Here is a 56,312-nt window from a genome sequence, read left to right as displayed (position 1 = left end):
TCTGGATGTTGACCTGTTCCGCTCACAAATGAACCGGATCAAGAATCCACCCGATCCTTTCCTGGTGATGGTGTCGCAAAAGGATAAGATTCTAAACATCTCGGCACGCCTTCGCGGAACGGATGAAGGTGAGAGATTGGGTAGGATCAGTTCGCTAGATACGCTTGAGGAATTCCCGATCAACGTGATCGATACAACAGCCTTCAATAAGGACGCCCAGTCCTCACATTTCGTGGCCGCCACCTCACCGGCACTCTTGTCGATCCTCAGCTCTTTGCGACGCGTCAACAATACCTTTGGGAGCGAATATCGACCGGGTATCGATTTACTTGTTCCACCCAACCAACGTAATCCTGATGGCGCAACTGAGATTACTCTGACCGAAACAGGGCAGGCGCAGGTCACGACACCGTGACGCGGTTCAGCCTGCGCCAGTATCTGCGGGACAACGCAGCCTGGCTTGGCGCAGGTATTCTGCTGACCTTTCTGTCCAGCTTCGGACAGACGTTTTTCATCTCGGTCTTTGCTGGGAATATCCGCGCAGAGTTTGGCCTTGGGCACGGGGCGTGGGGTGGTCTCTATTCGCTGGGCACCACTGTATCTGCCCTCGTGATGATTTGGGCGGGCGGGCTGACGGATATCTTTCGCGTCCGGGTTTTGGGGCCTGTCGTCCTGGCCGGTCTGGCTTTGGCGGCGCTGGCCATGGCTGTGAACAGTTGGCTCATTCTTCTGCCGCTGGTGGTTTTTTTGCTACGTCTGTTCGGTCAGGGGATGAGCATGCATCTGGCGCAGGTCGCCATGGCGCGGTGGTTCACCGTCACGCGCGGCAAGGCACTTTCGATTGCCTCGGTCGGTTATGCGATAGGCGAGGCGCTGCTGCCGCTCGCCTTCGTGGCTGCAATGGCCGTATTGGACTGGCGCTGGCTTTGGGTGATTTCCGCGGCGATCGTCTTAATGGGAATACCGGTTCTGACACGTCTATTACGTCAGGAGCGCACACCGCAGAGTTTGGCCAGCGAGTATTCGGCAACCGGAATGCAGGGCCGCCATTGGACGCGAAAGGAAACTCTGTTTCATCCCCTGTTCTGGGTTATGGCACCGGCGTTGCTGGGTCCGTCGGCCTTTATCACCGCGTTTTTCTTTCACCAGGTGCATCTGGCCGAGGTGAAAGGTTGGCAGCATATTGATTTGGTGGCGCTGTTTCCGGTCTACACCGGCGTATCGTTGATATCGATGTTTGGGGCCGGTTGGGCGTTGGACAAATGGGGCACGGCGCGGCTGATGCCCTATTACCAAATCCCGATTGCGATTGGCTTTGTCATTGCGGGAATGACGAGTTCAATCGCAGGGGCCATGATCGCAATGGCCTTTCTGGGCCTCACCGTGGGAGCCAACAACACCTTGCCCAGCGCTTTTTGGGCGGAATTTTACGGCACCGGACATATTGGGTCCATCAAGGCGATGGCCACGGCGGTCATGGTGCTTGGATCGGCCATCGGCCCCGGACTGACCGGTGTCCTTCTGGATGCAGATATCTCGCTGGATACGCAATTCCTGTGGATCGGAGGGTTCTTTATCCTCGTCTGCCTCTCTGCAAAGATCGGAATTTCACGGGAAGAGCGCTCGTTTTAACGCGTACGTCGCAGGTAGATGTAATAAGCTCCGTCGCCACCGTGGCTGATATGGGCTGGCGCCACCTGCAACACGGCCTGCGCCAAAGGTGGCAGGGCCAGCCATTGCGGCACCTGATTGCGCAAAACACCGCGTGGGGTGGGAATAGGTCCTGGTTCGTCCCGATCCTTGCCCTTGCCGGTGACAACCAGAACCAGACGTTTGCCCGACGCCTGCGCGGCCAAAACAAAACGGATCAGCGTCGGGTGCGCGGTATCTACGCGCATGCCGTGCAGGTCCAGCTTGCCTTCGGGTTTGATTTTACCCCGCTTCATACGGCCAAACGCCTTGGTGTCCATCTGCACAGGGCTGGCCCGCAGACTGTCTCCGATCATTGGCTTCAACGCATGCCGCGCTGGTTTACCCGCTGCGTTTTGTCCGACCTCGAATGCTTCAAATCGCGGCTTTGGAGTTTTGGTTGGTTTGGGTTTGGGCAAGTTGATCGGATGAACCGACTGCGGGATTTCCGGGTGCATACGCTCAGCCTGTTTGGCGACCTTGCGCCACAGCTCGATCTCATCTGCAGTCAGTTTGCGCCGTGACATCAGAATTCATCCGGTAACAGGGCATAGGCCCGCTGGATCGGCAGCAGCAGAACCATCCGACCCGGATCCTTCAAGCGCCCGGCGGCCTGGCCGGCCTCATCGCCAGTGCCAAAGAAGATATCCGCGCGCTGCGCACCCTTGATGGCCGCACCTGTATCCTGCGCGATCATCAGCCGACGCAATGGCGTCTTGCCGTCCTTTTCCACCCAGACCGGAGCACCCAGCGGCGTATAAGCCGGATCAGCCGCGATGCTGCGCATTGTGGTCACTGACCGGTTCATGGCGCCCAGTGGCCCAAGTTCGGGTGCGACACGCGAGACTTCGCGAAAGAACACATATGAGGGATTGTGGAACAACAGTTCGGCCCCGGCTTCGGGGTTCTTGCGCACCCAGGCGCGGATCATCTGGGCACTGACCTCGTGCGCGCCCAACGCGCCCTGACGGATCAGCTCGGCACCAATCGAACGGTAAGGATGACCATTCGCGCCGCCATAACCGACGCGCAACGCGCTGCCATCCGGCAAGCGGACACGGCCCGAGCCCTGGATTTGCAGAAAGAACAGCTCAACCGGGTCATCCACCCAGGCAATCTCAAGTCCGCGACCCTGCATTGTGTCACCGGTCAGGATTTCGCGACGGCTGAGCCATGGTCCTTCGGCCCGCGCCTCGGGCGGCATCTTGTAGATCGGGTATTTGAAACGATCCGTCCGTGTTTTGGACCCGTCCAGTTCAGGTTCGAAATAACCGGTGAAAAGCGCCTTTTCACCGTCCTCTACCAGAACCGGTCGAAAGAACAGTTCAAAGAACGACCGAGCCGCATCCGCCTCATAGGTGCGGGCGACGCCACACAACGCTTGCCAGTCCGGATCATCCAGATCACCGCAGGTGTTCAGAAAAACCGAAAGGGCCGCCCCGTGATCGTCGGCAGCCCATCCATCCAGATCGTCAAAAGAAAGAATAGATCGCGTCGGTTCAGCGCTGGCGGCAGTGGTCATAGCTGCCACCAGTAATAGCGACCTGAGCGCGCCAATCATGCGTCCGTGGCAACAAGCAGCCAGTTCGGATCATCAGAGCCCATGACACGGGCAAAGGTCCAGCTGTCCTTTTGGCGTTTGACGGTGTTCGGGTTGCCTTCGATGATGTCGCCACCACGGTCACGTACGACCGAGGTCAGCTCTCCGACAAACCGCATGGTGATTTCCGCCTGGTTTGTATCTTTGTCGAACTTTGCATCAGCCAGCGTGGTTTCACGCACACCGATGAACTCGGCCTCGATTGTCAGACCCTGATCTTCGCGGGCCGCAACGACTGATACGAATGTGTCGAACACCTCTTCGGACAGGAAGGGCTGGATTTCATCCAGATTGCCCTTTTCGAACCCCATGACGATCATCTCGTAGGCACCGCGCGCGCCCTGCACAAACTCAGTGACGGAAAAGCTGGGTTCAACCCGCTTCATCGCGGCCAGAGTTTGTGCCTGTTCGCTGTCTTCGGCCACATGGTCTGTGATGTCATGATCCGGGCCGCCTTCGATCACCTCGAACCCGCGACGCGATTTGTTCGTATCGGGTTGCTGTTGAACAGGAGGTTTCTCAAAACCCTCACGCGTGCCCAGCACGCTTTTCAGGCGCAGGATCAGGAAAACGGCAATTCCGGCCAGGACCAGCAACTGGATCATCGGTTCGTTCATTTCATCCTCTTTTCAGACCGCGACTTTGTATACGCAGCCTCTTGCCACTATGTAGGTGACAGATCGTGGCAAGTCCACAGCCCGGCCTATGGTAAAGGATAACGCAAATGTATCTGTTCTTGGCATTTTTATTAGTGCCCATCATCGAGATCGCCCTGTTCATACAGGTTGGCGGCCTGATCGGCCTGTGGCCAACACTGGCGATCGTAGTCCTGACAGCCGTAATCGGCACCGTTTTGGTCAGGACACAAGGTCGCATGGCACTGGCCAATCTGCAGCGGTCCTTTGCTGAACTGGACGATCCGACCGAGCCACTGGCCCACGGCGCGATGATCCTGTTGTCCGGCGTTTTGCTGCTGACACCGGGGTTCTTCACTGATGCTGTTGGTTTTGCGCTGCTTATTCCCGGCGTTCGGGTGGCTGTTTTCCGCTATCTGAAATCCAAGGCCACCATCACGCACTTTCAGATGGGTACCGGCGCGCAGTTTCGCACTGGTCCGACTCCGTTTGATCAGGATGACGTGATCGACGGCGAGTTCACCGAGGTTCGACCACGTCAGAACCCTTCGAAGCCATCCAAATGGGTCGAAGGTCCGCACCAGCATTGAGGTGTCGCGCCCAACTTGCTAAGCAATGGCGAATTTCATTTTCGGAGTAGATCCATGGCTGACGAAAGCCCTGCAGAAAACACCGCGGCACAGGCCGCTCCTCAGATCCAGATGCGCGTTCTGGGACAATTCATTCGCGATATGTCATTTGAAAACGTGATGGCGCAAAAAGGCGTGTCGGGCGACGTGCAGCCCGAGATCGCCGTGCAGGTGAACCTGGACGCCAAAAAGCGCCCGACCGAGCATCAGTACGAAGTTGCCGTGAAGCTGAACCTGACGTCCAAAGCCAAAGGCATGGAAGACGTCCTGTTCCTGTGCGAGCTGGATTATTGCGGTCTGTTCCACATCGAAGGCGTCGCCGACGATCAGCTGCACCCGTTCCTGATGATCGAGTGTCCGCGCATGCTGTTCCCCTTCCTGCGCCGTATCGTCAGCGACATCACCCGTGACGGTGGCTTCCCGCCGGTCAACCTGGACAACATCGATTTTGTTGCGCTGTACCGCAACGAATTGATGCGCCGTCAGGCCGAAGCTCAGAAAACCGAAGCTTAATCGGTTGCACCCGCGCCGGGCAGGGGCTCAGGCGCGGGTCCACAGGGCGTTTTCGCCCAACTTCTCTACAAAAGCATCATGAGCCGCGCGTTCGTCTGCGGTGATCTTCGACGGCAAGGCCGTCGGGCGCGCTGTCGGACGCCAATCATCGCCGCCACCGGCAGCAGAGGCTGCGCTCGTGGACAGGCCGAAATCCGGCTGCCGCCCGCCAATCAGCTCAAGATACACCTCGGCCAGAATTTCGGAGTCGAGCAGCGCCCCGTGCAGCACACGGTTGGTGTTGTCGATGTTGAACCGGCGGCACAACGCATCCAGCGACGCGGGCGAGCCCGGAAATCGTTTGCGCGCAATCGCAAGCGTATCCAGCGCCTGATCCATCGGAAGGGTCGGCAATCCCATCCATTTCAACTCGGCGTTCAGGAATTTCATGTCGAAGGACGCATTGTGGATGACCAACTTGGAATCCCTGACGAAGTCCAGAAACCCCTGACCGACCTTGGCAAAAACCGGCTTGTCCTTCAGTGTGACCTCACCCTTTTCCGGCGGCCGCGGATTTTCCAGCAGGTCGGGGCCAATACCGTGCACGCCAAATGCCTCATCCGGCATCGAACGTTCCGGATTGATATATACGTGATAGGTTTCACCCGTAGCAACGTGGTTCCACAGTTCCACCGCACCGATTTCGACAATCCGGTCGCCGCTTTCGGGATCAAACCCCGTGGTTTCGGTATCGAGTACAATCTCACGCATCTGCCAGCCCCGCCCGTATCTGCCTGACCACATCCTGCACCTGCGCGCGGGCGTGGTCCAGAGTGTCAGTTACGATCACGAAATCCGACCGCGCGCACTTTTCGTCATTCGGCATCTGTTTGGCACGGATCTGTTCGAACTGTGCCTCGGTCATCGTTCCGCGTTCCATTACGCGGCGTTTTTGTTCATCCGCCGGAATCGAAACACAGGCGACCGCATCCATCGCTGCATCTCCGCCCGTTTCGAACAGCAATGGCACATCAAAGACCAAAATGTCCGCCGTGGCAGTTTCCCTAAACTCGGCACGGTCAGCGGCCACAAGGGGATGGACGATGGCCTCAATCCCTTTCAACGCGGCGGGGTCCTGCGCGATGATCTGCTTCAGCGCATCCCGGCTGACACAGCCGTCTACAACAGCATCCGGAAACTCCGCCCGCATCGGCTCAACCGCAGCACCTTCCCTTGAATAGAGTCTATGTACAGCCGCATCGGCATCCCAAAGCGCACAGCCTTCGTCCACGAACATCTGCGCCGTGGTGCTTTTCCCCATACCAATCGAGCCCGTGAGGCCAAGAGCAAAGCTCATTCCAGCACCGCTGCGCGCAGATCATCCGTCACTTCGGGTCGGTGACCGAACCAACGTTCAAATCCCGGAACCGCCTGATGCAGCAACATGCCCAGACCGTCGACCGTTGTACATCCGGCTTCCTCGGCCGTCCGCAACAACCGAGTTTTAAGCGGCGCGTATACCAGATCGGTAACGACGGCACCCGGCTGCAACCCATCCAGAGGAACCCGCAGTTCAGGCTGCCCCTGCATTCCCAATGAGGTTGTGTTCACCACCAGCTCAGCATTTTCGATGACGTTGCCAGCCTTCACCCAATCGACCACCTTGATGCGCGGCCCGAACTCTTCTTTCAATTGATCGGCGCGTTCGCGTGTACGGTTGGTCAGCAAAATCTCTGGGACTCCGGCATCCACCAACGCCTGCAGAACGGCACGTGCGGCGCCGCCTGCGCCGAAGACCACTGCGGGCCCATCTTCCGGGTTCCAATCCGGCGCACCAGCGCGGAGGTTCTCCATGAAACCGTAGCCGTCAGTGTTGTCTGCGTGGATCGAGCCGTCATCCTGAAAGACCAGCGTATTTGCCGCACCAATTTTGGCCGCGCGATCCGACACGTGATCCGCCAGACGTAGTGCCGCCTCTTTATGGGGGACGGTCACATTTGCGCCGACATATCCGGCTTTGGGCAAAGTCCGCAGAACGCTCTCCAAATACTCTGGCGCAACGTCCATGGGAATGTAGTGACCAGCCAACCCGTGCGTCTTTAACCAATGCCCATGCAGCTTAGGGGACTTAGAATGTGCAATCGGATGCCCGATCACCCCGGCCAGTGGAATTCGGTTCTTGGTCATTGATCGATCACCCCTTTGACGGCCAGAAAATTCAACAGCTCCAACAGGGGCATACCCAAGACATTAAAATAGTCGCCGTCAATGGTGGCGAACAGGCGAACACCTTCTTCTTCCAGCTTATACGCGCCCACCGCGTGACGAATGCTATCCCAGTTGCGGTCAATATAGCGTCGCAGATAGGCATCCGAACTCATCCGCATCTTCAGGCGCACTTGTCCCACATGCCGCCAGATTGGTTCGCCATCCCGGTAGATGACAGCGGCGGACAGCAGCATATGCCGCTTTCCCCGCATCGCCTTGAGCTGTGCCAGCGCATCTTCAGGCGACTCCGGCTTGGACAGTAACCGCCCATCAAAATCCAGCACCTGATCACAGCCCAGAACCATCGCACCGGGGGACTTGTCGCTGACTTTGCGGGCTTTCATTTCAGCCAGGGTGTCCGCAATATCACGCGGCGGCGCGTCTTCGGCCAACAAGGCGCGTTTGGCGGTGTCCTCGTCCACCCGCGCGGTCTGCACCGTGAACGGCACGCCCGCGCTGCGCAGCAGCTGCGCGCGGATCGATGACCCCGAGGCAAGGATGATGGGGACAGACATGTGGAAAACCCCCTGAGCAAATCGTTGAGTGTTCTGGGATGGTTTGTATGGTTTTCCGGTTGACACGCAACCCCGGGCATATCGCGAAAATCTTACCCGAGTCGCCCGAACACCATCCATTTGGGACAAGGATAACCTGAGAACACGGGAAAACCCGGATGTCCCGTTTTACCCAACGGGTTATCCCCAGAAACATCCATATCATATAATCGCAACCATTTGAAAATGCTATATTTAATTTCCAATCAACAGAATCAGATGGCAAAAGCGAAACTTTGTCCACCTGGGGAAAACACATGGGTAAAAAAGTAATCCACCGATTTTACTCACCCTACAAAACCATCTTCCTTTTTCTTTTCTTATTTTTTTATTAGGGAGAGTTCCGAACAACGTCCGGAGCCAGAATGACTGATCTTCTTTTCACGATTTACCCGTGGGTGAAGTCTGTACACATAATGGCCGTAATCTCATGGATGGCCGGGCTGTTCTATTTGCCCAGACTATTCGTCTATCACGTGGAAAAGGCGCAATCTGTCGACGGAGCGCAGGAAATCTTCTTTGAAATGGAAGAAAAGCTGCTGCGTGTGATCATGCGCCCAGCGATGTACGTGGCGTGGGTGTGCGGCCTGATCATGGTCTTCACGCCGGGCATCGTCGGATGGGACTGGTCTTGGCCTTGGGTCAAGGGTGCTGCCGTGATTGGCATGACCTGGTTCCATCACTGGCTGATGGCACGACGCAGGGATTTCCTTGAGGGCCGAAATAAGCTCACTGGGCGGCAGTTTCGCATGATGAACGAGGTTCCGACCGTTTTGATGATTGTCATCGTTCTGGCGGTCGTTCTGAAGTTCTGAGGGCCTGTTTGACTCGGGCGGCTGTCACGCTTATGTAAGGAGCAACACGCCCGTCCGGGCGGCGTATCTTCCGTACTGAAATTCCACTTCGTGCCGCGGTGTCAGCGGCGAAGGTATATATAATGTCCACTGAATCCCTGAATCTGGCCGACCTGAAGGCCAAAAGCCCCAAAGACCTTCTGGCCATGGCCGAAGAGCTGGAGATCGAAAACGCCTCGACCATGCGAAAAGGCGAGATGATGTTCCAGATCCTGCGCGAACGCGCGGATGAAGGCTGGACCGTCGGTGGTGACGGTGTGCTGGAAGTGCTGCAGGACGGCTTCGGCTTTCTGCGCTCGCCTGAGGCGAATTATCTGCCGGGTCCGGACGACATCTATGTTTCGCCCGATATGATCCGCCTGCATTCGCTGCGCACCGGCGACACCGTCGAAGGTGAGATCAAGGCGCCTGATGACAATGAGCGCTACTTTGCGCTTACCAATGTCACCAAGATCAACTTTGAAGATCCTGAGAAAGCCAAGCACAAGATCCTGTTCGACAACCTGACGCCGCTCTATCCTGATGAGCGTCTGAAGATGGAAATCGAAGATCCCACCATCAAGGACAAGTCGGCCCGGGTGATCGATCTGGTTGCGCCGATCGGTAAAGGTCAGCGGTCGCTGATCGTGGCGCCTCCGCGGACCGGTAAAACGGTGATCCTGCAGAACATCGCGCACTCAATCGAACAGAACCACCCCGAGTGTTATCTGATCGTCCTGCTGATCGACGAACGCCCGGAAGAGGTGACCGACATGCAGCGTTCGGTGAAGGGCGAGGTTGTATCTTCGACCTTTGACGAACCGGCGACGCGTCACGTGGCGGTGTCGGAAATGGTCATCGAAAAAGCCAAGCGTTTGGTCGAACATAAACGAGATGTTGTTATTCTTCTTGATTCGATCACAAGACTTGGTAGGGCATTTAACACAGTGGTACCGTCTTCGGGTAAAGTTCTGACCGGTGGTGTGGACGCAAACGCGCTGCAACGGCCTAAGCGGTTCTTTGGTGCGGCGCGGAACATCGAAGAGGGCGGTTCGCTGACCATCATCGCCACCGCGCTGATCGATACCGGCAGCCGTATGGACGAGGTTATCTTTGAAGAATTCAAAGGCACTGGTAACTCGGAAATCGTTCTAGATCGCAAGATCGCGGACAAGCGCGTCTTCCCGGCGATCGACATCCTCAAGTCCGGCACCCGCAAAGAGGATCTGCTGGTCGATAAGGGCGATCTGGCCAAGACCTTCGTCCTGCGCCGCATCCTCAACCCGATGGGCACAACCGATGCGATCGAGTTCCTGTTGTCGAAGTTGAAACAGACCAAGACAAACGGCGAGTTCTTCGATTCGATGAACACCTGACACAGGTCTTAACTGACGCGAGGCCTTCGAATGGATACGATATTCGCCTTGGCCAGCGCGCAAGGCAAAGCCGGGGTGGCGGTCATACGCCTCTCTGGCCCTCAGGCGCATTCCGCTGCGGGCAAATTAACCGATGGCACGTTGCCGGCCCGTGGCATGCGGGTGCGGTCGCTGCATGCGGCCGATGGCTCGCGCCTGGACGATGGCTTAATCCTGACATTCCAAGGCCCGGCCAGCTTTACTGGTGAAGATGTCGCCGAGCTGCAGATACATGGCAGCACCGCCTCGGTAAACGCAGTGATGCGAACCCTGTCCGATATGTCCGGGCTACGTCTTGCGGAGCCCGGGGAATTCACACGCCGAGCGCTGGAAAATGGCAAGATGGATCTGACACAGGTCGAAGGTCTTGCCGATCTAATAGACGCTGAAACCGAAGCGCAACGTAAACAGGCGCAGACCATTCTTGCGGGTGAGTTGGGCACATTGGCCGAGCGCTGGCGGCGCGATCTGATCCGGGCGGCATCGTTGCTGGAAGCTGTGATTGATTTCGCGGATGAGGAAGTCCCGACCGACGTCACTCCTGAAGTAAAATCCCTGGTTGCCGGCGTCATGGCCGATCTTCACAGAGAAGCAGAGGGTGTGAAGATCGCAGAGCGGATTCGAACAGGGTTTGAAGTTGCGATTGTAGGTCTTCCGAACGCAGGAAAGTCGACTTTGCTGAATGCGTTGGCAGGGCGCGAAGCGGCGATAACGTCAGAATATGCCGGAACGACCCGGGACGTGATTGAAGTTCGAATGGACCTTGCTGGGTTGCCTGTCACGCTGTTGGACACAGCGGGTCTGCGGGAAACCGAAGACCACGTTGAAAACCTCGGGATCGAGTTGGCCAAAAAACGGGCGGAATCAGCTGATCTGCGTGTGTTTCTGACTGAAAACCCCGAGGAACTAGGTGTTCTAATGTTGTCTGATGATATCCAAGTGTTGCCCAAGTCTGATCTTCGGGAACCGTCTGAAGGCGGAATCTCTGGAAAAACCGGGCAGGGTATCGATAGGCTTATCTCCCAGATTTCGCGCGTTCTGAGCAATAGAACTACAAGCAGTGGTATTGCGACGCGAGAACGACATCGTGCGGCGCTGAATACGGCGCATAAGGCGCTTGCAGCAGCGATGGCGGTTCTGGAATCAGGTCCGGACTTGTATGATATCGCAGCAGAAGAAATGCGCACGGCGATCCGTGCCCTTGAAACCTTGGTTGGCAGAATAGGGGTGGAGGACCTTTTGGATGAAATCTTCTCGAGCTTCTGCCTGGGTAAGTAAGGAGTGTTTCACGTGAAACATTCAGAATTCGATGTGATCGTTGTTGGTGCTGGGCATGCAGGAACCGAGGCTGCTCATGCGGCGGCTCGTATGGGTGTCAAAACGGCCTTGGTGACATTGTCTGCTTCGGATATCGGAGTTATGTCTTGTAATCCGGCAATTGGCGGGTTGGGCAAGGGCCACTTGGTCCGGGAAATCGATGCGCTTGACGGCGTCATGGGACGCGTCGCGGATCAGGCGGGAATTCAGTTCCGCCTGTTGAATCGCCGCAAAGGACCAGCAGTTCAGGGTCCTAGAACGCAGGCCGACCGTGCCTTGTATCGTGCCGCGATGCAAAGGGAAACGCAAAAACAACCTAACCTATCTGTCGTGGTCGGCGAGGTCGCCGACTTTCTGATGGTTGGAAGCAGCATCGCTGGCGTCAAACTGGCTGACGAATCAGAAATAAAGGCGAAAGCTGTCATTCTTACATCGGGTACGTTCTTGCGCGGCGTTATTCATATTGGAGACGTATCACGACCTGGCGGGCGTATGGGAGATCGTCCGTCGATCAAGTTGGCGGAACGTCTCGACAGTTTTGAACTGCCATTGGGGCGATTGAAAACGGGTACGCCACCGCGGCTGGACGGTCGCACAATTGATTGGAGCGATCTTGAACAACAGAACGGTGACGATGAGCCGACCCTGTTTTCTTTCTTGTCTACAGAAGTGATCGCCCCGCAGATTTCCTGTGGAATCACACATACAAATGCGCGTACGCACGAAATCATCGAAAAAAACCTGTCCCGATCCGCTATGTATGGTGGTCATATTGACGGGGTAGGGCCCAGATATTGCCCGTCAATCGAAGATAAGATCGTCCGCTTTGCCGACAAAGATTCGCATCAGATCTTTCTGGAGCCCGAAGGTGTAGAAGATCACACAATCTACCCGAACGGGATTTCAACATCCTTGCCTCAGGACGTTCAGCTGGAATATGTGCGATCCATTAAAGGTCTTGAAGCGGCGGAAATTCTGCAACCGGGTTATGCGATTGAATACGACTATGTCGACCCCCGCGTTTTGACATCCTCCCTCGCGCTGCCAGAAGTTGAAGGCCTATATTTAGCGGGTCAGATCAATGGCACCACAGGATATGAGGAAGCGGCGGCCCAAGGCCTTGTCGCTGGTTTGAATGCCGCCCAAAAAGTGCTGGGTCGGGAACCTATCCACTTCACACGAGCGGACAGTTACATCGGCGTCATGATCGATGACCTGACAACGCGTGGTGTCGCAGAGCCCTATCGGATGTTCACCTCTCGGGCGGAATTTCGGCTTTCCTTGCGGGCTGACAACGCAGACCAGCGTTTGACACCCATTGGCCTTGATATTGGGTGTGTCGGGCAGGAACGCCGGTCGAAATTCACCGATAAGATGAAGAAACTGTCAGGTGCAAAGTCCAAACTGACCGAGCGGACATTTACGCCAAAAGAAGTCCGGGCGGCGGGTATCAACGTCAATCAGGACGGCAACCGCCGGGATGGTATGGCGATTCTGGCCTTTCCGGACGTTCATTTTGATGACCTTTTGCCATTGGTTCCGGAAATTTCTGATGTTGATCGTGAAATCCGTCTGCAAGTGGAGCGGGACGCGCTTTACGCGAACTATATTGCGCGACAGCGGAAAGATGTCGAAGCGATGAAACGTGACGAAGCTTATGAGATTCCGCGAGGTTTTGACTATTTCGCGATGGAAGGGTTGTCTTCGGAAATGAAGCAAAAGCTCTCAAACGCAAAGCCTCAGAACATAGCACAGGCTGGGCGTGTCGAAGGTGTTACACCGGCCGCGCTTACACTTGTACTTGCTAAACTTCGCCGCGATCAGAAGGTTCGCAAAGCATGAATAAAGCCATTCTCGACGATTTGGGTGTTTCACGTGAAACATTTGAACGTCTAGCGACCTATGTTGAGCTTGTGAAGCGCTGGAATCCAAAGATCAATCTGGTTTCACGGAAAAGCCTGGATGAAATCTGGGTTCGGCATATCAAAGACTCGGTTCAGGTCTACAGATGCGCTCGGCCTTTTGAGAACTGGGTGGATCTAGGAAGCGGTGGCGGTTTCCCCGGAATGGTTTGCGCCATTATGGCTGTTGAAGATGCGCCGAAGGCCCAATTTACCCTCGTTGAAAGCGATCAACGAAAATCCGCGTTCCTGCGCAACGCCGCCCGTGTATGTGGTGTGAATTGCAGTGTGATTTCAAAGCGAATCGAGGTAGTTGATCCCTTGAATTCTGACATCCTTTCAGCGCGGGCTCTGGCGGATCTGCGTACACTATTATCCTTTTGTGACAGACATTTGTGTAAATCAGGTCTGGCGCTGTTGCCGAAAGGCGAAAAGTGGAAAAAAGAGCTGGAAGAGGCGCGGGAAGAATGGAATTTCGATGTCGACCCGATTACAAGTTTAACTGAGCCTCAGGCCGTTATCCTTAAAATAAAAGGAGTTTCACGTGGTTGATTTGTCTCGTCCCTCAGGGCCCCGAATTATTGCGGTTGCCAATCAGAAGGGCGGGGTCGGAAAAACCACTACGGCAATCAATCTAGCCGCGGGCTTGGCTGAGGCAGGGTGCAAGGTGTTGGTTGTTGACCTTGATCCACAGGGTAATGCGTCCACCGGGTTGGGGGTCGAGGACCGGGATTGGACAACCTACGACCTGATTTTAGATGATGCGCCATTGGAGGCCGTTGTCCAGGAAACGGAAATCGAGGGTTTGTTCGTCGTTCCGGCAACAGTTGATCTGAGTTCGGCTGATATCGAGCTGATTTCCAACGAAAAGCGCAGCTATCTTTTACATGACGCTTTGCGTCAGACCGCGATCGACAAGTTTGAACTGGACTTTGTGCTGATTGATTGCCCTCCGTCTCTCAATTTGTTGACTGTGAACGCAATGGTCGCAGCGCATTCCGTACTGGTTCCGCTGCAAAGCGAGTTCTTTGCATTGGAGGGATTGTCACAGCTGATGCTGACCATTCGAGAGGTTCGTCAGACCGCGAATCCGGACCTTAGAATCGAAGGTGTTGTGTTGACTATGTATGACAACCGCAACAACTTGTCCCGTCAGGTCGAAAAAGACGCGCGTGACAATCTGGGTGAGATGGTATTTAAAACCAAGATACCCAGAAATGTGCGGGTCAGTGAGGCGCCGTCTTACGCATTGCCTGTTTTGCAATATGACTCGGGATCTCTGGGGGCGATGGCCTATCGGCACCTGGCCCGGGAAGTCATGCATAAAAACAAGAAAATCGCCGCATAAGCGGCAGCGAGGAGGGCACCGTGGCCGCCAAAAAAGCAAAACCCAGAGGTTTAGGTCGGGGGCTGTCTGCTCTGATGGCGGATGTGACGCAGGATACGGAAGGCTTGAGGCCATCGGAGCCCCGCCGCCCGGACATGAAGGTCCCGATCGAAAAGCTACGCGCCAATCCTAACCAGCCCCGCAGAACATTCTCGCCGGAGCAACTGGATGAGCTTGCGGCCTCGGTCAAGGAAAAGGGCATCATTCAGCCACTGATCGTGCGTGAGGTTGGCGGCGGAAGCTACGAAATCGTAGCAGGTGAACGCCGTTGGCGGGCGGCTCAGATGGCGCAGTTGCACGATATTCCTGTGATCGTACGGGATTTTGACGACACCGAAGTTCTGGAAGTCGCCATTATCGAGAACATTCAGCGCGCGGACCTGAACGCGGTTGAAGAGGCGGCTGGTTACAAACAACTGATGGACCGGTTTGGCCATACGCAAGAAAAGCTTGCTGAAGCGCTGGGAAAGAGTCGCAGTCATATCGCGAACCTCTTACGGTTGTTGTCGCTGCCTATGGATGTTCAGACGCTGGTTATCGAGGGAAAACTGTCAGCAGGACATGCCCGAGCCCTGATTACGGCAGAAAATCCGTCAGAACTGGCGAAAATCGTCGTCAAGGACGGGCTTTCGGTACGTGCGACCGAAGCGTTGGTGAAAAAGCAGCAGCAGGGTGATGCGCCACAAGCAGCTCCGCGGTCCAGAAACCTGAATGCGGGTAAGGATGCAGATACGCGCGCGCTGGAAAAAGATCTTTCGGCGATATTGGCGATGAAGGTGGCGATCAACCACAAGGCGGGATCGGAAACAGGGCAGGTTGTTCTGACCTATGAGAACCTGGATCAGCTGGACGATCTGTGCGCCAAACTCAGCCGCTAGGGCGGGTCCATATAAAGATCATCACGCCGCCGAGGACGACTGCCTGAATGATCAGGATGTGACTTGGAAGCGCAAGAATGACTGACAAACCAAAAACAGCGGCGACCGAGAGGGTGGCCGCTTTTTTTGCGGCCGGACGAATGGCGCCTGAACGTTGCCAGTCCAGAATCATAGGTCCAAAAGTCCCGTGGCTGACCAACCAGTTGTGCAAACGGGATGAAGACCGGGCAAAAAAGAACGCGGCCAGCAAAAGAAACGGGACCGTCGGCAAGAGAGGCAATGCAATGCCGATCACTGCCAGCCCGACACATAGTAAGCCCAACGCGGCCCAGAGGTATTGCATCTGTTATCCCAACAACTCTCGGATGACCGCATTCAGAACTGCGCGACCGTCTTTGGTGGCAACCAGACGGCCATCTTCCAAATCTATCATACCAATTTCTTTCAGGTCATTTAGCTTGTCTTCCGGCAATGGCTGGTCCGACAATCTGTTGTAACGATCAATATTTAGACCTTCGGTGACTCTCAACCCCATCATAAGGTATTCACTGGCCTGATCTTGAGTAGGAAGTCGGGTTCTTTCTTTCTCACCGCTCCCCTTAGCAACTGCATCCAGCCACGCGGTGGGTGACAAATGCGTCTCGGTCGCCATTTTCTGGCCTTCCAGCGTGACGCGGCCATGTGCTCCGGGACCGATGCCGACGTAATCTCCATAGCGCCAGTAGATCAGGTTGTGCCGAGATTCTGACCCGGGGCGCGCGTGGTTTGACACCTCATAGGCAGGCAGACCATGCGCTTCGCAGATCTCCTGTGTCGCCAGATACATATCGGCGGCGTGGTCATCCTCGGGCAGGCCGCGCAGCTTGCCAACGGCATAGCGATCCCCAAAGGCGGTGCCTTCCTCGATCGTCAATTGATACAGCGAGAGATGATCGACGGCCATCGAAAGCGCCTCAGTCAGCTCGGCGCGCCAGGCGTCCAACGTCTGATGTTGGCGGGCATAGATGAGATCAAAGCTGACGCGGTCAAAGCAGGTGCGCGCAATATCAAAGGCAGCACGGGCCTCGGCAACGGTGTGGATACGCCCCAGACGCCGCAGATCTTCGTCGTTCAGGGCCTGAACCCCCATCGAGACCCGGTTTACACCCCCATCCCGGTAGGCGGCGAACCGACCGGCCTCGACCGATCCCGGATTGGCCTCAAGCGTAATCTCCATGTCATTGGCAGGCCGCCAACAAGAGCGAGCCTCGTCAATAATGGCAGCGACAGTGTCAGGCGCCATCAAGGACGGCGTACCACCACCAAAGAATATTGTATTCAGAACCCGGTCCGGCGTTTCGGACGCCGTACGCTGCAGTTCGCTCAGATATGACTTAAGCCATTGTTTTTGATCAATATTTTTTGAAACATGGCTGTTAAAGTCGCAATAAGGGCATTTGGCCTCGCAAAAAGGCCAATGCACGTACAGGCCAAAGCCCCCGTTGCGCCAATCATCCGCCAAAGCAGCCTTTCACGAACATCTCCACCGCGCGACCGCGATGGCTGATCTTGTTCTTTTCCCAGCGATCCATCTCGGCAAAGGTAATGTCGTACCCGTCGGGGACAAACATCGGGTCATATCCAAAACCGCCTTTACCCCGAATTGGCCAAACCAGATGACCCGGCGCGATGCCCTCGAACACTTCGTCATGTCCATCGGGCCAGGCCAGCACCAGCGTGCTGCGGAATTGCGCAGTGCGAGGATGGGCGGCGTTCTTCGCCTCCAGCTCATTATGCGCGCGGGTCATGGCCATCAGGAAATCGCGACCGTTGCCCGTTTCTGCCCAATCGGCGGTGTAAACACCCGGCGCACCGTCCAGCGCGTCGATGGTGATCCCGGAATCGTCCGACAGGGCAGGCAGGCCGGTCGCCTTGGCGGCGGCATGGGCTTTGATCCGGGCGTTACCGACGAAAGTGTCCTCGGTTTCCTCGGGTTCGGGCAGGTTCATTTCGCCTGCGCCCACAACCGTCACACCAAAGGGTTCGAGGAGATGGGCCATCTCCTCAAGCTTGCCCTTGTTGTGCGTGGCCACCAGCAGCCTGTCGCTGTCGAACTTTCGGGTCATGCGGTGGCAGCCTTTTGCGCCGCAGCCAGTTCACTAACGCCTTTTTCCGCCAAGTCCATCAGTTGGTCCATTTGGGCACGGCTAAAGACCGAACCCTCTGCGCTCATCTGAACTTCGATCAGCTTGCCCGAACCGGTCATGATGAAGTTGCCGTCTACGCCGGCCTCGCTGTCTTCGGGGTAGTCCAGATCCAGAACCGGTTGGCCGGCATAGATGCCGCAGGACACCGCTGCCACCGGATCGACCAGCGGATCAGAGATCACGTCGCCAGCCTTCATCAGCTTGTTCACGGCAAGACGCAGCGCAACCCAACCGCCGGTGATCGAGGCGCAGCGGGTGCCGCCATCGGCCTGGATCACGTCGCAATCCACAGTGATCTGACGCTCACCCAGCGCAACGCGGTCCACGCCTGCACGAAGGGCGCGACCGATAAGACGCTGGATCTCCACGGTACGACCACCTTGCTTGCCCGAGGCCGCCTCACGCCGCATCCGGGTGTTGGTTGCACGGGGCAGCATACCGTATTCAGCGGTGACCCAACCCAGGCCCGAACCCTTGATGAACGGCGGCACGCGATCCTCGATCGTTGCGGTGCACAACACGTGGGTATCGCCCATCTTGATCAGGCACGAACCTTCGGCATGTTTGGTAAAGCCCGTCTCAATTGAAACGGCGCGCATTTCGTTTAAATCACGTCCTGAGGGTCGCATGGAAAATCCTTTGTTTGCTGGGTTGGGGATAACGTCCCCGTGCCTTAGGATGCAACCCCGATTGACCTTTCATATGCCTGCGATTTAATGCCGATCCAGCAGGGGATTGCCGATGAGCGAAGCAAGTAGAGTTCTGGATGAAATGAACGACCGGTCACGTGAAGTGTTCCGGCTGATCGTCGAGAGCTATCTGGACAGCGGAGAACCGGTCGGAAGCCGTACGCTGACCCGCACACTGTCGGAAAAAGTCAGTGCTGCCACCGTGCGCAACGTCATGCAGGATCTGGAGTTTCTGGGCCTGCTCGATAGCCCGCATGTTAGCGCAGGCCGAATTCCTACGCAGCAAGGGTTGCGGATGTTCGTGGACGGATTGCTTGAAGTTGGGGATCTGGGTGCCGATGATCGGCAGAAGCTCGACGAAACATTAGGCTCTAATGCAGGCGATGTGGGCGGAATGCTGGATCGTGTCGGCTCGGCTTTGTCACACGTGACACACGGTGCTTCGCTGGTTCTGACCCCCAAGCATGAATCCGAGATCAAGCATATCGAGTTTGTTTCGCTAGCGCATGACCGCGCTTTGGTGGTTCTGGTGTTCGCAGATGGGCATGTGGAAAACCGTCTGTTCACGCCCCCTCCGGGGCAGACACCCAGTTCGATGCGCGAGGCGGCGAACTTCCTGAATTCGCTGATCGAAGGACGTACGCTTAGCGAAGTGCGCCGTCAGATGCAGACTCAGATCACCGCGCGCCGACAGGAAATCGATGTGCTGGCCCGAGAGATGGTCGAAAGCGGCATGGCCGTATGGGATGGAGACGGCACCGACTCGGCCCGTTTGATCGTGCGCGGACGTGCGAATCTATTGGGAAAACCCGGCGAAGCCGAAGAGCTGGACCGAATCCGAACGTTGTTTGATGACCTCGAACGCAAGCAGGACATCGCCGAATTCCTCGAATTGACCGAGGAAGGCGAGGGTGTGCGCATTTTTATCGGGTCTGAGAACAAACTTTTCTCACTTTCGGGTTCCTCTTTGGTGGTGTCTCCATATATGAACGCTGATCGTAAGATAATTGGTGCGGTTGGGGTCATAGGGCCCACACGTCTAAATTATGGACGGATCGTGCCGATCGTGGATTATACAGCGCAACTGGTCGGAAAACTGATTTCCGACCGGAGCTAGAGGGTAAGAGATGGCAGAGCCCAAGAACGAAGATTTTCTGGACGATATCGCAACCGCCGAGGCGGAAGAGCTGGCCGAGGAATTTGCCGAGATCAGCGAAGAAGCGCTGGAAATTGATGCGCTGCGTGCTGAGCGGGACGATTTCAAGGACAAGTTCATGCGCGCATTGGCGGATGCCGAAAACGCGCGCAAGCGTGGCGACAAAGCGCGCCGCGATGCCGAACAGTATGGCGGATCGAAACTGGCTCGCGACATGCTGCCGGTTTACGACAACATGAAACGAGCGCTCGAAGCCGCAACCGACGAGCAGAAAGAAGTGGCAGGCCCGCTTCTGGAAGGCGTCGAGCTGACCATGCGGGCGCTGAAGGACGTGTTCCAAAAGCATGGAATCGAAGTGATTACGCCTGAAGTTGGTGACCGGTTCGATCCGAACATCCATGAGGCGATGTTTGAGGCACCGGTTCCTGGCACCCGTGCTGGTGACATCATTCAGGTTTCGGCCGAGGGCTTCATGCTGCACGATCGCCTGCTGCGCCCGGCACAGGTTGGAGTTTCTTCGACGCCTGCGAGTTAAGCGGGTTCAGATCCAGAGTGTTACGAGGCAGTCAGGTTCTGGCCGCCTCTTTCAGTTTGTAGATCAGGTCGAGCGCCTGACGCGGGGTCAGCTCGTCCGGCAGGATATCATCGAGCATGTCGGCGACGGGTGACGCTTTGGGTGTTGGTGGCGGTGGAGGCGGCGCAGCCGAAAACAAAGGCAGATCGTCTATCAGAGCTTTTTGCTTACCACCTTCGCGTTCCGTTTTCTCCAATTGATCCAGCACGATACGGGCACGCTCGACCACAGATGCCGGTAGTCCGGCCAGCTGGGCGACTTGAACACCGTAGGATCTGTCTGCCGCGCCTTTGTGGACTTCGTGAAGGAAGATGACTTCGCCTTCCCACTCCTTGACTGCGACTGTGGCGTTTTCAACTCCCTCAAGTTTGCCCGCCAAGGCCGTTAGCTCGTGATAATGCGTGGCAAACAGTGCGCGGCATTTGTTGGATGCGTGAAGATGTTCAAGCGTGGCCCAGGCGATTGAAAGGCCGTCATATGTGGCGGTACCGCGACCGATTTCATCCAGAATGACGAGGGCGCGGTCATCGGCCTGATTGAGGATGGCGGCAGTCTCGACCATTTCGACCATAAAGGTCGAACGCCCTCGGGCCAGATCGTCGGACGCTCCGACGCGGCTGAACAACTGGCTGATAAGGCCAACATGCGCCTGCTCTGCGGGGACGTAGCTGCCCATCTGGGCCAGCAGGGCAATTAGCGCATTCTGGCGTAGAAAGGTTGATTTACCGGCCATGTTAGGACCGGTCAGCAGCCAGATCGCCGCGCCATCGTTGGCGCTGAGATCGCAGTCATTCGCGATGAAGGCGTCACCGCTTTGCTGGCGCAGGGCGTGTTCGACAACCGGGTGTCTACCACCCTGAACATCGAAAGCGCGCGTGGCATCGACCTGCGGGCGGCACCAGTTTTCTCCGCGCGCAAGATCGGCCAAAGCAGTTGTCAGATCCAGTTCAGCCAGCCCGCGTGCAGCCTGGTTCAGGCGTGCGGCTTTGTCCAGAATTTCGTCAGAAAGCCTTTTATAGAGCCGTTTTTCAATCTCAAGTGCCAGATTTCCTGCGTTCAGGATGCGGGTTTCGATCTCGGACAGCTCGACGGTTGTGAACCGCACCTGGTTCGCGGTGGTCTGGCGGTGGATATAGGTCTCGCTGTGAGGCGGGTTCAGCATTTTCTCGGCGTGGGTGGCCGTGGTTTCAATGAAGTAGCCCAGCACATTGTTGTGCTTGATCTTCAGTGACGTGATGCCGGTGTGTTCTGCGTATTTTTGTTGAAAGCCAGCGATGACCGAGCGACCTTCGTCGCGAAGGGTACGGGCTTCGTCCAGTTCGGAATCGTACCCCGGGGCTATGAAGCCACCGTCGCGAGCCAGAAGCGGCGGTTCGGCAACAAGGGCGTCATCCAGCAGGTTCAACAGATCGTCGAAACCAACCAGGTTTTGCAGGGCTGTTGCCAGAAGGAGAGGTATGTCCTGATCCGTGCAAAGCTCGGCAATCGTCGAAGCCTGGGTCAGGCCGTTGCGAATGGCAGAAAGATCACGGGGGCCGCCGCGATCCAGTGACAGGCGCGATAGGGCGCGGTCCAGATCGGGAGTTTTGCGCAGAGCCTCGCGCAGGTCCGATGCGATCAGGCTATCTTCGGCGGCAAAACTGACCGAATCCAGCCGTCCGTGAATAACATCCAGATTACGCGAAGGGCTGGACAGACGCTGCTCCAACAACCGTGCGCCGCCGGGTGTGACGGTGCGATCCACCACGGACAGCAGTGACCCGGCGCGGCCGCCGGACAGCGATCGGGTCAACTCCAGATTGCGCCGTGTGGCGGCGTCGATCTGAACCACACGGTCCTCGGATTCCTTCAATGGCGTCTGCAGCAGGGGCAGTTTGCCTTTTTGCGTGATCTCCAGATAGTCGATCAGCGCACCCATGGCCGAGATCTCGGCGCGTCCAAAACTGCCGAACGCGTCCAGAGCACCCACGTGAAACAATCCGCAGATGCGCTTTTCCGCCGCAGTGCTGTCAAAGCTGGCGCGCCCGATCGGGGTCAGCGAGATACCCAGATCCATGACAGGTTCGGTCAGTTTGTCCTGAACCCCATCGGCCACGATCAGCTCGGATGGTGCCAACCGAGCCAGTTCGGGACTAAGACGAACAGAGGTCAAAGGCATCACGTGAAACGCCCCTGTCGAGATATCGGCCCAGGCCAGTGCAGCCTCATCCCGAACCTCGGCATAAGCGGCCAGAAAGTTGTGGCGGCGGGCCTCCAATAGCGCGTCTTCTGTCAGAGTGCCGGGCGTCACCAGACGCACGACATCGCGTCTTACCACTGATTTAGAGCCTCTTTTCTTCGCTTCAGCAGGGCTCTCCATCTGCTCGCATACGGCGACACGAAACCCTTTGCGAATCAGTGTGAGCAGATACCCTTCGGCGGAATGTACGGGCACACCGCACATCGGAATGTCGGTTCCGTTGTGCTTGCCGCGTTTGGTCAGCGCGATGTCCAACGCCTCGGCGGCGTTGACGGCATCCTCAAAGAACATCTCGTAAAAGTCGCCCATACGATAAAACAGCAGGGCGTCTGCATGGACCTCTTTGATCTCGAGATATTGTGCCATCATCGGCGTGACTGTGGACAAAACCGGCCCCCTTTTGGCGTATTCCGGGCGCGACCTTACAAATCCCACATCTTCTGTAAAAGCCGAAAACTCATTCTCGTTGAGGCGCGCGCGCGCCTGCGCTATGAGGCAAAAGTCCCGCAGATGTAAAGAAACGACCCATCACATGCCCAAAGCGAAGATCACCAAAGAAGAGGCGCTGGCCTTTCACCTCGACCCGACCCCCGGAAAGTGGGAGGTGCAGGCCACCGTTCCCATGACAACGCAGCGCGATCTGTCGCTGGCTTACAGTCCCGGCGTCGCTGTTCCATGTGAAGCAATCGCCGAAGCGCCGGAAACCGCCTACGACTATACCAACAAGGGTAATCTGGTGGCCGTGATCTCGAACGGAACGGCCGTTTTAGGCCTAGGAAACCTTGGTGCGCTGGGCTCAAAACCGGTGATGGAGGGGAAATCCGTACTGTTCAAACGGTTTGCCGATGTGAACTCGATCGATATCGAGTTGGACACCGAAGACCCCGACGAGTTCTGCCGCGCCGTGCGTCTGATGGGGCCGACCTTTGGTGGGATCAACCTGGAAGACATCAAGGCGCCTGAATGTTTCATCATCGAACAGCGCCTGAAGGAAGAGATGGACATTCCGGTTTTTCACGATGACCAGCACGGCACAGCGGTGATCTGCGCGGCGGGTCTGTTGAACGCGCTGCAAATCTCGGGCAAAAAAATCGAAGATGTGAAAATCGTTCTGAATGGCGCGGGTGCGGCAGGTATCGCCTGTATCGAGCTTCTGAAGTCGATGGGTGCCAAACACGAAAACTGCATCGTCTGTGACACCAAGGGCGTGATCTATCAGGGTCGGACTGAGGGTATGAACCAGTGGAAATCGGCCCATGCCATCACCACGGATCTGCGTACCTTGGAAGAGGCTATGGATGGCGCGGACGTCTTCCTTGGCGTGTCGGTCAAAGGGGCGGTAACGCAGGACATGGTTGCGTCGATGGCGGACAATCCGGTGATTTTCGCAATGGCGAACCCGGACCCAGAGATCACGCCGGAAGAGGCGCACGAGGTGCGGGTCGATGCGATCGTTGCCACCGGACGCAGCGACTATCCGAACCAGGTGAACAACGTTCTGGGCTTCCCTTACCTGTTCCGCGGCGCGTTAGATATTCACGCCCGGGCCATCAACGACGAGATGAAAATCGCCTGTGCCCATGCGCTGGCCCGACTGGCGCGTGAAGATGTGCCGGATGAGGTCGCAATGGCCTATGGCAAATCGCTGACTTTTGGGCGTGATTACATCATCCCGACGCCGTTTGATCCGCGTTTGATCCACCGTATCCCGCCAGCAGTTGCCAAAGCGGGGATGGATACCGGTGCAGCCCGTCGTCCGATCATCGACATGGACGCATACGAGCTGAGCCTGAAGTCCCGCATGGACCCGACCGCCAGCATCCTGCGCGGCCTGAACGCCCGTGCCCGTGCCGCCCAAAGCCGGATGATCTTTGCCGAGGGCGACGATCCGCGCGTGTTGCGCGCAGCGGTGATGTATCAGCGTTCCGGCTTCGGCAAGGCTCTGGTTGTCGGGCGTCCCGACGATGTAAAAGAAAAACTGGAAGCCGCCGGTTTGGGCGACGCCGTGCGCGAACTTGAGGTCGTGAACGCCGCCAACACCACACATCTTGATGCGTATAAAGACTTCCTTTACCAGCGCCTGCAGCGGCAAGGGTTCGACCGCAAGGATATTCACCGGCTTGCAGCGCGGGACCGCCACGTATTCTCGTCTCTGATGCTGGCGCACGGCCATGCCGATGGTCTTGTGACCGGGGCGACCCGTAAGTCGGCGCATGTGCTGGACCGGATCAACCATGTATTCGACGCTGATGCAGAGCACGGCGCTGTTGGCGTGACCGCGTTGCTGCACAAGGGCCGGATCGTTCTGATCGGCGATACACTGGTGCACGAATGGCCGGATGAAAACGATCTGGCCAACATCGCCGAACGGTCCGCTTCTGTGGCACGTAGCATGGGGCTTGAGCCGCGCGTCGCCTTTGTCAGCTTCTCGACCTTTGGCTATCCGGTTTCCGAACGCGCCGAAAAGATGCATGTCGCGCCCGAGGTTCTCGACAAACGCGGCGTCGATTTCGAGTACGAAGGCGAAATGACCGTGGATGTGGCGCTAAACGTGGACCAGCAATCGGCCTATCCGTTCTCTCGTCTGACCGGTCCGGCGAACATCCTGATTGTACCCGCTCGCCACTCGGCGTCGATCTCGACAAAGCTGATGCAAGAGATGGGCGAAGCCACCGTCATCGGACCGATCCTGTCGGGGATCAATAAACCGATCCAGATCTGCTCGACCGTTTCGACTGCGAATGACATTCTGAACATGGCCATTCTGGCCGCCTGCGATATTGGATAAGCCGTGACGATCTGGAACCTAGGCTCAATCAATGCGGATATGGTCTATGGCCTGCCGCATCTGCCCAGTGCCGGTGAAACCCTGGCCGCTTCAAATCTGGAGCGGTTTCTGGGCGGCAAAGGCGCAAACATGTCCGTTGCGGCGGCGCGGGCCGGGTCGCGGGTCGCGCATATTGGCGGCGTCGGGTCGGATGGGCGCTGGGCGCGGGATCGCATGACCGAATATGGCGTCGATACTCGGTTTATTTCCGAGGTCGACGTACCCACCGGTCACGCCATTATCGCAGTGGATGCGCAGGGTGAGAATCAGATCATTCTGTATCCGGGGGCTAACCATGCCATCAAACAGGATCAGTTGGGGAAAGCTCTGTCGCAAGCAGCTCCGGGTGATCTGCTAGTCATGCAGAATGAGACCAACGCTCAGGTCGAGGCTGCCCGCATGGGGCGCGATCTGGGACTGACTGTCTGCTACGCCGCCGCGCCCTTTCAGGCCGACGCGGTTCAGGCCGTATTGCCTTACCTCGACTTTCTGATTCTGAACGAGGTCGAGGCGGAACAGTTGCGCGAAAGCACGGGCTTGTCGGTTGCCGATTTGCCTGTGAAGCATGTTCTGGTGACGTTGGGATCAAAGGGTGCTCGCTATTTTCCCAAAGACGGCGATGTTCTCGAAATAGCCGCGCACAAGGTAAAGGCGGTGGACACGACCGGCGCGGGCGATACGTTCACCGGCTATGTTCTGGCAGGAATGGATCGTGGGCTGCCGATGCCGCAGGCGATTGCACAAGCAAATCGTGCCGCGGCCCTGATGGTCACGCGGCACGGAACGGCGGATGTGATCCCCGACCTCAAAGATGTGCTTGAGGCCCGGTTCGGTTAGGATCCAGCGAAGGGTGCGTTGCTGCCCCAAAGCTGCTTGACCCGCGCATCGCGACCGCAAGCCTTGCGGTATGCTTTGTACGCATTTTTCTGGCGTTTCGGACCAAACCGGGTAAGCACCAGCTTGTCACCCTTGTAGTAGTCCTGATGGTACGCCTCGGCCGGATAGAACGCACCAGACTGCAGAATAGGTGTGACCACGGTTTGCCCCAGCGCGTTTTGCGCATCGGCCTTGGCCTGCTGCGCAAGTGCCTTTTCGCCAGTGGTAGAGACAAAAATCGCCGTCCGATAACTGTTACCCCGATCGCAGAACTGACCGCCCGCGTCGGTTGGATCGACCGAGCGGAAAAACATGCTCAGCAGCGTTTCACGGGAAACCCGCGCGGGATCGAAGGTGATCTGGACAGCTTCGTAATGTCCCGTGCCCCCCTTAGAAACCTGATCATAAGTCGGGTTTGCGGTTTTGCCGCCGGTATAGCCCGAGACTGCTCCGATCACACCGGGAACGGATTCAAAATCGGATTCAACACACCAGAAACAGCCTCCGGCCACTGTCAGGGTTTCAGTTCCAGCCGCAGGCGCAGGCAGGGCGCGCAGCATGGCGGCCAGCGTGATCAGTCCAAACAGAAGGCTTGGTTTGAAGAAATCGAGGTAAGCAGTCCGGTTCATGGCAGATCTCCTTTTGAGATCAAGCTGCCCGGACTTTTCCGTCGTGGCAATCCGCTGACATCGATTGTCACGCGCTGGTGAGACGAGTTTATCGGCGCTCAGCCCAGCAACTGTCCCAGCTTCATCGCCACACCCATATTGCCCGAGATCTTGAGCTTACCCAGCGCAACGCCGGTCATCGGGTTCAGCTTGCCAGTCAGCAGCTTGGTCAGGTTTTCCTGGGAAATACGGATGGTGCAATCCGTATCCTGATCCTGTGTGGTGGCCTGATTGTCGGCCAGCACAATCACACCATCATCACCGCAGTCAAACTTGAGAGATCCGTCAAATGTCTTGCCGTTCAGACCCTTCTGAATCCCGTCGGCGATGTCCTGAAGCATGGTACGTCCTTTCCCTGTTGACCTTTGGGTAAAGACAAACAGACAAAACTGGCAAGGGTGACGCTGCTGGAACTCACACAGTGACGACAAAGAAAAACCCGGCATCCATCTAGGGCGCCGGGTTTGTCATCATAGCGAAGGCTTGAATTACCTCGACAGACGCTTTTCGCGCGAGGCCAGAAGTTTCAGGCGCAGGGCGTTCAACTGGATGAAGCCTGCAGCGTCTTTCTGATCATATGCACCGGCATCGTCTTCGAAGGTCACATGCTCTTCGGAGTACAGCGAGTGATCCGACCAGCGGCCAACGGTTGAGGCCAGACCTTTGTAAAGTTTCACGCGGACGGTGCCGGTGACGTGTTCTTGCGACTTGTCGATCGCGGCCTGCAGCATTTCCCGCTCGGGCGAGTACCAGAAGCCGTTGTAGATCAGCTCAGCATATTGCGGCATCAGCTGGTCCTTCAGGTGCATCGCGCCGCGGTCCATGGTGATGGACTCGATACCGCGGTGCGCTTCCAGAAGGATGGTGCCGCCGGGTGTTTCGTAAATGCCGCGCGATTTCATACCGACGAACCGGCCCTCGACCAGGTCCAGACGGCCAATTCCGTGCTTGCCGCCGTATTCGTTCAGTTTGGTCAGGATGGTGGCCGGGCTCATCGCCTCGCCATTGATGCTGACCGCGTCGCCTTTTTCGAATCCAATCTCGATGAATTCCGGTTCGTTCGGCGCGTCCTCGGGGTGGACGGTGCGTTGATAGACATAGTCCGGCGCCATATCGGCGGGATCTTCCAGAACCTTGCCCTCGGACGAGGTGTGCAGCAGGTTTGCATCGACCGAGAAGGGTGCCTCACCGCGTTTGTCCTTGGCGATCGGAATCTGGTGCGCTTCGGCCCATTCCAGCAGGCGTGTCCGGCTGGTCAGATCCCACTCACGCCACGGCGCGATTACCTTGATGTCGGGGTTCAACGCGTAAGCCGCCAGTTCAAAGCGGACCTGATCGTTGCCCTTGCCGGTCGCGCCATGTGCCACGGCATCGGCACCGGTTTCTTTGGCGATCTCGACCAGACGTTTGGAAATCAGTGGGCGGGCAATCGATGTGCCCAGCAGGTACAGGCCTTCGTACTGCGCATTGGCGCGGAACATCGGGAAGACAAAGTCACGGACGAATTCTTCGCGGATGTCCTCGATATAGATGTTCTCGGGCTTGATCCCCAGCATCTCGGCCTTTTGGCGGGCGGGCTCCAGCTCTTCACCCTGACCCAGATCGGCGGTGAAGGTGACAACCTCACAACCATACTCGGTCTGCAGCCATTTCAGAATGATCGAGGTATCAAGGCCACCGGAATAGGCCAGAACAACTTTCTTGGGCGCGGACATCTGACTTCCCTTTATGCGTAGAACGACTGGCCCCTAGCGGGTTTTGGACGCGGGGGCAAGTTATCAGCGTTGACGCAGGGTGCGAATTGGGGTGAAACATTTGCATATAAAACAATGATTGGTTGAGAGGGCAGTTGAAAGATGTTGGGCTGGCAGATTTTTGTCCATTCCGTGCGGATGGTGTTTGGAAACATCAAACAGGTACTGCAAATCACGGTAGGTCCCGCATTGGTTGCGACAGCATTGATTGTGGCGCTGTTCCTGGTGTCCGGTATTCCATTGGAAGCCTTTGAAGAAAGCGCAGGAGAGCTACCTCCGGGGACATCTGCAGGGGCTGTTATTCTTTTTGTCCTGGGGTTGATCGCGGTTATTTTTGTCACTGTTTTCTGGATCGCCGTTTCATGGCACCGTTTTATCCTGCTTGAGGAATACCCCAGCGGTATTTTTCCCACGTTCCGCTTCGACAGAATTCTCGCCTATCTGGGGCGCGCGTTGATGCTGGGCCTGCTGTTTGCAATCGCCTGGCTTCCGATGGGGCTGGTTTTCGCAATGCTCGGCCAAAGCCTCGTGGGTCTGTCGATCATCGTGGTGGCGGTCTACCTGGTTTATCTGGTGGTCTGTTTTTACCGACTGTCGATCATCCTGCCCGCCACCGCGATCGGTGAACCGATTACAATCGGTAGGGCTTGGAACAGTACGACAGGTATTGCCAGTTCCATATTGGTCCTCATTGTAGTGGCGTTTTTGTTCCAGGTACTGGTTCAGCTTGTATTCACTGTTCTGGCATTCATTCCGGTGTTGGGAATCTTGCTGACAGTATTCTTTGGCACGCTGATTCTGCCGATGATCAACGTCAGCATCATGACCACCATGTACGGAGTTTTCGTCGAAAAGCGGGAACTCACCTGATCGCCGTACACATATGTATTCCTTGCCCTTATAGTCGGGATAAGTCAGTGAAGCGTGCATGACCGATTTCATGACCCGTGCCCGCGCAGCCGAGCAGGCGATGCGCTCTGTTTTCCCGGCAACGCCATTGCAGCGCAATGCCCATCTGTCTGACCGTTTTGGCGCCGATATCTGGCTCAAGCGAGAAGACCTCAGCCCGGTGCGGTCCTACAAGATCCGCGGTGCGTTCAACGCCATGCGCAAGCGGCAGGGGCAGGACCTGTTTGTCTGCGCCAGCGCGGGGAACCATGCGCAGGGCGTGGCCTATATGTGCAAGCATCTGGGCGTGAAGGGTGTGATTTTCATGCCGGTGACGACGCCGCAGCAGAAAATCCAGAAGACCCGCATTTTCGGCGGCGACAACATCGAGATCCATCTGATCGGCGACTATTTTGACGATACGCTGGCCTCCGCGCAGGATTGGTGCGCGCAGCAGGGCGGGCATTTCCTGTCGCCCTTCGACGATGAAGATGTGATCGAAGGGCAGGCCTCGCTGGCGGTTGAGATCGAGGCGCAGCTTGGTGGTGTGCCGGATCATGTTGTTTTGCCGGTTGGTGGAGGCGGGATGTCCTCGGGCGTGGCGACGTGGTTCGGGGATCGGACGCATTGCCTGTTCGTGGAACCGGCGGGCGGAGCGTGCCTGCGCGCCGCGCTGGCGGCTGGCCATCCTATGGCTTTGGATCATGTGGACACGTTTGTTGACGGCGCGGCGGTGGGACGGATCGGTGAAAAACCGTTCGAACTGCTAAAGTCTCGCCATCTGTCGGATGTGCTGGTGATGTCGGAAGACCGCATCTGCGCCACGATGATCGAAATGCTGAATGTCGAGGGCATTGTTCTGGAACCCGCCGGCGCTTTGGCGGTTGAGGCGATCGGCGACGTCCAGAGCTTTATCCGAGGCAAGACCGTGGTGTGCGTCACATCGGGTGGCAATTTCGACTTCGAACGTTTGCCCGAGGTCAAGGAACGGGCGCAGCGCTATTCCGGAGTCAAGAAGTACTTCATTCTCCGGTTGCCGCAGCGCCCCGGTGCGCTGAAAGAGTTTCTGGGCATTCTCGGTCCCGAGGACGATATCGCCCGGTTCGAATACATGAAAAAGTCTGCGCGCAATTTCGGGTCGGTTCTGATCGGGATCGAAACCCGCAAGCCCGAAAACTTTGTGCGCCTGTTTGCGCATCTGGATGACGCCGGCTTCACTTATACCGACATTACCGAGGACGAAACGCTGGCGCAGTTCGTGATCTGAGGCTTTGGTTTCAAGGACTCTGTGCCACAGGGCAACACGCCTGACCTGCAGTAATCTTGTCGGGCGGGTGGAATTCACCTACGCAAAGTCAGGCATTTAGGACCGGAAAGCAGATATATGAAGCCGCTCGCTGCAGTGACCATGGTTTGGCGCGACTATTGGTATCTAGAGAAATGGGTCGCGTATTATGCCGCCCAATTGGGCCGTGAAAATGTATACATCCTGTCGCACGGCGCTGACCCCGAGATCGATCGGATCGGTCAGGGCTGCAATGTAATCGCCATCCTGCGGGACGGATTGCACCAGTCGTTCGACTATGCCCGGTGGCGGATGCTGTCGGATTTTTCCGCCATGCTGACCCAATTCTATGAGCGGATCATTGTTTCGGATTGCGATGAGTTGCTGATGACAGTCGATGGTCGTCCTCTGGTCGAATACCCGTTTGCGTTCGAGGAAAACTCTGCCGGTGCGGTCGGATTCAACCTTGTTGCAACCCGGGATGACGCGGATCAGCAGGCATTGATCACAGACAGCAAATATTGCCTGTTCGAAATCCCTCATTCCAAGCCTTGCCTGGTGCAACGCAAGGTGTCCTTTGGCACTGGCGGGCATGGTGTGATGAACGACAGCTTTGGCCTGCTGCCTGGCTTGTTCAACCTGCATTTCCATTTCGGCAACTGGCAGGAGTTGCAGCGCCGTGAGCAGGAAAGATCACCGCTGGTCGATGAAACCATGGCGGATGGTGTGAAAATCCGGAAATCCCCCGGACAGTCGGTGGGTATCGTTGGCTGGCGCAGGCGGTCGCGCCGTTTTAGACGGATGAACAAGGAACTTACCGGCACGCCCGAACTGCCGATGGAAGACTGTGTCGAGCTATGTCGACAGGAGGCCGCTACGACGCTGAAAAGAATGGATGACGGGTACTTCACACTAGACAGAACGATGGAGTTCAAACTGAAGAAGTTCCGGTTTCCCAGTGAGTTTCCGGTAAAGATCTAGTTGTTTGGGCACCCCAACTGCACCGTTACCATCCTCAGAAATTGCTTAGCCCCGATTTGAACTCAGTGGCTGAACTTTCGAACACACTGACAATATTGGGAAGGTCAACGGTTTGGCTTTGTCCTTGTGCTGACTGCCTCTCCCCGTCCTGACAGAGTCTTGCCAGTGCCTCAAAGCCCAGGCTTAGCGCGCTGCCCTTCAGAAAATGCAGGTTCTGTTCGTAACCGGTGCGTGCGGTGTCATGCTGCAGCCGGGAAAGCGCCTCATGAACCTCATCGAGGAAGATCTGCACCACCTCATCGAACTCGCTGGCGCCAACTTCGTCCCGTAGCTGTTGGACCCTGGACCAGTTGATCATGCCATCCTCTCTTCACCTGCTCTTCACTTGCCGCGACATACCTTTGATACTGCGAGATAGGTAAAGAGCAGGTTAAGTGGAGTGTTTTGCCGGCTTCACCCTATGTTAAACCGCCGTGCGTTAGGGTCATCGCATTCCGATTAGCGTCGCGGGTCAGGGTAACGGTGGCAGAGGTCAGTCAGGCAGACACCAGATCAGATCTGGATTTTGGTGCGATCCAAAAGGTGCTTGTCGTTGATGACAGCCGCCTGCAGCGGCGGATTCTGGTCGCCTCTCTCAAGAAATGGGGCTTTGAAGTGATCGAGGCGGACAGTGGCGACGTCGCGATCGAAATGTGCCTCAGCGATCCGCCGGATCTTGTGCTCAGCGACTGGGTCATGCCGGGGATGAGCGGGCTGGAATTCTGCAAAGCTTTTCGCGCGCTGGATGGCGATCAATACAGCTATTTCATTCTGCTGACGTCCAAGAGCGAAAAACAAGAGGTTGCGCGGGGCCTTGATGCCGGCGCGGATGACTTTCTGATCAAGCCGCTTGAGGCAGACGAACTGCGTGCGCGCATATCGGCAGGGGCACGCATTCTGGACATGCAGCGCGAACTGTCTGAGAAAAACCGCATGATCGAGTCCGCGCTTGAAGAACTGCGTGTGGCCCATGATGCGATCGACAAGGACCTGATCCAGGCCCGAAAAATTCAGGAATCGCTGGTTCCGGAACTGACCCGGGAGTTTGGCAAATCTCGGGTCAGCTTATTGCTGAAGCCCTGCGGGCATATCGGTGGCGATCTGGTGGGGATGTTTTCTCCGGGCGTCAACCGGCTGGGTTTTTACAGCATCGACGTGTCTGGCCATGGCATCACATCGGCCATGATGACGGCCCGGTTGGGCGGGTATCTGTCAAGCAGTCACTTTGATCAGAACGTGGCCATGGAACGGCGCTTTGACAAATTCTACGCGCTTCTGCCGCCGGAAGAGGTGGCCGCGATGCTGAACTCGCGGCTGATGGCGGATGCGGGCATCGAAGAGTATTTCACGATGGTCTATGCGATAATCGATCTGCGCAATGGGCACCTTAAGATGGTTCAGGCCGGGCACCCTCATCCATTGCTGCTGCGGCAGGATGGGAGCACGGAGTTTCTGGGCAATGGCGGGTTGCCTATTGGCTTGTTGCCGGACGTTACCTTTCAGCGGACAGAAACGTATATGCAACCGGGCGACCGACTATTGCTGTACTCAGACGGGTTTACGGAGTGTGGTCTTGCCGAAGGTGGCTTACTGGAAGACGAAGGGCTGCGTCAGATGGCGCTCGATTGCGCCCCTGGCCGCAGCGGATCAGAGTTTCTGGACGATATGTTCTGGCGGCTGACGCAAGTGATGTCGCCGGACAGTGGTATGGACGATGACGTCTCGGCCGTATTCTTTGAATATAACGGTCACTGAAGCCCTTGCAGATGCAAACCGGCAAAGTGGCGATCACCGCTGTTTCCCAGCTTTTCGACGGCGTCTGCGGTATCCATCCACCGGGCTTCGTGAAACTCTTCACGCGGCGGACCCATGCGGCGCACGGGTTGTGCGCGATAAATCAGACAGACTTTTTCTGCCCACAGATCATATTCCGGCATGTAGGTGAAACGTCGAAAGGCACCTAAACGGCGCGGGGCCGTAATTAACCATCCGGTTTCTTCGAAAACTTCTCGGTGCAGCGCGGATATCGGTGATTCGCCTGGATCAATGCCCCCGCCGGGCAGTTGCAGTTCCGGGTTTAGCCCATCGTCGTACCAGGTGACCAACAACCCCCGCCCGCGCGGCAACAAAGCATAGACACCGGGCCGACGCGTGTATTTGCGTCCCGCTTGTGGGGTTTCACCAAACCGTCTGATCATGTATGGCCCCTTACAACCCGAATTGTTCGACCTATATGCTGGCGGTATGCCAACCTGTGGCGTGTAAGGAAACCCCATGTCTCTTGGAACAAAAATCGCGTGGGACGACACCGTCCTGCCCTTTCAACTGGATGTATCGGACATGCGTGGCCGCGTGGCCCGTCTGGATGGCGTGCTCGACGGCATCCTGAAACAACATGATTACCCCGAAAAGGTCGAGGCCTTGGTGGCCGAAATGGCCTTGCTGACCGCTTTGATCGGCCAGACCGTTGCGCTGCGTTGGAAGCTGTCGCTGCAGGTCCAGTCCAAGGGTGCCGTGCGTATGATCGCTACCGATTATTACGCCCCGCGGAAAGAGGGCGAGCCGGCGCGCATCCGCGCTTACGCCAGCTTTGACCGCGATCGCCTGTCCGACGGGGCACCGTTTGATCAAGTCGGTGAGGGGTATTTCGCAATCATGATCGATCAGGGTGAAGGTACGCAGCCTTATCAGGGGATTACCCCGTTGGCTGGTGGGTCGCTGAGCGCCTGCGCCGAGGCGTATTTTGCCCAGTCCGAACAGTTGCCGACCCGGTTCTCGCTCAGCTTCGGCAAGTCGACCGAGCCTGGCGTTGGCGAACACTGGCGCGCCGGTGGTGTCATGTTGCAGCATATGCCCAAAGCCTCGCCCTTTGTTGCGTCGGGTGAGGGCGAAGGCAAGATCCTGACTGCTGACGATCTGGTCGACGGTGAGGAAGGCGAGAACTGGGGCCGCGTCAACATCCTGTTGGACACGGTCGACGATCTGGAACTGATCGGTCCATCGATCGCGCCCACAGATCTGTTGATCCGGCTGTTTCACGAGGAACAGCCTCGGGTTTATGATGCGCAACCGGTGCAATTTGGGTGTACCTGTTCCGAGGATCGGGTGCGGCAAAGCTTGTCGATCTATTCGGCCAAGGACATTGAAAAGATGACCACGCCGGAAGGTGAGGTGACTGCCGATTGCCAATTCTGCGGCGCGCATTACGTGCTGGATCCCTCCACGGTCGGATTTGATGCCGACGGTGCCTGATCCGACAGATCAGCTGCGGGCGGCACTGCGCCGCCCCGGCGACGGGTCGAGCGATTTCGACCTGAACCCCGATACCGTTCTGCCCGAAGGGCGTAAACTGCGCCCCGCCGGAGTCCTGGTTCCAATCTCAGTTGTTGATGGCGCTCCGCGTTTGATCCTGACCAAGAGATCGTCGGCGCTAAAGCATCATCCCGGCCAGATCGCTTTTCCGGGCGGCAAGCAAGACGAAGGCGACGCAGACGTCACCGCCACCGCCCTGCGCGAAGCGCGCGAAGAAATCGGCCTGCCATCCGAACTGCCCGAAATTCTCGGACACCTACCCACGCATGAGACCGTGACGTCTTTCACCGTCACACCGGTGGTGGCGATCCTGCGTGAGTCTTTCCAATCCGTGCCCGAGCCCGGTGAAGTAGCCGAAGTATTTTCGGTTCCACTTGCACATGTGCTCAACCCTGCGAATTATATCGTTGAATCGCGCCGGTGGCGTGGACAGAGGCGGTATTATTTTACGGTACCTTACGGCCCCTATTATATCTGGGGCGCAACGGCCCGTATTCTGCGGGGATTGGCAGCACGGATCAGCGAATGACGCAAATCGAAGAAGACTGGGTAACAGAGCCCGCTACGCAACGGGTCTGTGCCGCCTTAACGGATTCTGGGTCGCAAGCCTTGTTTGTCGGAGGTTGCGTTCGCAACGCTCTGTTGGGTGCACCGGTCTCGGATATCGACATTGCCACCGACGCGAGGCCCGAAAAAGTGGTCGAACTGGCGCAAAGTGCGGGGCTCAAGGCGATCCCGACAGGAATTGACCATGGCACCATAACCGTGGTCAGCCAGGGTATCCCGCATGAGATCACCACATTTCGCCGTGATATAGAAACCGATGGCCGCCGCGCTGTCGTCGTCTTTTCCGACAGGGTCGAAGAGGACGCCGCCCGCCGCGATTTCACCATGAACGCGATTTACGCGCGGCCTGACGGCACCGTACTGGACCCTCTGAAAGGGTTGCCCGATTTGCAGGCGCGTCGTGTCCGGTTCATCGGAACCGCAGAGAACCGCATTCGCGAAGATTATTTGCGCTCACTACGCTATTTTCGGTTTCACGCCTGGTATGGCGATGCCGATGCCGGGTTTGATCCGGATGCCCTGGCGGCGATTGCTTCGAATCTTGATGGGCTGACGGACCTGTCCCGCGAACGGGTCGGGGCAGAGCTTCTGAAGCTGTTGGGTGCACCGGATCCGGCCCCCTCGGTTGCCGCAATGCGCAGTGCCGGCGTACTGGCACAGTTGTTACCGGGCGCAGATGATCGTTCACTGGCCCCGTTGGTCGCGCTGGAGCAGCAGGCCGGGGCAAAATCGGATGCCGTGCGCCGTCTGGCGGCAATTGCGACCCCTGAGATTGCAAAGACCCTGCGTCTGAGCCGCGCCCAGTTGCAACGCCTGACCCGCATGCGGGATGAAGCTTCAGGTACGGCCAGCATTGCCGAATTGGGCTTTCGCTATGGCGAAGAAGGCGGGCTGCACGAAACCCTATTGCGCTGCGCCTTTCTGGAGCAGCCCTGGACAGAGTCCATGAGGGATGACCTGAGCGCCGGCGCTGCTGCAACTTTTCCAATCAGTGCCGGTGATCTGATACCCGAATTTACCGGCCCCGCGCTGGGCAGGAAACTGGCCGAGCTTGAGGCACGCTGGATCGCCTCGGGCTTCACGTTGAGCCGCGAAGATCTGCTGGGCGGATAAAGGAAGTCTCAAAAGGGGATGACAAGTAAATTAGTTTATGGTTACTTGCCCCTGTCACATGAATGGAGGGATGCGAATGTATTACGGGATCTGGTTCGGCTAAAGCCGGGACACATTGACCCGTAAGGGTGGTGTTCTGGCGCCATCTTTCTTCGCATGACTTAATTTTCTGCTCAATCGGAGCACTCTCCATGTTTCGCTATTTCGAAAACCTCGTTGACCCATTTGTTGCCTATGACGAAACCGACACGCCGCCCACGCGGTTGTGGCCGTTCATGTTGGATTATTCCAAGCCGTTCTATTGGGTCTTCTTCTGGGCGGCGCTGATTTCCATCATCGTCGCAGCGGTCGAGGTCGGGCTTATCTACTATATGGGGCGTGTTGTTGACCTGTTGTCCGGCACACCCACCGAAGTCTGGCAGGACCACGGGACCGAGCTGATCCTGCTGGCACTGTTCGTGCTGTTTCTGCGCCCTTTGCTGCACGTCGTGGATGTGCTGCTGCTGAACAACACGATCCTGCCGAACTTTGGCACGCTGATCCGTTGGCGGGCGCATAAACACGTTCTGCGCCAATCCGTGGGTTGGTTCGAGAATGACTTTGCCGGCCGCATCGCCAACCGGATCATGCAGACCCCGCCAGCCGCGGGTGAGGCCGTGTTTCAGGTGTTTGATGCCATCTCTTTCTCGATTGCCTACCTGATTGGTGCTGCGATTTTACTGATGGCGGCTGATCCGCGTTTGCTTTTGCCTTTGCTGATCTGGTTTGCGCTCTATGCTGTTCTGGTTCGCTGGACGGTGAAAAGGGTCGGCCCGGCGTCTCAGGCGGCGTCGGACGCGCGTTCGGCTGTGACGGGTCGGGTGGTAGACAGCTATACCAACATTCATTCGGTCAAGATGTTCGCCCACGGCGCGCAGGAACTGGATTATGCGCGTGAAGCCATCGAGAATACACGCCGGACTTTCCAGATCGAGATGCGGATCTTCTCCATCATGGATGCGGTACTGGTCACTCTGAACGGATTGCTGATCGTCGGAGTGGTCGGCTGGGCCATCGCCCTGTGGATGCAGGGCAGTGCGTCCGTCGGCGTAGTTGCGGCGGCAACCGCCCTGACCCTGCGTCTGAACGCGATGACCGGGTGGATCATGTGGGCGCTGACCAGTTTCTTCCGCCAGCTTGGCGTTGTGGCCGAAGGGATGGAGACGATTGCCCAGCCCATCGATCTGCTGGATGCGCCGGACGCCAAACCACTGCAACTGACCAAGGGTCAGATCGATATTCGCGATCTGTCGCATCACTACGGACGCAAAACCGGTGGCCTGGATCACGTCAACCTAACCATCAACGCGGGTGAGAAAATTGGTCTGATCGGGCGCTCCGGCGCGGGTAAATCGACCCTAGTTAAGCTGCTTTTGCGGTTTTATGACGTCGAGCAGGGCGCAATCCTGATCGATGATCAGAACATCGCGAAAGTGACACAGGACAGTCTGCGCAGCCATATCGGTATGGTTCAACAGGACAGCGCTCTGCTGCATCGTTCGGTGCGCGACAACATCCTCTATGGCCGTCCCGAAGCCACAGAAGAGCAGATGATTGCCGCCGCCAAGCAGGCTGAAGCCCATGAGTTCATTCTTGATCTGCAAGATCCCGAAGGGCGTACCGGCTATGATGCCCATGTGGGCGAACGCGGTGTGAAACTGTCCGGCGGTCAGCGGCAGCGGGTGACGCTGGCGCGGGTGATCCTGAAGGATGCGCCGATCTTGCTGTTGGACGAGGCGACATCCGCCCTAGATTCCGAGGTCGAAGCCTCAATTCAGGAAACTCTTTACGGCATGATGCAAGGTAAAACCGTGATCGCCATTGCCCACCGGCTCAGCACCATCGCGCAGATGGATCGTATTCTGGTCATGGATGGTGGCCGCATTGTCGAGCAGGGCGGACATTCCGAACTGCTGGCGCAAGGTGGGCTTTACGCCCAGTTCTGGGCGCGGCAATCTGGCGGCTTCCTGAACCCGGAGGCTGCGGAATGAAGGTTACCGACCTGATCAACCCGTTCAAGAACATCGTAACGCCCCCACCGCAAACACTGGGGGCGTTCATTCGCTGGTGCCTGTCGGGGGCCTGGCCGATGATTTTCGTCGCGGCGTTCTTCTCGGCCATGGCAGGCGCGATGGAGGCCGGAACGGCATGGGTTCTGGGCTTGGTGATCGACATTGCGACGACAAGCGGGCCGGATGACTTTCTGACCGCTAGCAATGTTTGGATGATGCTTGGGGCCGTGGCTTTTTTCATGTTGCTGCGCCCGGTTTTGTTTGGCTTATCAGCCTATTCGAACGCCTATGTGGTTATGCCGAATATCACCCCTCTGGTTCTGGCCAAACTGAACCGGTGGACGCTGGGCCAGTCGGTGACCTATTTCGACGACGATTTTGCAGGTCGCATCGCGCAAAAACAGATGCAAACGTCTAACGCGATGGCCTCGGTCGTGTCCGAAACGATCAGCGCGATCGTTTTCGCTCTTGCCTCGCTTGTGGGCTCTTTGCTTTTGTTAGGGTCTATTCATCCGCTGGTCATGTTGCCCTTTGCGGTTTGGCTGGCTGTGTATTTTCTTCTGATCCGCTGGTATTTGCCGCGCATCCGTAAACGGTCGGCCGCGCGGGCAGGCGCGCGCGCCATGGTCTCGGGGCAGGTCGTTGACACGATCACCAACATTAAGACTGTCAAGCTGTTTGCCCATTCCGACTTCGAGGATCAGGCCGCGCGAAATTCCATGGTGGATCTGCGCGACAAGATGCTTGCCTTCGGCAGCCTGTCGGCCAGCTTCCGTTTGATTCTGATGTTGCTGGCGGGCGTGCTGCCTGTTCTGTTGATCGGGGCGACCTTGTGGCTGTGGCAAGCCGGTGCTGCGACTGCGGGGGATATCGTGGCCGCAGGTGCCGTGTCGATCCGCATTGCGCAGATGACGGGCTGGGTCAGTTTCACGTTGATGGGTCTTTATGCCAATGTGGGTGAGATCGAAAACGGCATGAAAACGCTCGCCAAACGTGAACGGGTCGAAGATCAAGTCGGCGCAACGGAACTCACAGTTCCGGCCGGTCAGATCGATTTTGACCAGGTCAGTTTCGCCTATGGACGGGATGTCGGCGGCGTGTCGGACGTGAACATGACGGTTCATCCCGGCGAAAAGCTGGGCATTGTCGGCGCATCCGGGGCGGGCAAATCGACCTTGGTTTCGTTGCTTTTGCGTCTGTATGACGGCGAGAAGGGCGCAATTCTGATTGATGGGCAGGATGTGTCTAAGGTGACGCAGGACAGTCTGCGCCGCCAAATCGGCATGGTCACGCAGGAAACCGCGATGTTCAACCGCTCTGCGCGCGAGAACATCCTCTATGGTCGTCCCGACGCGACGGAAGAGGAAATGATCGAAGCCGCGCAAAAAGCCGAAGCGCATGAGTTCATCCTCAGCCTTCAGGACGCACATGGCCGAACCGGGTATGACGCGCATTTGGGCGAGCGTGGCGTGAAGCTTAGCGGTGGACAGAGACAGCGGATTGCGCTGGCCCGCGCAATTCTCAAGGATGCGCCTATCTTGGTGTTGGACGAGGCGACTTCAGCACTGGATTCCGAGGTCGAAGCCTCGATCCAGACAGCGCTGCACCGTGTGATGCAGGGCAAGACGGTACTGGCGATTGCGCACCGCTTGTCGACGCTCAGCGAGATGGACCGGATCATCGTTCTGGATCAGGGGCGCATTGTCGAGGCCGGAGCCCATGAAGCGCTGCTCAAACAGGGTGGGCTGTATGCGCGCTTCTGGCACCGCCAATCGGGTGGGTTCATTCAGGCCGAAGCAGCAGAATAAGGGTTTTGTTGCACGCAAACCCCCGGTATCAGGCGCCCTATGACGCAAACCTATACCATTACCCGCCTTGGGCATCAGGGCGACGGGATCGCCGATGGTCCCGTATACGCGCCACGCACCCTGCCGGGTGAGGTGGTTACCGGCACGCTACTGGGGCAGTTTCTGAGCGATATTCGCGTTGAAACGCCGTCAGATCAGCGGGTCAAAGCGCCCTGTCGTCACTACAAGTCCTGCGGCGGATGCCAGTTGCAGCACGCCGCGGACGATTTCGTCGCAGACTGGAAGGTCGAAGTGGTGCGCACGGCACTGGCCGCGCAGGGGCTTGAGGCCGAAATGCGCCCGATTCATACGTCGCCGGAGCGGTCTCGGCGCAGGGCTACGATCGCTGTTCGGCGGACCAAGAAGGGTACGCTGGCCGGGTTCCATGGCCGTGCCTCGGACACGATCACCGAAATCCCCGATTGCCACCTGCTGGACCCCGTCCTGATTGCGGCCATTCCGGTGGCCGAAGCGCTGGCCGTCTTGGGTGGCAGTCGTAAAGGTGTGCTGGCCGTGACGCTGACGCTTTCCGAAGGTGGATTGGATGTGGCCGTCAAAGGCGGCAAACCACTGGATGGCCCACTGGAACTGGCATTGGCACAGGCGACCGAGAAGCACGGCCTCGCGCGGCTCAGCTGGGATGGGGAAGTGATCGCCATGCGCCAACCGCCGGTCCAGCGCTTTGGCGTGGCCGATGTCGTGCCGCCGCCCGGAGCGTTTCTGCAGGCGACAGAGGACGGAGAACAGGCTCTATTACAAGCGGTTTCAGAGGCAGTTGGAGTGTCCAAGCGCGTTATTGACCTGTTCGCGGGCAGTGGCACGTTCTCATTGCCCCTGGCCGAAAATGCCGAGATCCATGCCGTCGAAGGCGAAGCCGCGATGACGGAGGCGCTGGATCAGGGCTGGCGCAGAGCCCAAGGCCTCAAGCGGGTCACAACCGAGGCGCGCGATTTGTTCCGGCGTCCACTGATGCCCGATGAGCTGAAATCCTTTGATGCGGTGGTGATCGACCCGCCTCGTGCTGGGGCCGAGGCGCAGGTGGCCGAACTGGCGCAGGCATTACGCCCGGTGATTGCCTATGTGTCCTGCAACCCGGTCACGTTCGCCCGCGACGCAAAAACTCTGGTTAATGCGGGGTACACCCTTGAATGGGTACAAGTCGTTGACCAATTTCGATGGTCGTCACACACCGAACTTGCCGCTCGGTTCACTTTGAACCCAAAAACCTGACAGGAGACCACCCGAATGGTGATCGCCCAGCGCTTGCTACCCATTATCGAAGCCCCGATGTTCGGGAAATTCATCACCGGTGTGATCATGTTCAATGCGGTTCTGTTGGGTATGGAGACATCGCCGACGCTGATGGAAATCGCGGGTCCCGCTATTGTGTTTCTCGACAAGCTGTGTCTCGCCATCTTTGTAGCAGAAATCGCGATGAAGCTGATTGCCACCGGGCGCAGATTCTTCACTAGCGGGTGGAATGTTTTTGATTTTGTCATCGTCGGAGTCGCCCTTGTTCCCAGCGCCGGTGCGCTATCGGTTCTGCGGGCGTTACGAATCTTGCGGGTTTTGCGCGTCATCTCGGTGGCGCCGCGTCTGCGCCGCGTGGTCGAAGGATTCATCTCGGCCCTGCCGGGTATGGCCAGTGTGTTCTTACTGATGGCAATCCTGTTCTATATCGGTGCGGTGATCTCGACCAAACTGTTCTCGCAATCCTTTCCGGATTGGTTCGGCGATCTGGGATTGTCGGCCTATACGCTGTTCCAGATCATGACGCTGGAAAGCTGGTCGATGGGCATCGTACGCCCAGTGATGGAGATCTATCCCTACGCCTGGCTGTTCTTTGTCCCCTTTATCATGGTCACGACCTTTGCGGTTGTGAACCTTCTGGTGGGTCTGATCGTGAACTCCATGCAGGACGCGCATCACGCCGAGGATGAAGTCAGAACAGACGCCTATCGCGATGAGGTGTTGGAGCGGTTGGAGTCTATCGAGCGCCGCCTGCTTGAGCAGTCGCACATCAAAAAGTGATTTCAGTTTTCACGTTTTCTGGCATAATACCGAAAAAAAGAGCAGCAGGCAGTGAACATGGATCGTCGAGCATTCGGATTGGGCGCAATGGCAACGCTGAGCCTCTCAGCTTGTGCATCAGCAGGCCCCAGATTTCTGGCATATGATGGACCCGAGGTGACCTCTTTGGTCATCAACAAGGGCGCGCGGAAGCTTTATCTTCTGCACAACGAACATGTCCTTAAGGAGTACAAGGTTGATCTTGGATTTGCCCCGAATGGCACCAAGACCAAACGTGGCGACGGGCGCACGCCCGAGGGCAGTTACCTGATCGACCGGCGCAACCCCAACAGCCGCTATCACCTGTCGCTTGGGATTTCATACCCGAACTCTCAGGATATCGCGCAGGCCAAGGCGGCGGGTGTCGATCCCGGCGGTGACATTTTCATACACGGCCAACCCAAGAAACGGTCCGAGCGGAAGCGCGCGAAAAAGACCGCAGATTGGACTGCAGGCTGCATCGCCGTCAAAAACGACGAAATGGAAGAAATCTATGCGATGGTCAACAAAGGCACGCTGATCACTCTGCGTCCGTAAGCGGCTTCCAGTTTCCGAATCCGAATTGCATGTAGTCACGCTGGTACGCTTCAGCTGCCAGCGTTTCCAGTTTCTCGTCGTAGATGTCGCCCAATGTGAACGGGATGTCTGGCTCGCTGACGACCGGCTTTGGCGGCGCTTCGTGCCCCATCCGGCGGGCCAGATCGGGCAGGGCGGTAAAGCTCTCCTCTTCCCTCAGGATCAGATCGGGCAGGGCGAAGGTTGATATCCCCTCAAGTATCTGTGCCTGGCTGCACCAGGACCCATCCACACGCACGGAGGTTTGCATGGCAAGGTTCTGACGCAGGAAGGTCAGGAACGCGGAAAACGCCTCGTAATGCTGTTCCACAGGATAATTGCCCTGACGCAATTGCCCCGGAATCGGAATTTTCAGACGGTTACGCAGAAAGTTCCGAATTTTCAGGTAGGCGCCAGGCCCGGTGTTCAGGATATGCGCGCAAAACGCGTGGTGCGCGCGCGCCAATGGGTGTCGTAACACGGTGAATTTTCTGTGTCCCGAGTTGGACATTAACCACTGACGGGTCTGCTTTCTGTTCTGGTTGGTGATCAGGCCCTGGGCGTCGACCGCATCCAGCGCAGCCATCCAGCTTGTCACAGATTCTTCCAAGCCCCCGCGCACCGGAAGATACATGAGCGGAGTCTTTGGTGCGGCAACGTAATTCGCGACAACCGGACGACGGCGAGGTTCGAAATTCGGGGTACTGTGCAGATTGAAGCTGTCGATCTGAGACAGTGCCTGCTCCATCTCGTCCGGGTTCGTCACTTTCGACAAGGCCGGCTCCGGGTTCTGCGGCTTCAACGTGTCGTCAATCGCGGAAAGCCTGCCGGACACGCCCAGCCAAGAGGCCAGACCGTTCAAGATGTCCAATCGGGTCAGATCGTCATAGGCGATGAAAAAAGGCGACTGACCGCTTTTCTGCAAGCGCTGCGACAGAGTTAGATGGAACTCTTGCTGCCGGTTCAGGTACTTCACGAAATCTTCGGCATCGAACGCGACCTGTGCCTCGCGGCGGCGCTTTATGTTTTTCAATTGCCATTGCTTGGTTTCCCGCGCGATTTTGAGCGAGACGTAACTGTCCAGCGGGTTGCGGGTCAGAATGATCTTGGCGCAGCGCGGATCGTCCAAAGCAGGCTCTAACACGCGCGGATCGTGCCCCTGAAAGAAACGAAATCCGTTCAGCTCACCCGGCGCCTGACGGATCGCCTTCAGCAAGGCAGCGGGGTCGCGATCACGTTCATCCAGCGAGATGCCCAGCAAGGTATCGGATTTGAGCCGTCCGATGAAATGCGGGTTGAACGCCTCACCATGGCCGGTGACACCTTCGATTGCGTTCAGGTTCTCCTCAAGCAGGTTGGACCCGGTCCGCATGGCTGCAAGAATGATGAAATAGTCGAATTTAGGCGTCATAAAGGGTTACTGCACCAGATAGGGTTTTCGGTACGGTCGGACCCGGTTTGCAAACGCGTCATCCGTCGGAAAGTCACCCATGAGATAAGGGTGCATACCCTGGTTTTTGAGGTTTTGCAGGAACTGACCGAACCCGGATAGATCGACCATCTTGGGCGCTTCGGTCAGGTGGCTGTGGTGGGCTGTGCCGGTTTCTTCCGCGACGGTTTGCAATGGCTCGATCGGGGATTCGACGAAATCGGCCAAAGTCCATGTTCGAACACGCGCTTTGGTCCAGACGGACGATAAAATATCCAGCTGCTTTGTTTCGATCTGCTGAAGCCGGGCGGCCTCGGCCCTTATATCGGCGAAGTTCGTGTTCGACTGAAACAGCGGAATCGCCCAGGCTCCGGTAATGACCGAGATCTGCGCATTCTTGTCCCGTGCAAGAAACCAGTTGATCTCCTGCGTGTCTGCGGGGCCGAACTGAAAACACTGCTGCTCGCCTCGCGTGTTCCAGATCAGGTTCGAAATAAACGCGGTTGGATTATAGTCCCGGAGTTTTGCGCAATCGCTGAGGCCGCCATTGGTGACAGTTTCACCCCCGGCGAATTCGGCGCGCTCCGGGCCAAAAAGATGTCCATGAACACGCGTGCCCGTAACGTTTGCCAGCCAGTGTTCGAAATCTTCGAACAACTCAGTAAAACCCTGAAAAACCGAATACGTGGCAGATGTCAGACCGTTTTCGTTCCCGTGACGGGGAAAACGACTTTGCATATACAGACCATCGCGGCCGCGCGTTCGTCGCTCAACCGCTTTGGAAAAGACCCGGTCAATCTTGCTGGGGTTGGGTTCGGCAGGCTTCATAGCGCCGGCCTGGTCGGTCAGAAAGGCCTGATACAGGCGATCTGCTTGGGGCCAGACTTTACGGGCCACGAAACAGTCGGACCGGCGCAGCAACTGCAGGTGGTCGTCATAGAAGATATGCGGGCGACCCTGATAATCGAATTTCGACAGAGTCAGCGACCGGCTTTCGATATGGGTAGAGTATAGACGGGCCAGCGTCTGGAAATAGCTTTCATCGGGAATCCAGACTCGTCGGAAGTATCGATCATAAGTCTTGCGCCTTGGGTCCTGCAAGATGGCAGAAAGGGTTTGGCGGCTCAGGCACCACCACTGGCTGCCCATATGCGGCACCAGCCCTTCGGGAATGCGGCGGCGTATGCGCAAGGCGCGTTGCAGTTTCACATAGGCGTCGAACAGCTTGCGGTTCTTGCGCCACGAAAAAGGAAACCGCAGGGTAAACCGTTCCTGATCCAACCCGCCAATGGTCCAGCTGACATCGGCGGTTGTGGCGCTTTCGATGAAATCAACACGCGGCCGATCCAAGAGGTAGTTGATCAACTCATCCAGCGGTCGCAAAGGCAGGCAGGCGCCAGAAGACAGGAAAACATGGCGCACATCGGGAAAGGACTTAAGCATCAGCTCGGCCGCAGATTGTGAGGCCGCGACGATTCCCCAGCCGCCCCAGTCACAGACATGACGGTGCGAAAACCGGATCAGCGGATCATCCAAACATGCTGCCACGAATTCCGTGTACACCTTTTTCGACACTTTTTGATCCACGTGGATCACCACCGGACACCCCGAAGCCGTCCAATGGCGCGCGACCTGCCCGGCCCGGTTCAGCGCGGTATGGACCAGCATGACGACGCCCAGGCTGCTCATGCCCAGTTTCCTTTCGACATGAGGCCCAGAATTTCAAGCTGTCGCCAATTGATGTATGCCTCGGACTTGTCGCACCAAAACACCGGATTTTCCACGAGATGTTCCGCATAGGCGCGATACTCGCCCGAGCCGCGGTAGTGTTGCCTACGCTGCAATTCCTCGCTTGCCTTTTCGCTCAACGTGCTGATGAGCTTGGCGTGGAGCAGGGCACCGCTGGTCTTTTCGCCACCCCATTCATCATAAACTTGGTTCAACCCTCGCGGCAGAAGAGAATGGGTCGAACTGACATAGACATAGCGCCTGTCCCATTTCACCAAAGGGATCTTGTTCAATGCCGGTGCTTTGCGCGGAGTGTCCCTGAAAAACACCCGTGCACGCGGTCCGCCTTGAATCCAGAGGTTTCCGTAAGTTGGATTTTTGGTGATCGTGTAGTTGCCGGCATCAAACCAGTTGGCGATTTCGAATGGGTTCTGCCCCTCGGTATAGGTAGCGTCTGCAACGGGACCTTCGGGATACATGTCGATCAGCATCGCGCTGAAGCTGCGCACCGCGCACCCATCCAACCAATCGGTCAGTGCGCGGATGGGCCGTGTGTCGCAGAAGGGGTAGATAAAGAATTCGTCGGGATCGACGGTAAGGACCCAGTGACGGTGGGCATATTTGCGAAGCAGGTAGTTCGACCAGTCGACCCCAAAAGAGGCGCGCTTGTAGCTTGCATCGGCCCGCCAGACCGAGACATCGGGTTGATCCGCCAGATACTCAAGCGAGCCGTCGTCGCTTGCATTGTCGACAAACAGAAAATGATTGATACCCAGCTTGCGGTAGTAGTCCAGAAAATACGAGAGACGGATTTTCTCGTTCCGCATAACGCAGACCAACAGGACATCGCGGCGTTGTATTGCGTTGGTTTTCACGGAAACCGGTTTCAATTCGCGCCGTTTTCGCAGGCATCGAAGAACACGGCGCTTGCGCCGCAATCTCATCCGATATGAATCCAATAGGCCCACGCGACTGCCCAACCTTTTTACCTACGCGAGCATACCCGGTGTCTGAACAAGCCAGAGTGGTGCCGGGTAATTGCCGTTTTATGCCATTTTTGCATCTTTCGAAGCAACGGCTTTAAATATAGTTAGTTCGAGTTGTGGTTTTCCCAGTTGATTTCGCCCATCAGGCCCAGCTGCTGCAATTGCCGCCAGTCCGTGTACTTTTCGGATTCCGGTGTCCACATGACCGGGCGATTGATGATTTCATCGTAGTACGCCGTGAATTGATCCGGGTCGTGAAAGTGCTGGCGCCGCTCTTTTTCCACCCTCGATTTTTCAATAACTTCGGGCAGAAATTTCGTATGTAGCAGAACGCCCGATGGTGACGGGTTGCCGGGGCCGCCATAGCCAGCGTTCAGTCGGCGCGGCAATGCGGAATGGCATGAGTTTACATAGGCATAGCGCTTCGACCATCGGACCAGCGGGATCTTATTCAGCGTCGGGGAGTGGCGTGGGCTATCCGCAAAGAACATCCGCTCGCGGGCGCCTCCCTGCACCCAAAGGTTGCCCAAAGGGGCTTGCCGTTGCGCGCGGTAGGGGCCGGTATCGAACCAGCTTGCCACTTCGGTTGGGTTGGTCTCGGGGTCATAACTCTGAGAACCCAGTGGCCCTTTGGGATAAAGGTCCAGCATCAGCGCTCCGAATTCGACACGCCCCTGACTGTCCAGCCATTTGGTCAGATCGTGCAGGGATCGGGTATCATGGTCGGGGTAGATCAGCAGTTCGTCCGCATCCACCATCAGGGTCCAGTGGCCATGCCCGTAACGCATTTGCAGCCATGTCAGCCAATCCAGCCCATAGCGCGATGCACGGTAGCTATCATGGGTCTGCCACAGAGACACGTCTGGTTGTTCTGCCAGATATTCAACCGACCCGTCATCGCTGCCGTTATCAACAATCAGAAAGTGGTCGACCCCCAGCGCGCGATAGTGGCTGAAGTACCAGTGCAAGCGATCGACCTCGTTTCGCAGGGTGGTAAAAGCCAGAACGTCGCCGGGACCGGTTTCTGACGTGCGGTCGGCAAGACAAGACAGTTGATGGCGGCTGCGAAATGACCGCCACAACAAACGTCGCCGTTTCAGCCGTAACCGGTACTTTTGCACCCATCCAATGGGCGGAAGCGTATCTTCGCTGGTACCGGTCACGCAGATCTCATTTTTCGTAGTGACCGTTCTGATGCCAGCGCCATGCGTCGGCAATCATGGTCTCTAATGTTGACCTTTTTGGCGTCCAGCCCAGCTCTTGACCGGCGCGGACAGAACCAGAGACCAGCTTGGTGCAATCGCCTGCGCGACGTGGCCCGATCGAGTAGGGCACATCGCGGTTGGTGACTGCTTTGGAGTGGTTGATCACCTCCATCACCGAAAAACCGGACCCGGTGCCCAGGTTGAACACGCGGCTGCCCTTTTCCTGCTCCAGCCAGTTCAGCCCCAGCACATGGGCATCGATTAGATCGCAGACATGCACATAATCGCGGATGCAGGTCCCATCGGGCGTGTCATAGTCCGTGCCGAACACGGTTAGCCCGTCGCGCTTTCCGTCGATTGCGTCCAGCATCAGCGGCACAAGGTGTGTTTCCGGGCGGTGGAACTCACCCACGTCACCATCCGGGTCGGCGCCTGCAACGTTGAAGTACCGGAAAATCACATGGTTCAGCCCGTGTGACGCCTGAAAATCGCGCAGGATGTCTTCGATCGCGCGTTTTGAGGCGCCATATGCGTTCAGCGGCATCTGCGGCGTGTCCTCGTCCAACACGACATTGTCATGATCGCCATAGGTGGCGCAGGTGGAGGAAAAGACGAAATTTAGACACCCGGCGGCCACGGCGGCTTCGATCAGGTTCAGGGAACCGGTCACGTTGTTGGACCAGTATCTTCCGGGCTCGGACATTGCCTCGCCGACTTGGCTGAGGGCTGCAAAATGCATCACTGCTGCAGGTTCATACTTGGCAAAAACCTCGTCCAGCCGCGTCCGATCCAGCAGATCGCCTTGTTCGAACGGCCCGAATTTTACCGCGTCCTGCCAACCGGTGACAAGGTTGTCAAAGGTTACTGGCGTGTATCCGGCCTGGGACAATGTTTTACAAGCATGAGATCCGATGTACCCGGCGCCGCCGGTTACGAGAATGTTTGTCATATTGCTTTCCAAATTTCAGTACCGCGCCCAACTAGCCGCAGGCGCGATCGAAGTTCATGGGGAATATTGGTTAATCCAACCCCATCGCTGCCATCATCTCTTCCAGCTTCGGTACATCTTGAGGATTGTTCAACTCCCAGAACTGGCGACCTTTTGCCTCGACCTCTACGCACAAGACCTTGCGGCCGTTTTCCATGAACCGAAGCTGTTCCAGCCCTTCGAGCTGCTCGAGCGGTCCAACGGGCCATGTGGGGTAGGCGGCAAGAGCATCGGGGCGATAGGCGTATACGCCGACATGGTGAAACACAGGCGTCGCCTCATCACCTACAAAGGTCTGATTGGTGAAGGGAACAACCTCTTTCGAGAAGTACATTGCACTGTGGTCGGCCGCGAATACGGCCGTGGTGCCGCCGACGCGCCCATGTTTGCGGTCATTCAGCAAGCTGTTCAACGCGTCGCCGTCGCAGCGCAGAACAGGCGTGGCCACTCCGGCTTCGGGGGCTGCGCGCAGCCCTGCGATCAGGTCCTCGACAAACCAGTGCGGTGTCAGCGGCGCGTCGCCCTGCAGGTTCACGACAATCTCATAACCCGTGCCCAGAACTTCGTGTGCTTCGGCGCAGCGCTCTGTGCCATTGCCGCAGGCTTCGGATGTCATCACGACCTCTGCGCCGAATCCCTCGGATACTTCGCGGATGCGGTCGTCATCCGTGGCGACAACAACCCGGTCAACGCCGGATACGGAACAAGCCGCGCGCCAGGATCGTTCGATCAGGGTCATGGCGTTGCCATTTGCCCCGGTCAGCGGAACCAGTGGCTTACCAGGGTAGCGTGTCGATGCGTAACGGGCGGGGATGGCAATCAGTACGGACATCAGGCCTCCTTCAAATCTAAACCCGGAGCGTAGGCGATAAAGAACGGATTTGCATAGCCGTCTTTGCCATAGGTCAGCGGCGTGTGGTCATCAAAGCGCACAACTTTGCCGCCCGCGCCCGCCAGAACGGCATGTCCAGCGGCTGTGTCCCATTCCATGGTGCGCCCAACGCGAGGATAGAGGTCCGCCTCCCCGGTTGCGACCAGACAGAACTTCAGGGAAGAGCCCGCGCTTTTGCTATCCTGCACCTGATACTTGTTGATGTAATCCTCGGTCGCTTGATCCCGATGAGATTTCGACGCAACGATCAAAAGCGCCGAATTGTCCGGTTTAGACACCGATATTGGGGTCACATCCCCCACTTCCACCTTGTCCAGTGTGCCGGTTTCCTCGACCGATTGTCCATCGGCCTGCGTATAGAACATGCGCCCTTTTGCAGGGGCGTATACGACCCCGCGGGTCGGGACGCCATTTTCGACCAGCGCGATGTTCACCGTGAAATCGCCGCGCCGGTTGATGAACTCTTTGGTACCATCCAGCGGGTCGACGATCAGGAATGTATCACCCTTCTCAGAGTGCGACGCCGCCTGCTCTTCGGTCACCAGCAGGATGTCGGGGAATGCCTCGCGCAGACCGGCCGAGATCAGTGCATCTGCGGCTTCGTCGGCTTCGGTCACGGGGCTGGCGTCGGATTTGACTTTGATGTCGAAGTCATCCGCTTCGTAAATCTGCATGATCGTGTCCCCGGCCTCAAGCGCCAGACGTCTGATTACGGGAATAAGGGCGTCATAGGTCACAAAAATGCTCCGTTCCTGTGGTTTGTTGATCGAAATCCCTGACGGCCTTATGATGTGCCGGTTACGGAACGGCAAGAATTTCGTGGCAGTTTGCAGGTAATTCAGCAGGAAAGAGTGCGCCGGTGTTTTATTTTAAACGAAATCAGACGCTTTTAGGTGGCGCATTTACCTTTTCTGAGCTGGTGTTCCACGCCGTTGTCCGTGGTATTCGATCTGGGCATTCCAATGCCGTGCTGGCGATCGTTATGAACATCATTCAGATCCTCGCACTTGTGACGGTATTTTATCTGATCATGTCGATGCTGGGAACGCGGATCGCCAAAATCCGGGGTGAGTTCATCCTGTTTCTGCTGACCGGCGTCTTTCTGTTCATGACACATATCAAATCGGTCGGTTCGGTCGGTGGTGTCGGCACCGGGAACAACCCAATGATGCTGCATTCGCCCATGAACATGATGGTGTCGCTTCTATCGACCGCATTCGGCACGCTATACACACAGGTCGTATCCATACTTGTGATTCTGTTCGGATACAGTGTTGCCGTTGCGCCGTTGGAGATCCAGGATCCAGGCGGCGCGTTCTACATGCTGATCCTGGCTTGGTTTACGGGCTGCGCCGTCGGCGTTATTTTCATGGCAATCAAGCCATGGTTTCCCAGTACTTCCTCTATTCTCAGCACCGTTTACAGACGCCTGAACATGATCTTCTCGGGTAAAATGGTTGTCGCGAACGCGCTGGGTGGATTCATGCTGAGTTTTTTCGCTTGGAACCCGTTGTTTCACGTGATCGACCAGTGCCGCGGTTTTGTCTTTCGAAACTATTTCCCGCGCAACACCAGTTGGGAATATGCGATCTGGGTCGGTGTGGCGCTGTTGATGATCGGTCTTTTGGGCATTTTCTACACCCGGCAACATGTTTCGGCCAGTTGGGGCGCGCGCCGTTAACTGGCCACGCGCAGGGTCAGGTTGATCCGTCCGCCTTTTGGCAGCAGTTTTGAAGACCCGAACCGGATACGGTCCACGCCATGATAAGTCAGGCGGGCAGGGCCGCCCATAACCACGATGTCCCCTGAGTTCAGCCAAATGGATTCCGTCTTGCCGCCGCGGGACGTGTTACCGATGCGGAAAAGCGCGTCGTCGCCCAGTGATATCGACAGCACCGGCCACGAAAAGTCGGCTTCGTCCTTGTCCTGATGCAGGCCCATTCGCGCGCCTTCGCCGTAGTAATTGATCAGACAGCAATCGGGAGCCTGCACAGTGCTGGCCAGATCGCGCCAGATATCCAGAATGGGATCCGGGATCGAGGGCCACGCCATCCCCTTTGGATGTTGTGCCTGGTACCGGTACCCGGCTTTGTCGGTAACCCAGCCAAGTGGTCCCGCCGACGTCATACGCACCGACATTTCCTTGCCGGATGGTGTCACGGGACGGAACAAAGGGGCGGATCTCAGAATCGGGCGCAAGGTCTCGATCAGTTGCGCTTGTGCCGCAACGTCCAGATAGGCTTTTCTGATATCAAAACCGCGCAAGAGCAGCCGCGTCATACAAGATTCCCCAATCCCTGCCAAAACCTTGCCAAAAAAGGCCACAGATTCCCGAAAACCTGCCTTTTACACCGCTTGCAGGCTTTTCGTCTCGCCCTTATATACGCCGGGACGCGCGATGGTGTAGGGCTGTTGCGCAAAACAGATCGGGGCCAGATGCCATAACGGGTCCGGACCTCGGGACATCGCCTTGAAGAGAAAGGGATTGAACATATGGGAAAAGTAATCGGTATTGACCTCGGGACCACCAACTCGTGTGTGGCCATCATGGACGGCTCGCAGCCGAAGGTCATCGAAAACGCAGAAGGGGCGCGGACCACGCCCTCGATCGTCGCCTTCACTGAAGATGAGCGACTGGTCGGTCAGCCTGCAAAACGTCAGGCGGTCACCAACCCCGACAACACCATCTTTGGCGTCAAGCGTCTGATCGGTCGACGCGTGGATGATGCAGAAGTCGAAAAAGACAAGAAAATGGTGCCGTACGCCATCGTTGATGGCGGAAACGGTGACGCGTGGGTTGAGGCTCGCGGTGAAAAGTACTCCCCAAGCCAGATCTCGGCCTTCACTCTGGGCAAGATGAAGGAAACCGCCGAGAGCTATCTGGGTGAGGAAGTCACGCAAGCGGTTATCACCGTTCCGGCCTACTTCAACGACGCACAGCGTCAGGCCACCAAGGACGCTGGTAAAATCGCCGGTCTGGAAGTGCTGCGGATCATCAACGAGCCGACTGCTGCCGCGCTGGCCTATGGTCTGGACAAGCAAGAAACCCAAACCATCGCGGTTTATGACCTTGGTGGCGGTACCTTCGACGTGACCATTCTGGAAATCGACGACGGCCTGTTCGAGGTTAAGTCGACCAACGGCGACACCTTCCTGGGTGGTGAAGACTTTGACATGCGCATCGTCAACTACCTGGCGGACGAGTTCAAAAAGGAACACGGTGTCGATCTGTCTGCCGACAAGATGGCCCTGCAGCGTCTGAAAGAAGCCGCTGAAAAAGCCAAGATCGAACTGTCCTCGACCTCGCAGACCGAAATCAACCAGCCGTTCATCTCGATGGGCGCCAATGGTCAGCCGCTGCACATGGTTATGAAGCTGACGCGTGCCAAGCTGGAATCGCTGGTTGGCGACCTGATCAAGAAGTCGATGAAGCCCTGTGCCGCTGCATTGAAAGATGCGGGTCTGTCGGCTGCTGATGTGGACGAAGTTGTTCTGGTCGGTGGTATGACCCGGATGCCGAAAGTGATCGAAGAGGTCACCAAGTTCTTCGGCAAAGAGCCGCACAAAGGTGTGAACCCGGACGAAGTCGTTGCCATGGGTGCCGCCATTCAGGCCGGTGTTCTGCAGGGCGACGTTAAAGACGTGGTTCTGCTGGACGTAACCCCGCTGTCGCTGGGCATCGAAACGCTGGGTGGCGTGTTTACCCGTCTGATCGACCGCAACACCACGATCCCGACCAAGAAGTCTCAGGTCTTCTCGACCGCTGAAGACAACCAGAACGCCGTAACCATCCGCGTGTTCCAGGGTGAGCGTGAAATGGCCGCGGACAACAAGATCCTGGGTCAGTTCAACCTTGAAGATATCCCGCCGGCACCGCGCGGCATGCCTCAGATCGAGGTAACTTTTGATATCGACGCCAACGGCATTGTCTCGGTTTCGGCCAAGGACAAAGGCACTGGCAAAGAGCAGAAGATCACCATCCAGGCTTCTGGCGGTCTGTCGGATGACGACATCGAAAAGATGGTCAAGGACGCCGAAGAGAACGCGGAAGCCGACAAGGAACGCCGCGAACTGGTCGACGCCAAGAACCAGGCGGAAAGCCTCATCCACTCGACCGAGAAGTCGATGGAAGAGCATGCCGACAAGGTCGACCCGACCACAATCGAAGCCATCGAGCTGGCGATCGCCGCGCTGAAGGACGAGCTGGAAACCGAAAATGCCGACAAAATCAAGTCGGGCATTCAGAACGTCACCGAAGCTGCGATGAAGCTGGGTGAAGCGATCTACAAAGCGCAGTCCGAAGAGGCCGAAGACGAGCCTGCGGCGGCAGACGCTGCTCCGGCTGGTGATGACGACATTGTCGACGCCGAGTTTGAAGATCTTGACGACGACAAGCGTAAGTAACGGGTAACCGGGCCAATTCGGGCCGGTCCGGTTGCCGGGCCGGCCCGATTACGTTGAGGCAGAAGGAAAAACTGATGTCAAAACGCGACTACTATGATGTGCTCGGCGTGTCCAAGGGCGCATCAGCGGACGAGATCAAGAAGGGTTTTCGAAAGAAAGCCAAAGAGTTGCATCCCGACCGCAACAAGGACAACCCCGATTCCGAGGCGCAGTTCAAGGAAGCAAACGAAGCCTATGACGTTCTGCGCGATGCCGATAAAAAGGCCGCGTATGACCGCTTTGGCCATGCCGCATTCGAAAACGGCATGGGCGGCGGTGGCCGTCCCGGTGGCGGATTTGGTCAGGGTGATTTTTCCAGCGCCTTCTCGGATGTTTTTGACGATCTGTTCGGCGACTTCATGGGCGGTCAACGCGGTGGCGCTGGCGGTGGTCGTCGTGCTGCGCGCGGATCGGACCTGCGCTATAACCTGCGCGTAACGCTGGAAGAGGCGTTCTCGGGTCTGCAGAAAACGATCACCGTTCCTGCCGCTGTGGCCTGTTCGGCCTGTGACGGCTCGGGCGCAGAAGGCGGGGTCGAGCCCACAACCTGCCCGACCTGTTCCGGCATGGGTAAGGTGCGCGCGCAACAAGGGTTTTTCACCGTCGAACGGTCGTGTCCGACCTGTTCGGGTCTGGGACAGATCATCAAGAACCCCTGTAAATCCTGCGGTGGCGCGGGGCGCGTCGAAAAAGAACGCGCGCTGTCGGTCAACATCCCGGCCGGTGTCGAAACCGGCACCCGTATCCGTCTTGCGGGCGAGGGTGAGGCCGGGATGCGCGGTGGCCCTCCGGGCGATCTGTACATCTTCGTCGAAGTTTCGGACCACAAGCTGTTCGAGCGTGACAGCGTGAACCTATATTGCCGCGTACCGGTCAGTATGGCCAAGGCTGCGCTGGGTGGCTCGATCGAAGTGCCCACCATCGACGGTGGCCGCGGTCGCGTGCAAATCCCGGCTGGCAGCCAATCCGGTCGCCAGATGCGCCTGCGTGGCAAGGGAATGCCTGCCCTGCGCGGCGGCGGTGTCGGTGACATGTTCATCGAGTTGGCGGTTGAAACCCCGGTTAACCTGACCAGCCGCCAGAAGGAACTGCTGAAAGAATTCGACGATCTGGGTGAAGATAACCACCCGGAATCAAATAGCTTTTTTTCGTCCGTCAAATCCTTCTGGGACGGCATGAAAGGCTAGCAGCCTCGATAATCTACGCACAAAAGGCCGGTCCCAAGGGACTGGCCTTTTTTGAGTCCAGTTTGGCCTTCGAAACACACGAAATTGGCCCTTGATTCCCCAGGCAACCCCTGAGATTGTCCGCTCAAACCGTTGGGGTGCCCTGTCCGAGGGCTGAGAGGCGTCAATGCGCTAACCCA

At 57.2% G+C, this 56,312-nt stretch carries 55 protein-coding genes and 1 riboswitch (2 of these 56 cut by a window edge); of the genes, 30 read left to right on the top strand and 25 right to left on the bottom strand.

All coding sequences use genetic code 11. From position 1 onward, the window contains the following. Both ACR0J0_RS17120 and ACR0J0_RS17115 read left to right on the top strand, forming a co-directional pair. Positions 1-415: the final stretch of an alpha/beta hydrolase gene (locus ACR0J0_RS17120; protein ID WP_480665351.1), read on the top strand. It extends 686 nt beyond the left edge of the window; the window shows 415 of its 1,101 coding nt (coding positions 687-1,101); its start codon lies beyond the left edge, outside the window; the stop codon is at positions 413-415. Beyond that, positions 412-1,632 carry an MFS transporter gene (locus ACR0J0_RS17115; RefSeq protein WP_480665350.1) on the top strand — a complete coding sequence of 407 codons (1,221 nt, stop codon included), beginning with the start codon at positions 412-414 and terminating at the stop codon, positions 1,630-1,632. Before ACR0J0_RS17120 ends, ACR0J0_RS17115 begins: the two co-directional genes overlap by 4 nt. Here the strand turns inward: ACR0J0_RS17115 and ACR0J0_RS17110 are convergent. From ACR0J0_RS17110 to ACR0J0_RS17100, 3 genes are read right to left on the bottom strand one after another with little or no spacing between them, the layout of a single operon-like run. After that, entirely contained in the window at positions 1,629-2,216 is a 588-nt protein-coding gene (locus ACR0J0_RS17110; RefSeq protein WP_480665349.1) for a Smr/MutS family protein, read from the bottom strand. The genes ACR0J0_RS17115 and ACR0J0_RS17110 overlap by 4 nt on opposite strands. Then, positions 2,216-3,250 carry a murein transglycosylase A gene (gene mltA / locus ACR0J0_RS17105; RefSeq protein WP_480665348.1) on the bottom strand — a complete coding sequence of 345 codons (1,035 nt, stop codon included), beginning with the start codon at positions 3,248-3,250 and terminating at the stop codon, positions 2,216-2,218. The genes ACR0J0_RS17110 and mltA overlap by 1 nt, the downstream gene beginning before the upstream one ends. Next, positions 3,247-3,906 carry a Tim44/TimA family putative adaptor protein gene (locus ACR0J0_RS17100; RefSeq protein WP_480665347.1) on the bottom strand — a complete coding sequence of 220 codons (660 nt, stop codon included), beginning with the start codon at positions 3,904-3,906 and terminating at the stop codon, positions 3,247-3,249. The genes mltA and ACR0J0_RS17100 overlap by 4 nt, the downstream gene beginning before the upstream one ends. 107 nt (positions 3,907-4,013) lie before the next feature. Here ACR0J0_RS17100 and ACR0J0_RS17095 point away from each other — a divergent pair, with 107 nt between their 5' ends. Together ACR0J0_RS17095 and secB are read left to right on the top strand one after the other, a co-directional pair. After that, positions 4,014-4,514, top strand: a complete 501-nt coding sequence (locus ACR0J0_RS17095; protein WP_480665346.1) for an FxsA family protein — start codon at positions 4,014-4,016, stop codon at positions 4,512-4,514. A gap of 54 nt (positions 4,515-4,568) precedes the next feature. After that, positions 4,569-5,066 (top strand): protein-export chaperone SecB, encoded by a 498-nt coding sequence (gene secB, locus ACR0J0_RS17090; RefSeq protein ID WP_475200587.1) that lies wholly within the window; start codon positions 4,569-4,571, stop codon positions 5,064-5,066. 27 nt (positions 5,067-5,093) lie between these two features. Here the strand turns inward: secB and dnaQ are convergent, their stop codons facing one another. The 4 genes from dnaQ to ACR0J0_RS17070 are packed head-to-tail and all read right to left on the bottom strand — an operon-like array spanning position 5,094 to position 7,828. Then, positions 5,094-5,816, bottom strand: a complete 723-nt coding sequence (gene dnaQ, locus ACR0J0_RS17085; protein WP_480665345.1) for a DNA polymerase III subunit epsilon — start codon at positions 5,814-5,816, stop codon at positions 5,094-5,096. After that, on the bottom strand, positions 5,809-6,402 hold the full coding sequence (coaE, locus tag ACR0J0_RS17080; RefSeq protein ID WP_480665344.1) for a dephospho-CoA kinase: 594 nt from the start codon (positions 6,400-6,402) through the stop codon (positions 5,809-5,811). Before coaE ends, dnaQ begins: the two co-directional genes overlap by 8 nt. Then, positions 6,399-7,232: a shikimate dehydrogenase gene (locus ACR0J0_RS17075; protein WP_480665343.1), complete on the bottom strand. Its 834-nt coding sequence runs from the start codon at positions 7,230-7,232 to the stop codon at positions 6,399-6,401. The genes coaE and ACR0J0_RS17075 overlap by 4 nt, the downstream gene beginning before the upstream one ends. After that, complete coding sequence (locus ACR0J0_RS17070; RefSeq protein WP_480665342.1) at positions 7,229-7,828, bottom strand: Maf family protein; 600 nt, start codon at positions 7,826-7,828, stop codon at positions 7,229-7,231. The genes ACR0J0_RS17075 and ACR0J0_RS17070 overlap by 4 nt, the downstream gene beginning before the upstream one ends. Positions 7,829-8,232: 404 nt before the next feature. Here ACR0J0_RS17070 and ACR0J0_RS17065 point away from each other — a divergent pair, with 404 nt between their 5' ends. The 7 genes from ACR0J0_RS17065 to ACR0J0_RS17035 all read left to right on the top strand — a co-directional run bounded on the left by ACR0J0_RS17065 (position 8,233) and on the right by ACR0J0_RS17035 (position 15,598). Further along, a complete protein-coding gene (locus ACR0J0_RS17065; protein ID WP_239339650.1) occupies positions 8,233-8,682 on the top strand; it encodes a CopD family protein in 450 nt (149 codons plus the stop codon). A gap of 122 nt (positions 8,683-8,804) precedes the next feature. Further along, positions 8,805-10,076, top strand: a complete 1,272-nt coding sequence (rho, locus tag ACR0J0_RS17060; RefSeq protein ID WP_480665341.1) for a transcription termination factor Rho — start codon at positions 8,805-8,807, stop codon at positions 10,074-10,076. Between the two features lie 30 nt (positions 10,077-10,106). Beyond that, positions 10,107-11,393: a tRNA uridine-5-carboxymethylaminomethyl(34) synthesis GTPase MnmE gene (gene mnmE, locus ACR0J0_RS17055; protein WP_480665340.1), complete on the top strand. Its 1,287-nt coding sequence runs from the start codon at positions 10,107-10,109 to the stop codon at positions 11,391-11,393. Between the two features lie 12 nt (positions 11,394-11,405). After that, entirely contained in the window at positions 11,406-13,274 is a 1,869-nt protein-coding gene (mnmG, locus tag ACR0J0_RS17050; protein ID WP_480665339.1) for a tRNA uridine-5-carboxymethylaminomethyl(34) synthesis enzyme MnmG, read from the top strand. Continuing rightward, positions 13,271-13,885: a 16S rRNA (guanine(527)-N(7))-methyltransferase RsmG gene (gene rsmG / locus ACR0J0_RS17045; protein ID WP_480665338.1), complete on the top strand. Its 615-nt coding sequence runs from the start codon at positions 13,271-13,273 to the stop codon at positions 13,883-13,885. The genes mnmG and rsmG overlap by 4 nt, the downstream gene beginning before the upstream one ends. After that, positions 13,878-14,681, top strand: coding sequence for a ParA family protein (locus ACR0J0_RS17040; RefSeq protein ID WP_480665337.1), 804 nt, complete (start codon positions 13,878-13,880; stop codon positions 14,679-14,681). Before rsmG ends, ACR0J0_RS17040 begins: the two co-directional genes overlap by 8 nt. A 20-nt stretch (positions 14,682-14,701) precedes the next feature. Next, positions 14,702-15,598 carry a ParB/RepB/Spo0J family partition protein gene (locus ACR0J0_RS17035; RefSeq protein ID WP_480665336.1) on the top strand — a complete coding sequence of 299 codons (897 nt, stop codon included), beginning with the start codon at positions 14,702-14,704 and terminating at the stop codon, positions 15,596-15,598. Here the strand turns inward: ACR0J0_RS17035 and ACR0J0_RS17030 are convergent. Genes ACR0J0_RS17030 through rph form a run of 4 tightly spaced genes read right to left on the bottom strand, consistent with a single transcriptional unit; the run spans position 15,588 to position 18,413 of the window. After that, positions 15,588-15,941, bottom strand: coding sequence for a YbaN family protein (locus ACR0J0_RS17030; RefSeq protein ID WP_480665335.1), 354 nt, complete (start codon positions 15,939-15,941; stop codon positions 15,588-15,590). The genes ACR0J0_RS17035 and ACR0J0_RS17030 overlap by 11 nt on opposite strands. Before the next feature lie 3 nt (positions 15,942-15,944). After that, positions 15,945-17,099 (bottom strand): radical SAM family heme chaperone HemW, encoded by a 1,155-nt coding sequence (hemW, locus tag ACR0J0_RS17025; RefSeq protein ID WP_480665334.1) that lies wholly within the window; start codon positions 17,097-17,099, stop codon positions 15,945-15,947. Next, the gene (rdgB, locus tag ACR0J0_RS17020) at positions 17,089-17,703 is read right to left on the bottom strand and encodes an RdgB/HAM1 family non-canonical purine NTP pyrophosphatase (protein WP_480665333.1); all 615 of its coding nucleotides are present in this window, start codon (positions 17,701-17,703) and stop codon (positions 17,089-17,091) included. The genes hemW and rdgB overlap by 11 nt, the downstream gene beginning before the upstream one ends. Further along, entirely contained in the window at positions 17,700-18,413 is a 714-nt protein-coding gene (rph, locus tag ACR0J0_RS17015) for a ribonuclease PH (protein ID WP_480430059.1), read from the bottom strand. The genes rdgB and rph overlap by 4 nt, the downstream gene beginning before the upstream one ends. A 112-nt stretch (positions 18,414-18,525) precedes the next feature. Between rph and hrcA the strand changes: the two genes are divergently transcribed. Next, positions 18,526-19,590, top strand: a complete 1,065-nt coding sequence (hrcA, locus tag ACR0J0_RS17010; protein ID WP_480665332.1) for a heat-inducible transcriptional repressor HrcA — start codon at positions 18,526-18,528, stop codon at positions 19,588-19,590. A 10-nt stretch (positions 19,591-19,600) separates the two neighbouring features. After that, positions 19,601-20,164, top strand: coding sequence for a nucleotide exchange factor GrpE (locus tag ACR0J0_RS17005; protein ID WP_170468241.1), 564 nt, complete (start codon positions 19,601-19,603; stop codon positions 20,162-20,164). Between the two features lie 31 nt (positions 20,165-20,195). On the opposite strand, the gene mutS is transcribed toward ACR0J0_RS17005, so the two are convergent. Further along, entirely contained in the window at positions 20,196-22,811 is a 2,616-nt protein-coding gene (mutS, locus tag ACR0J0_RS17000; RefSeq protein ID WP_480665379.1) for a DNA mismatch repair protein MutS, read from the bottom strand. Between the two features lie 163 nt (positions 22,812-22,974). On the opposite strand from mutS, the gene ACR0J0_RS16995 reads away from it, so the two are divergent. Further along, positions 22,975-25,230, top strand: coding sequence for an NADP-dependent malic enzyme (locus ACR0J0_RS16995; protein WP_480665331.1), 2,256 nt, complete (start codon positions 22,975-22,977; stop codon positions 25,228-25,230). Positions 25,231-25,233: 3 nt separating this feature from the next. Further along, entirely contained in the window at positions 25,234-26,106 is an 873-nt protein-coding gene (locus tag ACR0J0_RS16990; RefSeq protein WP_480665330.1) for a ribokinase, read from the top strand. On the opposite strand, the gene msrA is transcribed toward ACR0J0_RS16990, so the two are convergent. The 3 genes from msrA to ACR0J0_RS16975 all read right to left on the bottom strand — a co-directional run bounded on the left by msrA (position 26,103) and on the right by ACR0J0_RS16975 (position 28,528). Beyond that, entirely contained in the window at positions 26,103-26,774 is a 672-nt protein-coding gene (msrA, locus tag ACR0J0_RS16985; RefSeq protein ID WP_480665329.1) for a peptide-methionine (S)-S-oxide reductase MsrA, read from the bottom strand. The genes ACR0J0_RS16990 and msrA overlap by 4 nt on opposite strands. A gap of 98 nt (positions 26,775-26,872) precedes the next feature. Next, positions 26,873-27,154 carry an SCP2 sterol-binding domain-containing protein gene (locus ACR0J0_RS16980; protein ID WP_480665328.1) on the bottom strand — a complete coding sequence of 94 codons (282 nt, stop codon included), beginning with the start codon at positions 27,152-27,154 and terminating at the stop codon, positions 26,873-26,875. 147 nt (positions 27,155-27,301) lie between these two features. After that, positions 27,302-28,528 carry an argininosuccinate synthase gene (locus tag ACR0J0_RS16975; RefSeq protein ID WP_480665327.1) on the bottom strand — a complete coding sequence of 409 codons (1,227 nt, stop codon included), beginning with the start codon at positions 28,526-28,528 and terminating at the stop codon, positions 27,302-27,304. A gap of 141 nt (positions 28,529-28,669) precedes the next feature. On the opposite strand from ACR0J0_RS16975, the gene ACR0J0_RS16970 reads away from it, so the two are divergent. The 3 genes from ACR0J0_RS16970 to ACR0J0_RS16960 all read left to right on the top strand — a co-directional run bounded on the left by ACR0J0_RS16970 (position 28,670) and on the right by ACR0J0_RS16960 (position 31,721). Continuing rightward, the gene (locus tag ACR0J0_RS16970) at positions 28,670-29,437 is read left to right on the top strand and encodes a hypothetical protein (RefSeq protein ID WP_480665326.1); all 768 of its coding nucleotides are present in this window, start codon (positions 28,670-28,672) and stop codon (positions 29,435-29,437) included. Positions 29,438-29,495: 58 nt separating this feature from the next. After that, positions 29,496-30,722, top strand: a complete 1,227-nt coding sequence (ilvA, locus tag ACR0J0_RS16965; protein WP_480665325.1) for a threonine ammonia-lyase IlvA — start codon at positions 29,496-29,498, stop codon at positions 30,720-30,722. A 117-nt stretch (positions 30,723-30,839) separates the two neighbouring features. Next, positions 30,840-31,721: a hypothetical protein gene (locus ACR0J0_RS16960; RefSeq protein WP_480665324.1), complete on the top strand. Its 882-nt coding sequence runs from the start codon at positions 30,840-30,842 to the stop codon at positions 31,719-31,721. Between the two features lie 34 nt (positions 31,722-31,755). Here ACR0J0_RS16960 and ACR0J0_RS16955 read toward each other — a convergent pair whose 3' ends face one another. Beyond that, positions 31,756-32,079 (bottom strand): Hpt domain-containing protein, encoded by a 324-nt coding sequence (locus ACR0J0_RS16955; RefSeq protein ID WP_480665323.1) that lies wholly within the window; start codon positions 32,077-32,079, stop codon positions 31,756-31,758. A 164-nt stretch (positions 32,080-32,243) separates the two neighbouring features. Here ACR0J0_RS16955 and ACR0J0_RS16950 point away from each other — a divergent pair, with 164 nt between their 5' ends. Beyond that, the gene (locus tag ACR0J0_RS16950) at positions 32,244-33,515 is read left to right on the top strand and encodes a PP2C family protein-serine/threonine phosphatase (protein ID WP_480665322.1); all 1,272 of its coding nucleotides are present in this window, start codon (positions 32,244-32,246) and stop codon (positions 33,513-33,515) included. Here ACR0J0_RS16950 and ACR0J0_RS16945 read toward each other — a convergent pair. Continuing rightward, complete coding sequence (locus tag ACR0J0_RS16945) at positions 33,509-33,958, bottom strand: NUDIX hydrolase (RefSeq protein ID WP_480665321.1); 450 nt, start codon at positions 33,956-33,958, stop codon at positions 33,509-33,511. The genes ACR0J0_RS16950 and ACR0J0_RS16945 overlap by 7 nt on opposite strands. 76 nt (positions 33,959-34,034) lie before the next feature. Here ACR0J0_RS16945 and hslO point away from each other — a divergent pair, with 76 nt between their 5' ends. From hslO to ACR0J0_RS16905, 8 genes are all read left to right on the top strand, one after another. Continuing rightward, positions 34,035-35,012 carry an Hsp33 family molecular chaperone HslO gene (hslO, locus tag ACR0J0_RS16940; protein WP_480665320.1) on the top strand — a complete coding sequence of 326 codons (978 nt, stop codon included), beginning with the start codon at positions 34,035-34,037 and terminating at the stop codon, positions 35,010-35,012. Then, positions 35,005-35,601: a CoA pyrophosphatase gene (locus ACR0J0_RS16935; protein WP_480665319.1), complete on the top strand. Its 597-nt coding sequence runs from the start codon at positions 35,005-35,007 to the stop codon at positions 35,599-35,601. Before hslO ends, ACR0J0_RS16935 begins: the two co-directional genes overlap by 8 nt. Continuing rightward, on the top strand, positions 35,598-36,752 hold the full coding sequence (locus ACR0J0_RS16930; protein WP_480665318.1) for a CCA tRNA nucleotidyltransferase: 1,155 nt from the start codon (positions 35,598-35,600) through the stop codon (positions 36,750-36,752). The genes ACR0J0_RS16935 and ACR0J0_RS16930 overlap by 4 nt, the downstream gene beginning before the upstream one ends. A 191-nt stretch (positions 36,753-36,943) precedes the next feature. Then, positions 36,944-38,782, top strand: a complete 1,839-nt coding sequence (locus ACR0J0_RS16925) for an ABC transporter ATP-binding protein (RefSeq protein WP_480665317.1) — start codon at positions 36,944-36,946, stop codon at positions 38,780-38,782. Beyond that, positions 38,779-40,611 (top strand): ABC transporter ATP-binding protein, encoded by a 1,833-nt coding sequence (locus ACR0J0_RS16920; protein ID WP_480665316.1) that lies wholly within the window; start codon positions 38,779-38,781, stop codon positions 40,609-40,611. The genes ACR0J0_RS16925 and ACR0J0_RS16920 overlap by 4 nt, the downstream gene beginning before the upstream one ends. 39 nt (positions 40,612-40,650) lie before the next feature. Further along, positions 40,651-41,880 carry a class I SAM-dependent RNA methyltransferase gene (locus ACR0J0_RS16915; protein WP_480665315.1) on the top strand — a complete coding sequence of 410 codons (1,230 nt, stop codon included), beginning with the start codon at positions 40,651-40,653 and terminating at the stop codon, positions 41,878-41,880. A 15-nt stretch (positions 41,881-41,895) separates the two neighbouring features. Continuing rightward, complete coding sequence (locus ACR0J0_RS16910; protein WP_480665314.1) at positions 41,896-42,681, top strand: ion transporter; 786 nt, start codon at positions 41,896-41,898, stop codon at positions 42,679-42,681. 57 nt (positions 42,682-42,738) lie between these two features. Then, positions 42,739-43,257: a L,D-transpeptidase family protein gene (locus ACR0J0_RS16905; protein ID WP_480665313.1), complete on the top strand. Its 519-nt coding sequence runs from the start codon at positions 42,739-42,741 to the stop codon at positions 43,255-43,257. On the opposite strand, the gene ACR0J0_RS16900 is transcribed toward ACR0J0_RS16905, so the two are convergent. The 7 genes from ACR0J0_RS16900 to cysQ form a co-directional block, all read right to left on the bottom strand. After that, positions 43,241-44,686, bottom strand: a complete 1,446-nt coding sequence (locus ACR0J0_RS16900) for a nodulation protein NodH (protein WP_480665312.1) — start codon at positions 44,684-44,686, stop codon at positions 43,241-43,243. The genes ACR0J0_RS16905 and ACR0J0_RS16900 overlap by 17 nt on opposite strands. A gap of 6 nt (positions 44,687-44,692) precedes the next feature. Then, on the bottom strand, positions 44,693-46,393 hold the full coding sequence (locus tag ACR0J0_RS16895; RefSeq protein ID WP_480665311.1) for a DUF5927 domain-containing protein: 1,701 nt from the start codon (positions 46,391-46,393) through the stop codon (positions 44,693-44,695). Continuing rightward, positions 46,390-47,376, bottom strand: a complete 987-nt coding sequence (locus ACR0J0_RS16890; RefSeq protein ID WP_480665310.1) for a glycosyltransferase family 2 protein — start codon at positions 47,374-47,376, stop codon at positions 46,390-46,392. The genes ACR0J0_RS16895 and ACR0J0_RS16890 overlap by 4 nt, the downstream gene beginning before the upstream one ends. A gap of 146 nt (positions 47,377-47,522) precedes the next feature. After that, positions 47,523-48,581 (bottom strand): glycosyltransferase family 2 protein, encoded by a 1,059-nt coding sequence (locus ACR0J0_RS16885; protein WP_480665309.1) that lies wholly within the window; start codon positions 48,579-48,581, stop codon positions 47,523-47,525. Positions 48,582-48,588: 7 nt separating this feature from the next. Further along, positions 48,589-49,572, bottom strand: coding sequence for a UDP-glucose 4-epimerase GalE (galE, locus tag ACR0J0_RS16880; RefSeq protein WP_480665308.1), 984 nt, complete (start codon positions 49,570-49,572; stop codon positions 48,589-48,591). A gap of 70 nt (positions 49,573-49,642) precedes the next feature. Then, complete coding sequence (locus tag ACR0J0_RS16875) at positions 49,643-50,443, bottom strand: 3-deoxy-manno-octulosonate cytidylyltransferase (RefSeq protein ID WP_480665307.1); 801 nt, start codon at positions 50,441-50,443, stop codon at positions 49,643-49,645. Then, entirely contained in the window at positions 50,443-51,240 is a 798-nt protein-coding gene (cysQ, locus tag ACR0J0_RS16870) for a 3'(2'),5'-bisphosphate nucleotidase CysQ (RefSeq protein WP_480665306.1), read from the bottom strand. The genes ACR0J0_RS16875 and cysQ overlap by 1 nt, the downstream gene beginning before the upstream one ends. Positions 51,241-51,362: 122 nt before the next feature. Between cysQ and ACR0J0_RS16865 the strand changes: the two genes are divergently transcribed. Continuing rightward, entirely contained in the window at positions 51,363-52,184 is an 822-nt protein-coding gene (locus ACR0J0_RS16865) for an ABC transporter permease (RefSeq protein WP_480665305.1), read from the top strand. Here the strand turns inward: ACR0J0_RS16865 and ACR0J0_RS16860 are convergent. Continuing rightward, on the bottom strand, positions 52,181-52,783 hold the full coding sequence (locus ACR0J0_RS16860; protein ID WP_480665304.1) for an alpha-ketoglutarate-dependent dioxygenase AlkB family protein: 603 nt from the start codon (positions 52,781-52,783) through the stop codon (positions 52,181-52,183). The two genes, ACR0J0_RS16865 and ACR0J0_RS16860, sit on opposite strands and share 4 nt — an antisense overlap. Before the next feature lie 213 nt (positions 52,784-52,996). Between ACR0J0_RS16860 and dnaK the strand changes: the two genes are divergently transcribed. Both dnaK and dnaJ read left to right on the top strand, forming a co-directional pair. Next, the gene (dnaK, locus tag ACR0J0_RS16855) at positions 52,997-54,907 is read left to right on the top strand and encodes a molecular chaperone DnaK (RefSeq protein WP_480665303.1); all 1,911 of its coding nucleotides are present in this window, start codon (positions 52,997-52,999) and stop codon (positions 54,905-54,907) included. Between the two features lie 74 nt (positions 54,908-54,981). After that, positions 54,982-56,133 (top strand): molecular chaperone DnaJ, encoded by a 1,152-nt coding sequence (dnaJ, locus tag ACR0J0_RS16850; protein WP_480665302.1) that lies wholly within the window; start codon positions 54,982-54,984, stop codon positions 56,131-56,133. 123 nt (positions 56,134-56,256) lie between these two features. Further along, positions 56,257-56,312: riboswitch (TPP riboswitch) on the top strand; it runs 50 nt beyond the window's last position.

It is taken from the genome of Ruegeria sp. BF12, assembly GCF_056538705.1.
This window is presented reverse-complemented; position numbering and strand designations above follow the sequence as displayed.

What these genes read in the sequence shown, in the direction of transcription:
- ACR0J0_RS16945 (WP_480665321.1), bottom strand. Translation starts at nt 33,958, where the DNA reads ATGATCAGACGGTTTGGTGAAACCCCACAAGCGGGACGCAAATACACG.
- ACR0J0_RS16975 (WP_480665327.1), bottom strand. Translation starts at nt 28,528, where the DNA reads ATGTCCGCGCCCAAGAAAGTTGTTCTGGCCTATTCCGGTGGCCTTGAT.
- ACR0J0_RS17030 (WP_480665335.1), bottom strand. Translation starts at nt 15,941, where the DNA reads ATGCAATACCTCTGGGCCGCGTTGGGCTTACTATGTGTCGGGCTGGCA.
- ACR0J0_RS16875 (WP_480665307.1), bottom strand. Translation starts at nt 50,443, where the DNA reads ATGTCCGTACTGATTGCCATCCCCGCCCGTTACGCATCGACACGCTAC.
- hrcA (WP_480665332.1), top strand. Translation starts at nt 18,526, where the DNA reads ATGAGCGAAGCAAGTAGAGTTCTGGATGAAATGAACGACCGGTCACGT.
- ACR0J0_RS17075 (WP_480665343.1), bottom strand. Translation starts at nt 7,232, where the DNA reads ATGACCAAGAACCGAATTCCACTGGCCGGGGTGATCGGGCATCCGATT.
- ACR0J0_RS17100 (WP_480665347.1), bottom strand. Translation starts at nt 3,906, where the DNA reads ATGAACGAACCGATGATCCAGTTGCTGGTCCTGGCCGGAATTGCCGTT.
- ACR0J0_RS16930 (WP_480665318.1), top strand. Translation starts at nt 35,598, where the DNA reads ATGACGCAAATCGAAGAAGACTGGGTAACAGAGCCCGCTACGCAACGG.
- rho (WP_480665341.1), top strand. Translation starts at nt 8,805, where the DNA reads ATGTCCACTGAATCCCTGAATCTGGCCGACCTGAAGGCCAAAAGCCCC.
- ACR0J0_RS17095 (WP_480665346.1), top strand. Translation starts at nt 4,014, where the DNA reads ATGTATCTGTTCTTGGCATTTTTATTAGTGCCCATCATCGAGATCGCC.
- ACR0J0_RS16970 (WP_480665326.1), top strand. Translation starts at nt 28,670, where the DNA reads ATGTTGGGCTGGCAGATTTTTGTCCATTCCGTGCGGATGGTGTTTGGA.
- ACR0J0_RS16995 (WP_480665331.1), top strand. Translation starts at nt 22,975, where the DNA reads ATGCCCAAAGCGAAGATCACCAAAGAAGAGGCGCTGGCCTTTCACCTC.
- mnmE (WP_480665340.1), top strand. Translation starts at nt 10,107, where the DNA reads ATGGATACGATATTCGCCTTGGCCAGCGCGCAAGGCAAAGCCGGGGTG.
- ACR0J0_RS16925 (WP_480665317.1), top strand. Translation starts at nt 36,944, where the DNA reads ATGTTTCGCTATTTCGAAAACCTCGTTGACCCATTTGTTGCCTATGAC.
- ACR0J0_RS16900 (WP_480665312.1), bottom strand. Translation starts at nt 44,686, where the DNA reads ATGACGCCTAAATTCGACTATTTCATCATTCTTGCAGCCATGCGGACC.
- ACR0J0_RS16910 (WP_480665314.1), top strand. Translation starts at nt 41,896, where the DNA reads ATGGTGATCGCCCAGCGCTTGCTACCCATTATCGAAGCCCCGATGTTC.
- ACR0J0_RS16980 (WP_480665328.1), bottom strand. Translation starts at nt 27,154, where the DNA reads ATGCTTCAGGACATCGCCGACGGGATTCAGAAGGGTCTGAACGGCAAG.
- secB (WP_475200587.1), top strand. Translation starts at nt 4,569, where the DNA reads ATGGCTGACGAAAGCCCTGCAGAAAACACCGCGGCACAGGCCGCTCCT.
- mutS (WP_480665379.1), bottom strand. Translation starts at nt 22,811, where the DNA reads ATGATGGCACAATATCTCGAGATCAAAGAGGTCCATGCAGACGCCCTG.
- ACR0J0_RS16890 (WP_480665310.1), bottom strand. Translation starts at nt 47,376, where the DNA reads ATGAGATTGCGGCGCAAGCGCCGTGTTCTTCGATGCCTGCGAAAACGG.
- rdgB (WP_480665333.1), bottom strand. Translation starts at nt 17,703, where the DNA reads ATGACCCGAAAGTTCGACAGCGACAGGCTGCTGGTGGCCACGCACAAC.
- dnaK (WP_480665303.1), top strand. Translation starts at nt 52,997, where the DNA reads ATGGGAAAAGTAATCGGTATTGACCTCGGGACCACCAACTCGTGTGTG.
- ACR0J0_RS16860 (WP_480665304.1), bottom strand. Translation starts at nt 52,783, where the DNA reads ATGACGCGGCTGCTCTTGCGCGGTTTTGATATCAGAAAAGCCTATCTG.
- ACR0J0_RS16955 (WP_480665323.1), bottom strand. Translation starts at nt 32,079, where the DNA reads ATGATCAACTGGTCCAGGGTCCAACAGCTACGGGACGAAGTTGGCGCC.
- ACR0J0_RS16920 (WP_480665316.1), top strand. Translation starts at nt 38,779, where the DNA reads ATGAAGGTTACCGACCTGATCAACCCGTTCAAGAACATCGTAACGCCC.
- ACR0J0_RS16915 (WP_480665315.1), top strand. Translation starts at nt 40,651, where the DNA reads ATGACGCAAACCTATACCATTACCCGCCTTGGGCATCAGGGCGACGGG.
- ACR0J0_RS17070 (WP_480665342.1), bottom strand. Translation starts at nt 7,828, where the DNA reads ATGTCTGTCCCCATCATCCTTGCCTCGGGGTCATCGATCCGCGCGCAG.
- coaE (WP_480665344.1), bottom strand. Translation starts at nt 6,402, where the DNA reads ATGAGCTTTGCTCTTGGCCTCACGGGCTCGATTGGTATGGGGAAAAGC.
- ACR0J0_RS16895 (WP_480665311.1), bottom strand. Translation starts at nt 46,393, where the DNA reads ATGAGCAGCCTGGGCGTCGTCATGCTGGTCCATACCGCGCTGAACCGG.
- msrA (WP_480665329.1), bottom strand. Translation starts at nt 26,774, where the DNA reads ATGAACCGGACTGCTTACCTCGATTTCTTCAAACCAAGCCTTCTGTTT.
- rph (WP_480430059.1), bottom strand. Translation starts at nt 18,413, where the DNA reads ATGCGACCCTCAGGACGTGATTTAAACGAAATGCGCGCCGTTTCAATT.
- rsmG (WP_480665338.1), top strand. Translation starts at nt 13,271, where the DNA reads ATGAATAAAGCCATTCTCGACGATTTGGGTGTTTCACGTGAAACATTT.
- hslO (WP_480665320.1), top strand. Translation starts at nt 34,035, where the DNA reads ATGTCTCTTGGAACAAAAATCGCGTGGGACGACACCGTCCTGCCCTTT.
- dnaJ (WP_480665302.1), top strand. Translation starts at nt 54,982, where the DNA reads ATGTCAAAACGCGACTACTATGATGTGCTCGGCGTGTCCAAGGGCGCA.
- ACR0J0_RS16905 (WP_480665313.1), top strand. Translation starts at nt 42,739, where the DNA reads ATGGATCGTCGAGCATTCGGATTGGGCGCAATGGCAACGCTGAGCCTC.
- ACR0J0_RS17065 (WP_239339650.1), top strand. Translation starts at nt 8,233, where the DNA reads ATGACTGATCTTCTTTTCACGATTTACCCGTGGGTGAAGTCTGTACAC.
- ilvA (WP_480665325.1), top strand. Translation starts at nt 29,496, where the DNA reads ATGACCGATTTCATGACCCGTGCCCGCGCAGCCGAGCAGGCGATGCGC.
- ACR0J0_RS17110 (WP_480665349.1), bottom strand. Translation starts at nt 2,216, where the DNA reads ATGTCACGGCGCAAACTGACTGCAGATGAGATCGAGCTGTGGCGCAAG.
- dnaQ (WP_480665345.1), bottom strand. Translation starts at nt 5,816, where the DNA reads ATGCGTGAGATTGTACTCGATACCGAAACCACGGGGTTTGATCCCGAA.
- ACR0J0_RS17005 (WP_170468241.1), top strand. Translation starts at nt 19,601, where the DNA reads ATGGCAGAGCCCAAGAACGAAGATTTTCTGGACGATATCGCAACCGCC.
- mltA (WP_480665348.1), bottom strand. Translation starts at nt 3,250, where the DNA reads ATGATTGGCGCGCTCAGGTCGCTATTACTGGTGGCAGCTATGACCACT.
- galE (WP_480665308.1), bottom strand. Translation starts at nt 49,572, where the DNA reads ATGACAAACATTCTCGTAACCGGCGGCGCCGGGTACATCGGATCTCAT.
- ACR0J0_RS16960 (WP_480665324.1), top strand. Translation starts at nt 30,840, where the DNA reads ATGAAGCCGCTCGCTGCAGTGACCATGGTTTGGCGCGACTATTGGTAT.